Source organism: Enterobacter cloacae complex sp. I2 (genome assembly GCF_014896205.1).
In the GTDB taxonomy this organism is placed as follows: domain Bacteria; phylum Pseudomonadota; class Gammaproteobacteria; order Enterobacterales; family Enterobacteriaceae; genus Enterobacter; species Enterobacter quasihormaechei.
In genome coordinates, this window is sequence record NZ_JADBRA010000017.1 from 57,672 (window position 1) to 114,992 (window position 57,321).

A 57,321-nucleotide genomic window follows, 5' to 3' on the forward strand; every position below is an offset into this window, starting at 1 on the left:
GCGACAACGATCGGGGCTTTGTGGCCAACAGAGTCTGGACGGTCAGCGACATTAAAGGTGACAGCGTCACGCTGACTGACGGGAAGCAGACCCGCACGGTCAGGCCGGGTGTGGAGCCTGCGGAGCAGCACATTGACCTTGCCTACGCCGTGACGGTCTACGGTGCCCAGGGTGCGAGCGAGCCCTTCTCCATTTCACTTCAGGGGACGGACGGCGGGCGTAAGCAGATGGTGAACTTCGAGTCGGCCTACGTGGCGCTGAGCCGCATGAAGCAGCACGCGCAGGTCTACACCGACAACCGCGAGAAGTGGGTGGCCGCCATGGAAAAATCGCAGGCGAAAAGCACCGCTCATGACATCGTGGAGCCGCGCAACGACCGCGCGGTGGCGAACGCCGCCCGCCTCACGGCATCGGCAAAGGGGCTGGGCGAGGTCCCGGCGGGCCGCGCCGCGCTGCGCCAGGCCGGGCTGCGGCCTGAGACTACGCTGGCGAAGTTTATCTCTCCGGGAAGGAAATACCCGCAGCCGCACGTGGCGCTGCCTGCCTTTGACCGCAACGGCAGGCAGGCGGGTGTCTGGCTGAGCACCCTGACCGACGGGGACGGGCGGCTTCAGGGGCTGAGCGGTGAAGGGCGCGTGATGGGGAGCGGGGACGCTGCGTTTGCCGGCCTTCAGGCCAGCCGAAACGGCGAGTCGCTGATGGCGGGGGATATGGCAGAAGGCGTGCGGCTGGCGCGGGAGAACCCGCAGAGCGGCGTGGTGGTCCGTATTGGTGATGCAGAAGGCCGCCCGTGGAATCCGGGGGCCATCACCGGCGGCCGCGTCTGGGCTGACGCGTTACCCGACGGGACGGGTACGCAGCACGGCGAGAAAATCCCGCCGGAGGTGCTGGCGCAGCAGGCGCTTGAGGCGCAGCAGAGGCGTGAGCTGGAGAAACGGGCGGAAGATGCGGTGCGCGAGCTGGCGCGCGGGGGCGAGAAGTCTGCCGAACCTGCCGACGCGGTCAGGGAGCTGGCGCGCGAGCTGGGCGAGGGAAAAAACCGGGAACGGTCTACGGACGTCACGCTGCCTGAAAACCCGGACGTTCGCGCCCGGGATGAGGCGGTATCGAGGGTGGCGCACGAAAACGTGCAGCGCGACCGCCTGCAACAGATGGAGCGCGACACGGTGCGCGTGCTGGAACGTGAAAAGACCCCGGGAGGCGACTGATGCGTGCTGAAAATAATCCTTTTTTCCCTCTGGTCGTGGTGGCCGACTGCTGGCTCCAGCGGCTGGTTATCTGGACGCCGGGGCAGACCGACCTTATCAAAACCGTGGCGCTTGTCCTGATGGTGGCCGACCACGTCAGCCTGCTGTTCGGCCTGGACAGTGAATGTCTGCGCCTGGCCGGACGTGGGGCGTTTCCGCTGTTTGGCCTGGTGTGGGCGATGAACCTCGCCCGGCATCCGGCCGTTCGCCAGCGGTCGCTGAACCGGCTCTGGGTCTGGGCAATCGTGGCGCAGGGCGGGTGGATACTGGCGGGGCTGCGCCCGGACGCGGGCAATATCCTGTTTGCCTTTGCGGTAAGCGGGCAGGCGCTGCGTCTGATGCAGGCTCACGGGCCGCAGGCGTGGCCGCTGTCCCTGATGCTGGTTCTGGTCTGGCTGCCGTTTTCGGGAGCGAGCTACGGGATTGCGGGCGTGATGATGCTGCTTCTGGCCTGCGGTGTGTTCATGACCGGGCGGCGCACCACGCGCACGGGGCTTGCGTGCTGCCTTGCCCTGACGATGCTGGCGCTGAATGCCGCAGACGGGGCGGCCATGGCCGTCGCGGGGCTCATTATCCCGGGCGTGACGCTGACGGTGCTGAGCCGCACCTGCGGCGCGGTGCCGAGGTTCTGGCCGCGTGAATTCTTTCCGCTGTTCTATGCTGTGCATCTTGCCGCGCTGGGGCTGATTGCGCTGTAATCATGAGAAGTACAGGGAAATACAGGAGCTGAGATGACAGACGAACAACGCCCTAAGCTGACGCTGCGGCGAAAGCCGGCACCGGACGTGAAGGAAACGACGGGCGGCCCAGGCGAGCCGGTCAGGTCCGTAACGCGTAAAAAGACGGTGGTGGTGAGCCAGCCGCCCGCATGGAAGCTAAGAAAACAGGAACAGGAAGAGAAAGAGAAGGCAGAGCGGGCCGCAGCCAAAGAGGCGAAGCGGCAGGAGAAGGCCGGGCTGTGGGCCGGGCATCAGGCGCAGGAGCGCGAGGCACGGCGGGCGACGAAGCGCAAGCCGCCGCCGGAGCCAAAGTTCCGGACCCTGATGACGCTGGAGGAGGCTGTGGCAGAGATAGCGCGCTGCTGGCCCGCCCTGGCGCTGAACGGGCTTCCCCGCCTGCTGGCGATAAACATCCGCGAGGCGATGATAGAGGACATTCGCAGCCGCAATCTGGATATGTCGGTTAAAAAGCTTAAGCGCTGCCTGAGCGCGATTACCCGCTCGGATGCGTATCTTGAGGCGATGACGGAAGGGACGTGGCGCATCGATATTGACGGCCAGCCGGTGACCAGGGTGACGGCAGACGAGGCTGCCTATGCCGTCAGGCGAAAGGAGCAGGAGCACGCCCGCCTTCAGCGCAAGGCTGAGTACGAGCAAAAACAGCACACGGCCTGACGCCTCCGCATGGCGTCGTTGTCCAACGCCGGGCATGGGGAAAAGCGATTTTCCCCATGCCCGGCGTTTCTGAAGAACACCATTCTGAACTGACATTCTGAGGTATTTAATGCGTTATTCATTACGCTGGCTGGCGCTGTCCGGCCTGGCCTGCTGCGCCCTGAGCGTGACCCTGCCGGCAACGGCATCCCCTTCAATACAGACGGCGTTTTCCCCTGAACGCGGCGCGCTGGAGCTGGTCCTGAACACGATTGGCTCTGCGCGGGAAAGCATCCGCATGATGGGGTACTCCTTCACTTCGCCGGAGGTGGTGCGGGCGCTGGTTGATGCCCACCGTCGTGGCGTAGACGTGAAGCTCGTGCTGGACGAGAAGGGAAACCGGAACAGGGCAAGCGTGGCGGCCATGAACCTGGTTGCAGGAGCCGGCATTCCTGTTCGAACGAACGATCGTTACGCGATCATGCACGACAAGATCATCATCGTGGATGGCCAGACGGTGGAGACGGGAAGCTTTAACTACACCCGGGCAGGAGCACGCAAAAACTCGGAGAACGTGCTCGTTATCCGCGAGATGCCGGAGATAGCCAGCCGCTATCTCACCCACTGGCAGTCCCGCTGGTCTCAGGGAACAGACTGGAAACCCACGTACTGACGCCCGTCAGTATGAGCACTTGACGTAAACCGTGCGCCAACACGGCTTGCGTTCATAACTAAGTCGCTGATATCTCGAATCTGTAGTATTCTCTGCAAAACGATCCTTGTTTGATCCTTGGGGAGGCAGAGATGTCGCAGGCCGGAAATGCAGGAACTTCCTCATCAAAACGGGCTTATCGAAGAGGTGCTGCTCTAAGCACCAGTGAAAGAAAAAAGCATTCAGTTTCACGCAAAAGAGAAACGCATAAGCCTGTTAATGTCTTCATTCGCAACGCGCTTAAGGAAAAACTCGATGCTCTATGTCAGGAGCAAGGGATAACACAAGCGGAAGCTATAGAGCAGCTGCTCGAACGAGAAGTAAATGGTGAGTAGTCACATTTATTGATTGCGAACTTGTTGAGTGCTAGATTACTGATTGTCTGAAGAATTTTGGCTGGCCACGCCTTAACGTGGCAGGGAACTGGTTCTGATGAGGTGTCTACCCGGAACCAGAAAAGCAAAAACCCCGATAATCTTTCAATTCTTGGCGGGATCGAAGATTAACGGGGCCTTCAAAGTACATAGTCAGGTATTGTTGTACCTGGCTAGGAGTATATGTGTATGCTTCGGAATTTTCAAGATACCGAATCGTCTCTATTACTCTTCCCGTGCAACATAAGTGCAGGAAGGCGTGACTGAGCAGCAAAAGCACACTGGTGCTGTCCTGCACTGGAGTCAGCTGTCGACCAATGACCAGATCCGCTTCTGGCAGGATGTCGATAATGGCGGAGCTTCCTCGTTTCTGACCCCAGCGGGTAAGAAGCTTACCCGTCGCCGTCGCGGCAAGCACTCCACTAAACCCAAATGTGAAAATCCTCTCTGGTTCCGCCCTGCCCGCTATAAGGCGCTCGGTGGCCAGCTGGGCCGCGCCTATAACCGTCTTGTCCGTAAGGACCCTGAAACCGGCGAATGCAGCCTGCGTATGCATATGTCCCTTCATCCGTTTTATGTCCAGAAGCGGCGGCAGGCGGGGCGTAAATACGCCTTCAGGCCTGAAAAGCAGCGCCTGCTCGACGCGTTGTGGCCGGTGCTCATCAGCTTCTGTGATGCAGGCAAGCACACGGTCGGAATGTGCATCTCCAGGCTGGCCAGAGAACTCAGCCCAAAGGATGCAAAAGGGAATGTCATTGCCGGCACGGAAGTCACCGTATCTCGCCTTTCAAATCTTATTGCCGAGCAAGTGCGCTTCGGCGTGCTTGGTGTTTCAGAACAGACGTCCTGGGACAAGGAGTCCCGTAAGCGCCTGCCTAAATATGTGTGGATCACTCTTACGGGCTGGCAGCTTCTGGGCGTGGACATGGACAAGCTGATTGAGCAGCAGGCCCGCAAACTCAGGGAGTGTGAGGAGCGACGTGCGCTTATCCGGGACGGTATTATCTGTGAGGATGAGGAGATTTCAGTGCATGCGGCGAGAAAGCGCTGGTATGCGCAGCGCACGCTTGAAGCACTCAGATATCGCCGGGAGAAGGGTGCAGCGCGCAAGCGCGCCAACAGACTGGCCAGACTGCCCAAAGACCAGCGGATTCACGAGATGGCGGAATTCCTGCGTAAAACCATGCCGGCGGATGAACTCTACTGGTGTTCTGACGACCGCCTGCAGAAGCTGGCCGTCGATCACCTGTATCAGCTCCAGCTCTCGCTGACGGCCCCGCCGCCACACTAGCACAACCTGAAAACTGATTTCTTTCGCCAGCCCCTTTCGGGGCTTCTGGCGCTGGTTCCGGTTCGCGATTTTCATCCCCGAGCGCCGCCCTCACGTCAGTTCTGGCCATATCCGGCCGCATAATCCTACTCAGCCGTCGCATTTTCTCTCCAGCCGCCACGATATCCACAAAAATCCGCAAACAGATAATGGTAAGAATCCACAAACGTATATCAGGAAACCCGCAATACAGTCTTAACCCCCTTTATTAATCCCCTGAAAATAAATCAGGGCAGTTACCTGTCCCTGAAACATCTGTGCACAACGTAATAATACCCCCTTGCAGCGGACTCACGTCCGCGCCGGTCCGGAAAAACCGGAAGTAGTACCCTCCGCTACGCGTCGGGCATCCCTGATGCCTGTAGTTACAACATACTAAAGACTTTGATTACCTCACCGTGCACAGCGGCAACACCAGAGCCGGGACTCACCACTGAAAAGCGGCCGCGCCCGGGCCAAAGGCCCGGAACCCCGTCGCTTTTAATAATGGATGTTGTAACTAGAATCCTGAGTGGCTGTGAGTGGTGTCGCTGGAGATTTCGTGTACACGCCCGTAAGCGGCCCTCACGGCCCGCTAACGCGGAGATACGCCCCGACTGCGGCTACGCCTTGTCGTGACCACTCCGACGTCGCATAAATTCTTCTACATCGCGATTAGCGGGGTAAGGCTTAGCAGGGAAGGGGCGGTTGATAGCGATCCTCTATAGATCAACCGGCTACGCCGGGCTACGGCGCCACTAACCATCACAGCCACATTCAGCTTCAGCTGGCGCCTTTATGCGCCTGCGGCGCATTTCCGCGAATCCGGTCAATGCACCAAACGTGTAAGCCTGATAATCCTGACGTGGCAGCGATCAAAGGTTTCGAACATCACATTGAAATACGCTATCTCCGGAAGGAAGGGCGCGTCTGGTATGCCGATACTATTGGCCATGCTTATCTGGACGAACTCACAGTCCCAGAGCAGTACACCGAAGGTGCCCGAAGCTTATTACGGTTAATGCTTATGAAAGAAGTGCTGAAGCCAGGAAAGCCTGTATCAGGCATCATGTGTAAGGGCTGCGGATTCGATTTTGAAAAAATCTACGGAGAGCTGGGCAGGGACTTCATCCACGTCCACCACATCAACCCCCTGAAAATTATGGGCGAGAGCTATAAAATAGATCCGGTCAGGAATTTGGTTCCTCTGTGCCCTAACTGCCACGCGATGGTGCACAGAGCGATTGAATCCAGACTATTGTCGGTTGAGGCGCTGCGCAGCATAATCGACGGAGCCAGTAAACGGGCCGGTGCTACCGGCTAGTTATCATTTAACATTTATCAGGGATGCTTAAGAATTGAGAAACAGGGATAAGACTGGCCATCTGGCATGGTGCGCACTTGTCGCATTGCAGCTGGCCCGTCAGGACGGGCTGATTAGCTCTGAATCGCAGGAAAATCTTTTCATCACGCGCTAGTTTGCGCTGGCCAAAAAGCAGCGTCGTTTCTCGCGTGATCTGGCCACTGATATCGACTGGATACTGAACCAGGGGCGGTCGCTGGGTATGCGCGCCCGCCTGAAGCAAAAGCTGAACTATGTCTGGCTCAGCTGCAACGGTGAACTGCTGGCGCAAAATGAAATGTTCCGGCTGACCTATGCCATGGAACTTTTGATGGAGCATGCCTGGGTCTATCAGACCCTTAGCGACAGAGACTGGAGTGGCCGGTACCGAATCCAGACCTCGGCATCAGTGAACAGCATCTGTCTTCTGAAAAGCGCTCTGGACATCGCCTTCAATGAAGAAGGTAAACAAATATTACCGGTGCCAGCCAGAATCAGCGGGCAGGTTGAAGCGCTCAACGAGTTGCTGAAAAGCTGTGGCTGGATAGCCCTTCCTGAAGGAGATGCCTGTCTGCCCCACCAGTTTACGCTGATAGCCAGACAGGGATAAAGAAAACTGAAGACATAAAGTCCTGGCGCGCAGCTGCGCAACAAGACGGGTCAGCTGCTGGCGCGGTCCCGTCTAAAACATCTTGGTAGCACTGAGAATGCAGTTGCTGAAGCCAGGCGTAAAGGCTGTAGGTGGAGATCTAAAGACGTGTTGCCACGCAGGAAACAGAATGACCTCGATTAACAACCTGTTTGTCTACTTCAATTTTACGGTACAGCGTTTACCCCCTCATGGGCCCCCATCTTTGAGTCATCTTAAATGACTCCGAGGTGTCTATTAAATCCATGGCGATTCAAAGAATACTGAGGCGTTAGCAACATCCGCTTCTGACACAAAGAGGACTATGATCAGTCTCATTACAACTAGTTTTATGACTTTCTTCGTGGCTTGCCCTAAGTAAGTTGTAGTGCGATAATTGTAATGACATTTGTAATTACAAGAGGAGTAAGATATGGGTAGCATTAACTTGCGTATTGACGATGAACTTAAAGCTCGTTCCTATGCTGCGCTTAAAAAAATGGGTGTTACTCCCTCTGAAGCACTTCGTCTCATGCTTGAATATATCGCAGACAATGAACGCTTGCCGTTCAAACAGACACTCCTAAGTGATGAAGATGCTGAGCTCGTGGAGATAGTTAAAGAACGTCTTCGCAATCCTAAGCCAGTACGTGTAACGCTGGATGAGCTCTGATGGCGTATTTTCTGGATTTTGATGAGCGTGCTTGCTGGAAGCTTTCGACGTCCATCAGCCTGAGCATCCAGGCTTCCTTCGCCACGCCCTTGAGTGCTGAAAGATAGGTATTTACAGTGGCCGTGGCCCGGCCGGTGTCGCGCAGCAGTTCAGTCACGGCCATCACGTGATGGCGACGCAGGCTGCCCCAGCTGCAGGCATCTACAGAAACAGCACCGAGCATGCCGGCAACAATGCTGAGAAATGAAGCCATAGTTTGCCGACTGCGGGGGGAATTAAGGGAAAGCAGATAAGCCCGGGCGGGACTGACCGGAGCATCGGCACCGGAAATTGCAGGTAGAAAATCCACACCGGGCGGAAGGAGCGCTTGCGACAGGATCAGCTCCGGCTCATCATCAGGCATCAGTGTCATCAGGGCTCCTGCCTGGGCCGGAAATCGTCCGGCGTGCTACGTGAAAAATCCAAGGAAATGATACTGTCATAGCGTATCGTAGTAAGTCTACTTTTTCAAACGTACATTTTAATAAGTAGGGAAATTGAAAAGGGAGAAGGTCTCCCTTGGAGGTTATTCAATCATTAAAAAGAGTAAATCGGGAAGGGCATGTATGAGTCTGGTAAACCACATCTGAATAACCGGCTAGCCAAAGCCCTTTTTGAGCTATAGAAGGATTTTTATTAGTAATACAATTATCAATGATTGATAACAAAACCTGATGGGTTTCCTCATCCAGTTCATTTGTAATGTAATTTATAAAATATAAGCCATCATATTCTTTGCAAAGAAACTGAGGAATCTCTTTTGAAGGATAGAGAAAGTCAATTAGGTCCTCGGATATTACAATTCGTGGATAAATAGCCTTTTCACTTTCAACTTTATAGGCTTCGATTAATGCCGGGCTAAAAATAAAACCTGATTGACTGTAATGTTTATTTAATGCAATACCTCCACGACACAAAAAACCATTTTTCAAAAGCAAAATTTGATATGACGAGACGGCCTTAGCAAACTCCTCAAATGAATCGCTGGAAAACGCCTTGCTAATAACAATTGAGTCTGAAAACTGTACTAAATCAATATTAAAACCCTTAAAGATACTCTCACAACTTAAATGACATTCATATAGACTTTTGAGAAGACCTTTATCAAAATGATTCAGCTTTTCTTCTTCAACTATGTTTTTAAATCCCAAAATATCTATGAAGGCAACATAATATGAAGAAACATCCATGATTAATTCCTCCTTTCAAATTCAAAAATTGAATTTGCTGCTTTTTCAAAAAGACCCCGATAGGTGTTGATCCGTTCTAAAGCCCCTTTCCAGTTATTACCTCTCCATGGCTCTCCACTTTTAGTAATCAAAGCTGTATCTTGTTGTTGAATGTTAAATACGGCTTTGCCAACCTCCTGCATGAGTGGAGCTAACTGATTGAAATCAGGTATTTCAATAATGATTGCATGCTCTTTTGACTTATCGTCTAATTGAGGTAGATACTTTTCATCCCCGATTAAAGGTTTAATTTTTTCATCAATTTCAACTGGTATACGATCCATCCACATCTGATAGCCAGGTTTAGCGACGCCTGAATATTTTTTGAATGCTTGCACGATACATCCCAAAAATGAGGGATTACCTTCCCGAATTGGGAATCCTAATTCCTTATATGCTTCTATGGCTTGTTGATGGTCTTTAGTCCATCTATCTATGATATGGCTAAGTGTGGAAATAGCCTGAACATTAAACCGGTCTGGAGCAACCGGTATAAAGAATCCATCGCATGCCAAGAAAAATGCTCTAGTTAGCGCTCCCGAACTAGGACCCACATCAATAAATACATAATCATAGGTATTCTTGGCTGCGATCCTTTCCAAGAAATCACCTATAGCTACGTATGTTCTCATGAGGTTTGTACGATTACTCATTCTTTGTACATGAGCTTCAGCTAAATCATCTTCTATCGAGGATAGATCAACTGAACCCCTAATTAAATCAAGATGTTCAGCGACTTGACAAACTTCAACTTTATCTAAATCAATAAAAGCAGAATCACCTTTTATTCTTTGGTTAAGAACATCAAGGATGTTACTTCCTGGCAAATCTTTGATTAAGTTCTCTTTCTCTGATTGCTCATCGAGTCGTTTAATTATTGTAGCCATAGCAATCTCAGTTAAATTACACTGTGGATCAGCGTCAACCATTAAAACTTTTTTCCCAGTACCTGATATATAATTGCACAAATTAAAAGTTGTTGTTGTTTTTGAAACGCCACCCTTATGGTTATAAAGCGTTATTATTTTCATGTTAACTACCTCTAGGTTTGATTTGCTTTTAATATATCATTTCCAATGTACTCCTAGTATGAATTTCAAATATTATTTTTAAAATTTGTATCATGTGTCAAAAAAAGTGATAACACTTCCAAGAATTTATTCTTACTGCAGATTTTTGATCTGAGCTTACTTCTAAGATAGCTCTTAGTATATTTATGACCAATATGCAGTGTGCGTTCAGAGAGAGACCGGCATCAGTTGCCGGTTACCTTGCTGACCACGGCGACGGTTAACCAGCGAAAGTGGCCCGTGTTCGCGGTAACGCTCAAGCAAACAGCGGCAGTGTCTGTCTGAAATCTCTAACCGGCTGGCCGCGAGACTCGTAGTGAGACGCCGGTCGATAACGTACTGAAGGATCCTGAGTCGATTTACATCATTCATTGAGAAAACTCCGTTCCGTATGCAGTAATGAGTCTCATCTTTTTGAAATCAGCGATCGCTGTGGTGAGTCTTTAGCGCGGACATGTCTATTTAGTCATATACGGGCATCTCAATTCAGCTACAACACCGCCAGTGCGCATAACAAAGATTATGTTAAATGCAATAATTTAATTATTTAAAATCAATTGGTTATTTGCTTCCTGAACCCTTACCCCCTTTTATGCTCTATTGTGGCAATTTGAGGAACAGAGTCCTTTCCTGGGTTTGCGACGCCTTAAAACCATGGTGAAGATAAAAGCTTTTAGCCTCTTCAGTCAGTGCATGAACCATGATCGCACGGACTCCGATATTCTCAGCTACACGGTAACAGCGCAGAACTGCATCATGCAGTAAATCGGCCCCAAGTCCTTTCCCACGGAATGAAATATCGACTGCCAGGCGAGCAAGTATGATTACGGGAATTGGATCTGGCATATTGCGCCTGAGGCCTCCCGTAGCTTCCACGTGGTTAACGCTGCCAGTGGCCAGAGAATAAAAACCAGCAACCTGTTTCGTGCCAATTTTACAGACAACGAACGTACGGGCGGCTCCGAGAGCCTGATTTTTTAACCCTCTCTGTTTAAGCCAGTCATCGAGCACAACTTCCCCGCTAATGAACTCAGCCATTTGATGGGTGCTGGATAACGGTTCTGGTGCTGTTACACGTCCCACTGAGGTTTCCTTGCCAGAAGTTTATTGATGGCAGGGTCATCCGCAACAGGTGCATCGAGCATATCTATAAACTCTGCATACTGCTCATCATTAAAATTGAATACGCGACGATCGAGGATCACATTCTCGGCAGCCTGACATGCCATTTCCAGAATGAAGTCTGTACGTGATTTATGAAGGATCTCAGCCGCTGCGTCGATAAGCGCTCTTTGCGATTCCTTAGCTCTGAGGTTGAGCTGAACATCTGATTTCATGAGTGCGCTCCTTGTATAGCAATTGCTTTACAAGCATAACACAAGTTAATTGTATAGCAAATGCTATACATCATCACCTAAAAGCCCGTTTCGATGTTATGTTACATAAGGTATTCAGTCTCGTGCATCATTCCCCTTATCAACTGACGAAAACATGCTAGTCGGATTTGAACAGACTACTCACTGGAAGTGTTAAGGAGATACGGCAGGTACCTGAAGGGGCACTGTTGCAAAAATCCGGAGGTGATAAATTTATCGTCACCTTTTGCTGACAGAGCAGCACACGAACCCATTTAAAGGCCGGCATTTTCAGCGTGACATCATCCTGTGGGCAGTCCGCTGGTACTGTAGCTACCGTGAGCTGCAGGAGATTCTGGCTGAGCGTGGTGTGAATGTCGATCACTCCACGATTTACCGATGGGTTCAGCGTTATGCGCCTGAAATGGAAAAACGACTGCGCTGGTACTGGCGTAACCCTTCCGATCTCAACCCGTGGCACATTGATGAAACTAACGTGAAGGTGAATGGCCACTGGGCTTATCTGTACCGGGCAGTCGACAACAGGGTCCGCACCATCGATTTTTATCTCTCCCCACGTCGTAACAGCAAAGCCGCCTACCAGTTTCTGGGTAAAATCCTCAACAACGTGAAAAAGTGGCAGATCCCTCGATTCATCAATACAGATAAAGCGCCCACCTATGGCCGTGCGCTCACGCAGCTGAAACGCGAAGGCTGATGTCCGTCTGACGTTGAACACCGACAAATAAAGTACCGGAATAACGTCATTGAATGCGATCATGGCAAGCTGAAAAGGATAATCAGAGCCACGCTGGGATTTAAAACCATGAAGACGGCTTACGCCACAATCAAATATATTGAGGTGTTGCGTGCGATACGCAAAGGGCAGGCATCACCGTTTTATTAAGGTGATCCTCTGGGCGAGATACGCCTGGTAAGCAGAGTTTTTGAAATGTAAGCTTTGTCATGACGCCAGCAGTTTCCCATCCGCCATATTTGCAACAGGGCCCTTAGATCACACGATAAAAATCTAGTTTTACGCCATTAGATGTTCGCTTTGCAGAACAAATGAAAATTGATGTCTGCAGCCATTCAAGTTCAGGTGTGTCTACCTCAAATACAGGCACAGTTTTAAAATAGATATCCTCCTGAGGCAGTTGGTCGAAAAAGCTCATATCATCAGTAAAAAGTTTTTGTTTGAAAGCTTCTGGTAATCTGCGTATTCCATTATTTTCGATGTAAATAGTCCCTTCTAAGACCCTTAAAGCATACCTTGCAGAGAGTCGGCACACTCCATTAGGCTGAATAATCTGACTATCAACCCCACCTTGCAGAACTTCACCAGTCAGTGCTCCGCAAACTTTTCCATGCAAAATAGGTATTAGCTGTCGCTTTCCTGTCAGAGGAGAGTTCGAAACAATGATCGGCTTATCGACGAAAATATCGATACTGAAAGAAAACTCGAATTCGGGCTTCATAGATCTCTCCTAAAACTTCAATATTAATGAATAATAATGAAACACTAACGTTATTTTCACTCGGAGTAAACCCCTGATTAAAAGCACTTTTCAAATGGTTACATTGCGGAATATTTAATTCTTACATTGAGTTATTAACATTCACACCAATGAAACCACAAAAATTACATTGTGTTACTAAGGTTAATTTTTTTAATAGATTAAAAATACCTATTTGATACCTGTGCCGCTATATTCTTGCCGTCTGGTATGACTCTACCAGACGTCATGCGTAACATAAGGCCTTAGCCTTTAGTAGCTTCCCCGTTAGTACCCTCTGGCGGGGCTTTTTATTAAAACTCGTCTAAGTATTGCCATCAGGTTTCCATTCCTTCGGTGGACTTTAATTCTTATCAATGTTGTTACCCGACAATGTGCCTGATGAGAACCTGCCGCAACGCGGCAGGGCTTTTTTTCTTGCACAATGTCCCCAACTTGATTTTCTATCAGCGCCTTCAGCACCCTGTCCTGCTCGTCATCCAGCAATCCCTACAGCTTTGCCTCCACCAGAACAAACAACTTAAACGCATCTAGTTCTGGTCCGACAGTCTGCACTATAAGATTTGTGGTGCCTGCGATAGTAAAATTTTTTCCAGCCCGGGGGTTACCTGAAACAGGACCAGTAAATGACCAGAGCGCGGAGGAGTCGGTCATAAGTTCACACTGCGCGCAATGGTGATAACCGGACGATACATTGAAATGTGTCCCAAGGGTCAGGCGAACTTATTTTCCAGCAATCCTTACATCAACAGCGCAGAGGTAAATTTCCACAACCATGCTTGCCGGTCCATTGTGGAGAGTGGCGCCCGGCTCCAGCCAGTAAGTTCCCGGATCTATCGTCAGCGGGTCAAGCGTTTCGCCTGATGTCACAGTAATAATCTGCACTCCACTTTCAACCTTAGGAAAACCAAAATTCAGCACCTGCTCCGGCAAGTCTCCTTCTAGCTCCCTAGTTGGCACATTGCCTGCAGAAAGTTCTGTCACCGTTCCGATGGGCAGTGTATTTGCAGGATCAGCCTCGCCCGTTTCCCCTTTTCACCGACTTTGCCCTGAGGGATCCCCAGACTCAACACCTGTGTCGGCGCGTCGCCTGTAATCTCTACTGTGGCGTTACTGCCCGGCTCAAACGTGGTGACTTCCCCGTCCGTCACCTGGTTCGCCGGTCCCGTCTCGCCTTTTTCACCCTGCGGCCCTGCCGGCAGACTCAGGTTCAGGATCTGCGCGGGCGATTCCCGGGTGATTTCTGCCACCGCATCCCTTCCTTCAGACAGCTTTTCCACCGTGCCGATCGACAGCACGTTTGCCGGACCGGGTCCATCCTTTCCGTTTTCACCGACTTTTCCGTCAGTCCCTTTTTCACCACGCGGCAGCGTCAGGTTCAGAACCTGTGCCAGCGCATCTACCGGCTATGAAAAAATCCGTCTCGATGGTTTGTACGCTTGTGTTATAGGTTTCCAGCGCCTCTTTCGCCGCAGCCACCACCGCCTCAGTGTCCGGGCCGGTGCTGATAACCAGCGTAGCGTCGACGCTGTAGCTGACCATCTTGGGCGCCTTTACTGTGACATAATCCGTCAGAGGGCGAACATCCTCCGGGCTCAGAGCCTCATTAGTGGCAGCCAGCAGCTCAACCGACGGCGTACCGTCGTCTTAAGCGGACAGCATATAGACGTCCACATAGCCCGGCTCGGTGTCCGACGGACCATAGGCGCGGGCATCGAGGACCACACTGCCCACGTCGCGGGCATAATACTCATACGCCTCGCGCGACCCGGTAGTATTACGGGCATACGCTGGCGGTAACTGTCGTCATCCTCCAGCACCGTAACCGTCGGCGGGATGGTGGGCCGGCGTTACTACCTGGCGGACCACATCATAGTTGGCACCCAGTCGGTCAAGATCAGCCCCTTTCGCGTAGACCAGAAGCGTGGCCAGCACGCCGCTGTTAAACCGGGCAATGTTGACCATTTCCCGGTAAATCAGAATTTCTAGCAGCTTTATCACCGGATCGCTTTCCTGCAGTGCGTTAAACGTACTGTCCAGCGCCTCAGCTCCTTAAACAACGGCATTTCCAGCACTGCCGGTGGTGGCAGATGGCTCAGATCAATCGTGTTCAAACCGTCAGCCCCTCCAAGCGAATAAGTTTCTGCGTTTTGGTATCGGTGGCCGTCAGGTCAATCGCGAACCGCCCCGCACCAGTCCGGCTGGCGAATACCGGCAGCACGGTGATGCATGGCTACTATTTCTCCAGCGCGACGGCGGTAGCCATGACCAGTTTGATCTGGGTCAGCCTGTCGTCGGGGAAATCAACAAGGGTGAGTAAATCGCTGCCGTATTCCGGCAACATCACCCGCGTGCCGGTGGGCGTGGAAAGACTATCTTGCACGGACTGGCGAATGTGCAATGTACCGGACGTACTGCGCCGGTATTTCGGTTAACACCTTTAATAGCGAGTCTCCTTAAACATCTATCACAAACATTCAACAAAAATGGAAAAAATCGCTCCTGATTTCAACAAGCGAAGCTTTCAGTAACACAACATAAAACTTATCGACTTTCTGAAAGAGATGAGATGAGTATGATTTACGCAGGAGGAGACATGGTTAATTCATCAGAAAAAATACACATCAGCGTTGTTGAGGATTTAAAAAAATATATCGCAGACAACATTGGTCATAAAAAAGTAACTGCGCGCGAAATTTGCGAGCTGAGCGGTTATTCCCGATTTTATATGCACAGGATATTCAGACAGCACACAGGAAAAAGCCTTCAGCAATATATTAATGATTTGCGCATGGAAAAAATTGAATATGAACTCATTCATACCAGCAAAAAAATCACAGAGATAGCTATGAATTTTGGGTATCAGCATTTAAACGAATTGACGAAGCGATTTACCGTTAGATACGGCATTCCACCGAGCAATTTCAGAAAAATACATTCAGCCGTTATTATATTTTCTGATTCGGCAGATTCGTCGTCCCCCCTCCGTCACCGTTCTCCGGGTGATCGTGTTCGTTGAAGGTGTCCCGGACCGACTGCAGCGTGCCGGTTTTGTCCGCCACGTCGCCCGTAGCGTTTATATTGCCCTCCACCTTCAGATCGTCTTTCAGGGTTGCTCCACCCGGAAAGGCCACCGTCAGGGGGCAGCTGTCGGACAGGCTGACGGCCATCGTATTGGCCGCCGTGTTGCAGATTACGCTTGCTCGATTCCCGTAGTGCGTAACGTAGACGTCGCTGCTTTCCCCCACCGGGGTCTGGTCATCGGTAATCATACCGATTAGCGCCACGCCGTTTCGTAAATCCCCCCTTCGCTCAGCGCAGCCCACCGCCGACACACTCCACTCCTGCACGCCGGCATCGGCGCGGGTGTACCATGGAAGCCCGGCTGAAACGTTATCCAAGTTTTTTACCGGGTCCGTACCGAACAGAACGGGCACGCGTAGCGGCTTCAGCTGCACGCTGTAGACGGTATCGCGACGGATCATGTTGTTCATTCGCCGCCACATCTTAGCCAGCGTGCAATCCATGCTCACAGATAATCCCCCAGAGAATTCTTCATCCCGTCATAGGCTGAACTGATTTTTTCGCTTTTTGAGGTGGTTTTCAGCGCGAACAGATCTTTCGCGACGCCGACACGCGTGGCACCGTAATACTGCAGCGTTAGGGAAACGGTCTGGTGCGTCTGCTGACCGTTCAGCCCGAAGGTGTCCATCACCTTGCTGAGCTGCGTCATGGCAGTAACCCATTCTCCGTCAGGTACCAGTGACCAGCATGTAAGGTATGCCGAGGTTCGCTGAGCACGCAACTGCTCAACCAGATCCACACCCGCGGACGAAAACCGTGATGGTCACCGGCGGCGTGAGTTTATGAAGCGCCGTGTTAATCAGGGCGGCGATGATGTCCGCTGCCGTTCCTGAACAGTACATACCGCCAATAAACGAAATTATTGTAAATATAATTTGTTTTCAGAGTTCATGCTCGTCAACAGACAGAATATAAAGCGCCGTACCGCCTGGCGAGCACAACATTACCGCGGGCGTAGCTTCCGTGAAAAGGTAGTAATGGTCATACCAGCAGTTCCAGTTGTAATACCCGTAGTTCCAGTTAAGGGGTCTATCATAACCCTCTCAAAATGAACTAATTGATGCCAATCAACTTTACCCAAATAATCTATATTTTAGGAGGAAATTTAGAGTAAGCATAATAGCTACAATAAAAACAATTATTTAAGTTTTTATACCACCTCACAATGAAAGTGCCTTTCTCGTATGGCATGCTTCACAAAATTTATTTAGATTACGATTCACACGCTCTTACACACTTAAACAATATGACTTGAATAACACTTCTATACTATTACTTCCCATTCCGGGATTAATTATCTAAGTGTTCAGGAGTTGTGATATGACCGACTTTAACAAAGAAGATCTGTCTGGTTTCACAGGAAAGCATCTCGTTTATACATACGATAACGGCTGGAACTATGAGCTCTACATCAAAAATGAAAACACCGTAGATTACCGAATCCATAGCGGTATGGTTGGCGGCCGTTGGGTTAAAGACCAACATGTCTACATCGTTCGCGTCGGTAAGGATATTTATAAAGTTTCGTGGACAGAACCAACCGGTACAGACGTCAGTCTGATTGCGAATCTTGGAGACAAGCTTTTCCACGGAACAATCTTCTTCCCGCGCTGGGTAATGAACAATCCTGAAAAAACAGTGTACTTCCAGAACGACCATCTCGACAAAATGGAAGAATACCGGAGCGCAGGTCCAGCCTACCCAACAGAAGTCATTGATGAATTTGCGACGATCACGTTTGTTAACGATAGCGGGATTAACAATGAATCAGTAATTGATTGCCCTCCTGACCAACTCCCTTCTAATTTTCCGGCAAACTTGAAAAATTAAATCTTGATACCTTCAGTAAAAAAGGCTGCATCTTCGCAGCCTTCGTCTCTTTAATTTTTATTTTTCAAGATAGTCTCTCTGGCAAAAATGTTACAGATTTCATCTGCTGCAGCCAGAACAACATTCACAAAATCAGGGCTTAGCCGGATCTCTGGATGCTGTCTCACGATTTCAGATAGAACTGCACCTGCAATGTAATCTTTTTCGAGTTTTATTGTCATAGCCACATTCCACAAAAAGGAGGAATGTGATCTATAGCACATTTTTAGCCCCCTAACACAATAGTCACATCCTAAAACTGTTTAACGCAGCTAAAACAAAATGTTGCTATTCTGATTTTCTAGACAATAGCTTTAGCATTAAGTACGGGATAGGTGAAAATCAGTAAATGCACGCGATTAAAGCTAAAATGAAATAGTGTAGCAACCCAAAGTTTGCCGCTCCACATCCATGCCAGACCATATATTACGCCTGCCAGTGTTGCAAAAATGATTAACAATGCCCCCCAGCATCATGCATTAAACCAAACACCAGGGAAGCTATAAGCAACGCTGCGAGGGGGTGACAAATTTGAGACAAGCGTTGCTGCAGGTATCCGCGGAAAAGCGCTTCTTCCGCAAGTGAGACAAAGAAAACGTTAGCAAGTGCAAATTGCGCAAACCATTGAGGGGCGTGAGGTTCTACTTTTAAAACACCCAGCGCAACCGCGATCGTCAATAAAGCAGGAACTGAAAGAACTAATAACCCCCACCTGGTCGCTCCCGCTTTAAACAACGGTTTTGATACAAACAGCGTAGACATCCCCGTCAGCAGGACAAAAGGAACTAACGCTTTATCAAAATTAAAATGCATACTGAATGGAATACTGAGTGGTTCAATGGTGATAGCGTCCAGTACTTTAGTATTATTGAAACCTGGTAGCAGGTGCAATACTAAAGACAGAGCGATGAACAAGTATAAACCCTCAAGCCAGTATCTCGTTTTCGGTGGATGTTTGTGCTTGAATTCGACTAACACGCCGCATACTACAATCGCCGCAATGACAATGAGTGCGGGAAATTCCAGCATATTCACCCCCCAGCCAATAAATGACGTGAGGCTAAGAATGCAGTAAGCCAGATATCGGTTGAAAGAGAGTGCAGTAAGAGAAGTTGCAAGGAGATACCACATAAACATCCTTAATTACTGGTATACACTACCTATCTGAAGGAACGCAGTGCCGAATGCCTATCGGTGAGATAACGCAGTACCCCACCCCGCGACGTGAGGGCTGATAAAAACAACTTGCCGCCCCTCTGTATAGGAGGATTCACTGCATATAATTCTGGTGTCGACTACCGGAATCGAACTGCTGACCTACTGATTACAAGTCAGTTGCTCTACCTACTGAGCTAAGTCGGCAATGCTTTGCCGCCGAAGCCTCGCCCCGTATTTTACACTACAAAGGTTGTCCCCCCCTCCCGATGAATTAATGCAGTTTGGTAACACTTGTTGGACTAGAACCAGCTACCGGGCAATTATGAGTCGCACGTTCTAATCAACTGAGCTACAAGCCGTGAGCAAGAGGATACATAAGTGAAATAATCCTTTCAATAGTAAGGTTTCATGATGAAAAACAACGGGGAGCAGGTCAGTTAATAAAGAAAAGGCCATACAAATGTCTGGCCTTTTTTTAAAACAAATGGAAAACCTATACTAGCAATATTTATTATTGTTCTGAAAGTGCTCTATAGAATTAAGCCATCCATAAGTACGTGAAATCAGGCCACCCCAGTTCGCACGTTTCCACCCCTCGGGTGCCTGCTGGTACATGCAACTGCCAGCGTTGTATATATAGCGGTGTTATCAGCCTGGTTTGCAGCAATAAGTTAAATAAGCGCCAGATTCGTCGAGTGTGCTGCTGCCTGGTCCCCTTTACAGCCCTTATAAGCATTGACTGCCCTCTTCTACAGCTCTTTTTGCCCCAATACAGATGAAACATCGGGCAGTGCCGAAAATGTTCTTCAAGCATCGCGGCCTGGCGCTTAAATAGCGGCTGAAAGCCAATACAAAAATCGAACGATGCCCACTCCTCAGAAGGAAGTAGCCAGTGGCTTGCCGCCCGGGTCGTGATGTTAAGATGGCATCCCCGCCACTGCAGGCTCTTTTTTAGCTGCTCAACCAGTGCGGTAGTCTCGGGCATCAGACAATAAACGATATTCAGTTCGGGCGGTAATTTTGCAGATTCCACCTCTGCCTCGTTCACACGCAGCCATTCAGGAAGTTCAGCTATGGTGGGCACTTTATCTATTACCCCTGGCAAAAGGCTTTGAACGATGCGCCGCACCACGTCCTGCTGTGCCTGTGACATTGAAGTCCGGGTCGTATTAAAAGTGAGGAAAGTGAATCCTCCCTCTCCGGCCTGAGTGGTGACATGCGGTGATGTTTCGTAAGCGCGAGCGTTTTCCAGCGTAATTATCGACCAGTCAGGCGCGGGCCGTTGCTGGACCATGAACCTTACCTCGGTCGTCTGAGGCTGCTCCCCATACCAGAATGCAGAACGTTGTAATACCAAAACCGATGCTGCATGTTTACATACCCGGTATGGACCCAGCCCCACAGTCTGGTTCTCCGGATGTGAAAGGGCGTAAGCGGGATGCGCCAGCCGATGCGGCAGTAACGCGTCGGGGGTCTTCAACATCATTTGCAGGACATAGTCTGACAACTTGACTTGCACCACATGCGGTAGCCCCGGGCCACCGGCATGTCGCTGCAGGGCTGGCAAAAGCTGCTCCGGCATGAGTGGCTCACCGTTATGCCAGAATAATCCACGGCGCAGATAAAATGTCCATGTCAGCCCGTCAGGACTGACTTCAGCGGTGTGTGCCAGCCCAGGCACAGGATCGACGCTGCCCGGCAAGAAGCGCATCAGCCCGACGTGTACCATCTGTATCAGATGCCGTTCCGGCCAACCGGTATAGAGTGAAGGTGTCACCTTCATCAGCGGGCGATAAAAACGCAGGCTAAAGCATTCACCATCTCTGGCCTCTTCCTTGACGGCCGGAGCGGGCGCCTCGGTACTTTCGGTCTGGATAGCATACTTGCCGTCAAGCAACGTTTGCAGGGCTGCCGCATCCACGCGGCATTGAAGCACTCCACCTGCGCCACGGCCCGGCCGGGCTGTCCAGCAGAGCCAGCCAGCCTGCTGCATGTCCCGTAGCAATGACCGGGCATAGCGCGACGTACAGTAAAGCACCTCGGCAATTTCACCCATTGAGACCTGTACAGGAGCCGTACGCCAGCGCATCAGCAGTCGTTGGTAACGGGTCAGCAACCGCTTTTCATGCGGGGAGAGGCGATAAGTCATGCAACGTTCTCCATATCAGAGGGGCTGGTAAATGCGATGAATAAAAAGGAGAGGATTTCCAACCTGTTGCAGCAATGTGCATCGCCTTCACGCCTCCATTTTCTTCAAATCGGCAATAATGTTATCCACGGCGTTTCTTATCGGGAAAAGTAGCTCAATATTTCTGTTTTGCTGTTCCATGAGGCCAGTTTTTTTTCCACTGAGCAGGTTCATTATGGTGTTTTGCAGATCTTCCGTGCCGCTTATCGTATGAAACCCTTCCCGCAATATATTACCCAGCCGATTAAAGGGGGCATGTCCTTCTCTTTCTGTGAAAACAATCTCTTTCTTTAACAACTGGCCCTCAAGCAGCATGCTAATGCCGTCCGTTACGATCAGATCGGAAGCGGCAGCCACGGCGGCATACTCAGCCCCGTAATACTGATGGCAGTTGGGTAGCGCTGACCACTGGCGGATGAAATCTTCGACATCGGCGGCAGGTACGGGAGAGCGATCGCCGGTTAACTGCGTCATCAAAGCCGGGTGCGGACAGAAAACAAAATCCACCTCGGTTAGCGCTCGGGCAATCGTCAGCATCGACTGCCAGATGGCCGGGAAAAGGCCAAAGTCAGTCCAGCCCTGGGTAATGCTGTGATGGGGCGACCACAGCACTTTATGCTGATGGCTAACGCCAAAAGGCCAGTGCGGCCTGACGCTCAGCAGATAGTCAACTTTTGGATGCCCGACCACCCGAAATGGCCGCCCTTGCAGCACGCTTTCCCTTTGCGCTATCGCAAGCATACTGGCCGTAGAGCAGTAAACCCGCCAGCAGCGCCGGTGAAACAGGCTATCCACCGCGGAGTTGGCTATTTCACCTGTGTAGGTGACGTTTTCAACAATATTGCATATGCCGTAAGGCACTATGGCCAGCCGGGTAAAATTCAGGTTCTCTGAAGAGAGCCCCGGCGGGTAGTCCACATCCCACTGCGACTGACGAAAAATAACGTCCGGCAAGAGCGCCATGATGATTTCCAGGGCCTGGAAAGAGTCGCTCATACCGAGACGGATATGATGGATATTCCGGGAGTCCAGAAAAGCATGCACCTCAGACTCGCCGCTGTACCCCTCCTGGCCAGGAAAGCGTTTATTTGCCGACACCACAATAACGTCAATATCGTCATCTACTGACATTTTGCGAACCAGGGCATCAATGGCATGCCAGGCGTTGAGGTTATTTACCACAAACAAACAGCGTAAAGGGCCGCTGCTGCGTGCAGTTCTTCTCGACAGGCTGGCTGATAGGCGAGCTTGATTTTCGGAGATAATAATCTGACGCTGAACTAATTCGTTGAGAGTCAATATTTTCCCTTCAATTTCCGCTATGCTTTCGTTGTATTCATAGGTGGCAAATAGTTTTCTTTTAAGCTTGGATAACACGGTTTTAATTTTCATGGCAGTATGTGCAGTGGTTAATATTGACAACAGGAATGACGGTTTAGTTATAACCAAAGAACGGAGCAGTTAAGGCTCCGTCTACGTTGTTATAGCGTAATAAGAATCCTTAGCGGAATAATCGAATAAACCGGAGCAGGATGGCGATCTTTTTTATCGGCAGACGGACTTCAGCGTTGAATATTCTGCAAACGACAGCGCTGCCGGTTACACGGTATTGTAGATATCCCTGACATCTGCGGGTAAGCCTTTCACGCAGAGACAAGGCCCCGTAATGTCCCGCCTCACGGTAATGCCAGTAGAGATGTCGCAAGGGGTGGTCACAGAACATACCCCAGGGTTTTTTGCTGTCGGTAAAATGGACAATGCCGGGAGCATTTACCGCTTCGCCAACCATCGCTTGGGTGTAAACATGCTCCAGATCGTTAAAGGTAAACATTCGGCTACTGACGTTCCATCGCAGCGCAAGAGTGGAGATGCTATCACTGAAGGTAATATTCAGGATATCCTGATCCTGCAACGTAATAAGATCTTTGTGCAAGTAATAGTTTTCAGAGCAGGACAAAAACATATCCGGGAAGCGTCTATTTATCTCCCTGAAATTAAAAATTACTACCCCAGCATTTATATAATCAGTACTGGAAAAAGGATGAAGACGCCGCGCCTGAAGTATCCCCCCTTCATCATAAACGCCTGCAATGCAGTAGCCTTCCATTCCGGCATCCCACAGTTCGGCAATATTTCCGCAGACAATCACGTCGGAGTCAAGATAGATTATTTTTTCGACCTCTGCAGGCAGCAACCTCTGCATCAGTAACCGGTAATAGGTATTCCGTGAAATGTATTTTCTGTTCAGGGGCAACCCCTGCAATATACTGGCATCGACCTCCAGAAAATGGACACTAACCCATGGCGCAGTAGCCTGAACTGAGCCTATTTTTTCCCTGTTCGCTGCGGATAAGCGCGCGTCGCAGATGACATATATGTCGATTTCTTGTCCGGTAGCACTGTTGCTGACCAGAGAGGTAATAGCGGCGTCGGCATGGGGAGCATAGTTGTCGTCAAAGGACATGCATAGCTTAACCCTGTCGGTTTTGTAAGTTGCAGGCGTGGCGTCCGGATGCAGGTTGTGCAGTACCGGCTTCTCCGTTACGCCATAGGCCAGCGCCAGCGAGCCTACCTTCAGTCCCGGGTATACCCCCTGCGCATAGACCAAGTAACAATTCAGCAGCCGTTCGGCCAGAAAGCCGAACACCCGGCGCTGATATGCATCATAGTCACTGATATCAATACGCTTTTCAGCTTCCTCCAACACACCAAACAGAAACTCACAGTATTCATAGAAGAAAAGGGATTTCATCACCGCGATATTTCCCCATGTACAGGCGCTTTCGCTGAGACTTTGTAGCAACGGGAGGTAATAGTCGGGGTAGCGCTCTTTCACGATCGCAGTCACGGTATCAAGCGCGCGGGCATCATGCTCCCGGCCATAAAAATCCCTGGCATTCATGACCTTTTTCGGCAGACCCGCCGGATGAATATTCCAGACGGGCGACGTAATAATGTCATACCGTGCGCAGGTCTCTTTCACCACCTCCGGGGTCCAGCCAAAATCATTAATTTGCTTTTGCGTTATCTCATTAAAGTGATAACAGCCGTTGCCTTCAGCGTTGAAATTGAGCAGGCGCCGGTAGTGCATCAGGCCATAGTAATCCGCATCGAGATTTTTCCATGCCCAATAAAGCGCGGTTAACTCACACCAGGATGCATTTTTCCGAGAAATATTGTCCCCAGTATTATCCGGAATCGCGTACTCAAGGCTGGTGGTACTGATGCTCTTGCCAACATGCACCGGCAGAAAGCACTCATTTTTTACGAAAGGGTATGCTTTGTGATGGCATACCAGAATTTTTATATTCATGTTCTGTTCAAAAGATGATGTGAATGGGCGGATATACGGATATAGTTCCCGGCCCGCCGCCAGAGTCAGGCGTTCATAAATAAGGTCAGCGTCGGGTCGACGAGCGCGGCGCAGAGCAGTATCCAGCCTGTTTGACGGGAAATGCCCAGCCGGGCCTGAACATCAAACCTGTGGCTGCAGACGGTCTTATCGCTGATACCCAGAGCCTGCGCTACCTCACGCAGGCTCTGCCCTCTGGCCAGCCGCAGCAATACGTCGCGCTGACGATCGGTAAGCTGTGACAGCGGTGCAAGAACACAGGTGGGCGCAGACTCCTTCAGCCAGTTCGCTATTTTCACTTGCAGCTGCCCGACGGGCTCCTGCAGGCTGACCCAGTGGGCGGGCAGCAGAGCCCGCAAGCCACTGGCTGCGTCGCAGTAAAGCACCATCAGCATTAATCGCTCGCAGGCGTGTTGCAGGTAGAGCAGCGTGCGCAGCTGGGTCAGGGTATTGGTGATCTCGCCCGACAGCACCGAGACTACCCTGATCCCGGGCGCACTCTTGACAATATTGAGGAGTGCGCTACGGGAGCTAGTCGTCTGCACGCGTAATGACGGCATTTTCACGTTCAGGAGATGCTGAAGACCGGAAGCAAGCATCTCGTCGTGGCAGTACAATGCAATGTCAAGGCAGCTGATTACGGATGAGCAGCTGTGCGCCGGGCTGCTGTTAACGCCCTGAAAAGAGGCCGCAGGCTCGGTTCCAGAATAAGCATAAGAAGGCTCCATAATATTTATCCTTTTTGATGAAATGGTGCCGGACGCCGGCCATCCCGCACGCCTTTCACCCAGGCGGCCAGGGCAGGCAGTAAGGGCCGATCCCGCAGGGCGCCTGCCAGTTGCAGCGCCAGGCGCAACTGGGTGACAGACCGCGACCATGGCGAACCGGCGCGAGAATGGCGCAGCCATAACAGATTACGGGTGAGGTAATAGCGTTTGCTGGCGGTAATTCGTCCGCCGGGAGAGATATCGTGAATATAGCCCAGGGCTGGCGACCAGACCATTCTGGCGCCCTGGCGGGCCAACGCCGCCCCCGCGCTAAGATCGTCATAATAGATAAATAAGCGTTCATCCAGGACCGCCCGCAGGCGATCCAGCCAGGTACGGCTCACGCAGGCCCCGACAAAGGAGAGGCTCTCAACCCGGGTACGTCGTCCATCAGGCCGGAAGCTAGCCGGTTTCAAGGCATAGTGCAGCGTCTGCCACAGGGTAGCGGGTAGCCGGGTGAAAGGCAGGTTCATTACGCAGGGCTGCCCGTCCGGACGGCGCACATCGCTGCAGTATGCGTCCGCATCGGGCTCGCGAGCCAGCGCCTCCAGCCAGTTCGCAGCAGGCCAGGCGTCATCATCGGCAAGACAGACGTGAGTCCAGCCCGGTTGCTGTGCCAGGGCGGCGAGACCGGCGCTGAATCCCCCTGCCCCGCCGGTATTTTCAGGTAAGGAGAGCACTTGCAGACGCGGGTCATCCTGCTGCGAAAGCCACGTCAGGGTACAGTCGGTTGAGGCGTTATCTACCACCATCACCGTATAAAATCCCTGCGCCAGGGTCTGCATCAATGCCCGGCGCAGCTGCGGCAGGCGGTTATAGGTCACCATCAGCATGGCCACTTTCATAGCGTCGCCTCTGGCGCTGCCCGTAGCCGTAAAAAAGCCTGTGCTGTCTGCATGGCTTGCGCAATGGTGGCGTCCATGTCGAGGTAGCGGCTGGTGCCAAGCCTCCCCAGAAAAGTAACATTTTTCTCCTGCCGGGCGCGCGCCTCATACTGTGAAAGCACGCGATTATGACCGGCCAGACGTACCGGATAGTAAGGAATATCCTCCGGGCCAGCCTCGCGGGAGTACTCACGATAAATAACAGTCTCATCGTAATGCTCCCACGGACTTAGCCGGGCATGGTCGGTAATGCGCGTCCATGGAATATCGGGATCAGCATAATTCATCACCGCGCAGCCCTGCCAGTCTGCGGGCACCACCTCCCGGACGAAATCTAAGGTACGGTAGCGCAGCCTGCCAGCATCATGGTTGAAATAGGCATCCAGCGGGCCGGTCCAGAACAGATGCCCATGGCGCTGCAGGGCGCGGGCCATAGCCGGGGTTAACGGCCTGCCCGTCCTGACCCTGATGCCCGGATGATCGAGCATGGCCTTAACCAGGCTGGTATAACCGTGCACGGGCATACCCTGGTAAGGGTGGCTAAAGTAGCCGTCGTTGAAGTCAAAGCGGAACGGTAACCGATTCAGGATAGCGGCGGGCAGCTCGGCGGCCGGGCAACCCCACTGTTTTTCGGTGTAGCCCCGAAAGAAGGTGTCGTACAACGTCCGTCCCATCAGCTGCAGTCCCCGCTCCTCAAGATTGCGAGCGGCCTGGCCGCTGCCGAGCGTCAGTGAAGCCAGCCACTGCCTCGCTTCGCGCGGGGACATTGCCCGGCCCCGGAACTGGCTCAGAGTCAACAGATTGACCGGCATGGACCAGACCTGGCCACGGGCGGTAGTAAACACCCGGTGGTGGTAGGGCATAAAGCGCGCAAAGCGGTTCACGAAGCGCCAGACGCTCTCATTCGCCGTATGGAAGATATGCGGGCCATAATGGTGCACGCGGACCCCTGTTTGCGCGCAGCGGGTGTCGTAACAGTTACCCGCCACATGGCTTCGCGCTTCAAACAGGATGACGGAAATCCCCTCCTCCGCCAGCAGACGCGCTACGGTGCTGCCAGCCAGCCCTGCGCCAGCGATAAAAACGGGCGATGATCTCATGGTGGTACTCTTTTTCACGTTGAAAACCTTATTTTTCGGTTGGCGCCATAGCGGCCTGGTAGCGAGGAAGCAGTTCGTCCGGCGTACCGTCCGCTACCAGTCGACAGTTTTCAAACCACAACACCCGGTCACAAAACTGGCGGATATCGGTCGGGTTATGGCTAACAAACAGCAGCGTGACGCCGCGGCGACGGAAGGCCTTTAGCACATCCAGACAGCGCTGACGGAAAGCGATATCGCCCACGGCGAGCACCTCGTCAATCAGCAAAATATCCGGGGACACCTCGGTGATAACGGCAAAGCCCAGCCGGGCTTGCATGCCGCTGGAGTAGATCCGCACCGGTTCATCAATGAAGCCGCCCAGACCGGCAAACTCAATGATGCGCGGCATGGCCCGGCGGATTTCTGCCCGCGTCATGCCCAGCAGAGTGGCGTTCAGGCGGATATTCTCCCGCCCCGTAAGCTCCGGGTGAAAACCAGCGCCCAGCTCCAGCAGGGAGGCCACCCGCCCCCGGACCGTCACCCTGCCGAGAGTAGGTTGCAACACCCCTGCGACCAGAGAGAGCGAGGTACTTTTACCGGCACCGTTGCGCCCCATCAGCGCCACGGACTCGCCCGCAAGAACGGTGAAACTGACATCATCCAGCGCGGTGTGGGCGCGGTGCCGCCATAGCGCACGGGCCTGCCGAGGATGCAACAGCAGCGACTTCAGGCCGCTGCCCAGATGGTGATAGAGCGGATAGCGTTTACTTACATGTTCAAAGGTAATAACGGGTTGTATTGTCATCACAGCACCTCCGCCAGCCGGGGGGCCAGGCGTCGCAATACCAGCCAGCCGGCCAGCAGGCTCAGGAGCGCCATCAGGAACATCAGTGGAAAAAGCGAAACACTGACCTGGTTATGGAGTAACAGCTCGCGCCAGGCGATAACCAGCTGGGCGGCTGGGTTCAGGCTTAGCAGCCATTGCCAGCGGGCGGGGAGCATATCCGGAGACCAGACCACAGGCGTGGCGTACATCAACATCATGATGCCCAGCTGTACGAAGCGCTCAAGATCGCGCAGGAAGGGCGTCAGGCTGGCCAGCAGCCAGGCGAGGCCGGTCAGTAACAGTAATTGCAGCAGAAAGAGCACGGGAACTGCCCACAGCCAGCATGCGGCTGGCCGGTGGCCATACCACAGCAAAAAGCCCACCAGCACCGGCAGCGAGCACAAAAAATGGATGCCTTCCATCAATACCTGGCTGAACGGCAGCACGCCGCGCGGAAAGGCGGTTTTACGAATAATGGCGCTGTTAGCAAGAAATGCCGCGGGCGCAATGCCCAGCGAACCGGCCATCCACTGCCACGGGAAAAGAGCACTCAGCAGAAAGAGCGGATATTCCGCTACCGGCACGCGCATGATCCGACCGAAAACCAGCCAGTAGATAAGGCCAAAAGTCAGCGGATGGGCAACGGACCAGGCGTAACCCAGCAGGCTTCCCCGATAGCGGACCTGCATTTCTTTATGCAGCAGGACCAGCACCAGTTCATACCAGCGCCTGACTGACGCAAAGCAAATCACAACGGTACCTCCCCAACTTGCCCTCTGTTCGAAGCCAAATCTGTCCCGGTAAGAGCGGTATAGCACAGCAGGTTTTGCCGGGCTGCGGCGTCTGAGGTGTAGGAGTGCAGAACGCGCCGCCGCCCTTCTTCGCCCGCCCGCGCCGCATACTCCGGATTGGTCAGCACGCGGGCCAGCGCTCTGGCAAAGGCGGTTACATCGCCATCAGGCACGCAGATGCCACATTTCTCATCCTGCAACAGCTCTCGTACGCCGCCGCGATCAAAAGCGACAACCGGACGGGCGCAGCTGGCTGCCTCCAGCAGAATGCGTGGTACCCCCTCTGCGTAACGGGAGGGCAGAGCGACTACCGTGGCAGCGGCGAGCACCCCTGGCATCTGTTGTTCTCCCACCTCTCCCAGCCACTCTATGTCGCCCTGCGCCGCAAGCTGACCCAGGGTGCGCGCCGGAATGGCATCTGGATCGCCGGGTACTGCCAGCCCGGCCACCTGCAGCGTCAGGGCTATACCTTGCGCCCGTAGCGTCCGGCACACCTCTACCAGGGTGTCCAGACCCTTGGCCCGAATTAGCCGGGCGGCAAAAAGCACTACTGGCGGTCGGGAGACAGGTAACGGCGATGCACGGTATACGGCAGGATCCACCCCTGACACGCCCGTCACCCGGGTACTGCGAAGCGGAAGTCGGGCCAGGCGAATAAGCCGCTGGCGATCGCCCTCGTGTTCAAAAGCCATCAGGCAGGAGGCGTGGCGGGCAGCATAGCGCCAGGCCTGGCAAACTAGCTTGCGGAACAGGCGCATCGTCAGTCCACGGCCGGTAAATAGTCGCCCCAACCCCGGAAAACTGAGCATCACCCGATAACGCCCAGTCAGGGCGACAGCCAGCAGGCAGGGCTTAAGAGTGATGGCGTGTACCACGTCCGGCTGAAGCCGTTTCACCAGACACCCTACCTGCCAGCCACTGCGCAGAAGATTAAGCGGGCTACGGGAGCTGGCGCTCAGAGCAAGGGGATGCACTCTGAGTCCGGCAGCTTCCAGCGTCGCGGTTACTACCGGAGAAGACGGACGGACCAGCACATGCACCTCCATACCGGCAGTGCGCGCGGCACGGGCGCGCGCCAGCCAATGGAGGACAAAATAACGGTCGTCATTGACGATAAAACAGAGCCTCATGATCGAGCTCCTTCAGGGTTAAAGCGGGGATCCGCAGGGAAACTCACTTTGGCCCGGCGAAACGTCTGTGCGGCAAGATCCGGGCGGCCAAGGGCATTTTCTATACGGATAAGGGAGTCCATCAGATTTGGGTCGTCATGGGCGGAGAGGTACCCGTTAGCCTCTTGGACAAAGGCCTGCAGCAGCCTGACATCACGGGGCTGGTTGTACGCAATCAGCAGGCTGACACAGCGGTCAAACTGCAGGCGATCGGCCTGCAGCACTGCCGATACTTCGGGCAATACCAGCGTCAGTGGGGATGAAAACCCGTCTTGCTCAAGAGCGCGTAACCGATAGAGGTTCACGCCGCTGGACGCTAACAGCACCAGCCCCATCAGACAGGCTGGTACGGCCAGCCAGGCGCCCGGCGCCAGCTCAGCGCTGCGCGTACGACCATCTGGCAGTGACAGACGCCAGATCAGCAGGAAAAGCACAAAATGCAGGGCCGACAGATAAAAGGGGAACTCGGTCATGCTGTGCAGAACCAGGGGTAGAGAGAGCGGCCAGAGTGTGGCGTACTGCCGCCGCGCGATTGCGTGCTTGCTGTCTCGCATCCGCCACGCCCGCAGGGCAGGTAACAGCCAAAGTCCCCCGGCCAACAGCAGCCCTGCCAGCGCGACAACACCGCCCTCGCACCATACGTACAGCAGTTCATTGTGCGGGTAAATGACCCGCTCCGGCGTAGCGCTCACCTCATGAAGGGCGCTCAGCCCTTCAGACCAGCGACGCTCAAAGCTTCCCAGTCCGTTCCCGGAAAAAGGATGATGCATAATCAACGCCGAGGTTACCCGTAACATTTGTAGGCGACGCTCTTTGGACTCTTTACGCATCCGGTCGAGGCTAAAAGTCTGCGTATCTGGTGCAGAAACCGAAGGTGCAGAGGCATTCACCCTCACCTGCGGCTGCAGGTTAAACACCGCAGCAGATAACACTCCGCTCAGTAGCAGACAGCCTACCAGCGCTCGCCAGCAGCGGTGCCCGTAAGCCAACCACAGCACGCCACCACAGGACAGTATGCCGCCCAGCCAGCCGGTGCGCGAGCGGGCAACCACCAGCGCCGTAAGAATCACGATTAGTACCGCGCAACCACCCAGACGTAACCCACGGCGGCGGACCGGCACAGTAAGCAGGCACCACAAGGTAGCGCCAGCGCTAACCGCCAGGAACGATCCCAGCAGGTTAACCTGGCCAATGCTTCCGAGCGCCCGCCCTTGGGCGGCCAACACGTCATAGTGCATTAGGCCCCGGACAATGGGGCTTAACGGAAACAGCAATTGGGCCAGCGCCATCAGCGCCTGCAGCGCGCCCGCCACCGCCAGCGCCGCCACCAGCACCGTTCGCCCGCGAAAACCAAAGCGGGTTCGCAACAAGAGCAGGAACAGACCGGCACCCGCCCACATCCCTATCAGACGAGGCAGCGCATTCAGGCGCCAGGCCGGATGCGGCGTCCATAGCAGGGGCAGCGTCATCAGCAACGTGGCTATCAGTACGCCGGTCGTTAGCCCGCGACAAGGCGCTGGCTTATCCCGGCGGCTCCACATTAATCCGGCCCACAGCAACACGCAGCTCCAGACCAGCAGGTTATGGCCGGAGAGCATTCCCGGACCATAGCTACCCGGGAATGAGAGGAACGTCAGCACCAGCAGTAGCAGAACGGGCCAGTGGCGGCTCAACCATAGCGGATACCTCACCATGGGCGCTCCTGTGGCAATAATTCACCGGCAGCCGCCACATCGTGCAGATAGGCGGCAACCTCACGCAGCAGGGCAGCGGTTTCAGGCTCTTTCCATTGCAAGCGGCGGGCCTGTTCGCGCACGCGTGACTCCAGCGCCTCCCGCCCGCCACCGTAATTAATAACGGCATTTTCCAGCAGGCGCAGTCGATGATAATCATCTCTGATTCCGACGGTATCAGAGATCCCTAAAGAAAAGGTTCGGTTAATACCCATACTTCGGCGTCGAGAAATAGACAAAAGGCCTCCCCCAGGCATGCCCGAAGGCAACCTGTGCATAAATGGATAAATAGAAATTAAAATAGCGTTAAATAAATCACTCCAAATAAAAGCAAAGCTGTTTCATTGCTTTAATCGAAATAATCAAAAGACCATATTCATATATTGATTACTGTTCGGTCATTACCATAATTGCACTGGCGGTAAAATTGCCGGTTGGAATTTCTTTCAGATCAACATTAGGATCGCGCACTGCCTGAAATTCCAGTTCGCGGTCAGTATAACCAACTTCAAAAGTTTCTTTTACCGGTGTTGATGACGGACCAACCAGTTGCCCTTTATAAAAAATAGCGACGCCGAGATGGGCAGAGGATGTTGATACCACCTCTTGACCACTCACTGAAAGTGCCGTGAATTGAAAGGCGGTGGACACGGTCGTACCAGCGTCACGCGTACAAAGTACCGAGACGGTCTTTTTCAGATTCCCTGTCGCCCCATACATCGGCGTTGTAGAAATGTCGGACCGTTCCAGGTTACCCATGTCCACATCAAGATTTGAATTATGATTCAAATAGCACGTTGCCGGTGTAGACGGAAGAGGGTTTGCATCCTGGCACATAAAGTATCCGCCGCCGGTCCAGACAGCTCCAGAAGAGTCTACTAAGGCATAACATGCGTTCGAATCGACTGCTGTTACTCCTGAATACCCCCCAAATTTTCTTTGTTGAGCATTTATCTTTTCGGTTGAAGGAATAGTTACCTTACCAACAGTATCCATAGTCTGTGTGGCTCTGGAAATTGTGCATTTATCACGTTTATTAGAAGGGCAAAAATACATACGCATGCTATACGTCCCAGTATAGGGCACGTAAAAATTCCCCACAGCACCTCCACGCCCATTCCCCGTATCGGGAATCCATTTTTGGCCGCCCCCCCAAAGGGTTGTAGATCGCGCGGTGGGATCATTTGAGAGCCAGTGACAGTAATTCCCCCCCCCCAGATTAGCGTCCTCTAGGGACATTCCTGCTGGAGCAACACAAGGTGAGTTTGTATTGTCAAATGCTCCGTAGAGGTTATCGCCCATCGCGTTAACTGTTTTCGGAAATACGAACAGGCCGCACATAACTGGAAAAATCATGGCCAGAGGTATCGTTAACCGGATTACTCGTGACGCATATATCTTCATTTTCTATCCTTTATAACTGTCCACTATATGTGATTTTTCTGGCGTTACTTAAACCCTTATCATTCTGCCATTCAAGTGTTTATATTAACAAGGCTTTTTCTCATACTTCATGAAAGATTCTCTTTATTATCCTGACTGCCGTAAATAAGTATGAAATAAATTATTTGCAGGCAGTAAAGTACTTCTTTCCTGCGAGATGACGTGAATACTTAACCACGGCATATCATGATGGACGTGATACGAGGTATCCCATTAGCCGATCAATTTACATATACTCTGCAACCAATGTTCCTGTAGCCGTAAATGGCTGCTCTGTCAGAGAGGTAGCAGGATCTTTAACCAGCTGTACTTTTAGCGCAGGCGGATTAGCCGGATCGGAAATCTCAACATTTCTGTTAAGGTCAAGCGGACTACCGTTCATCAGGATCTCTGCACCAAGACCATCCACACTGGTGGCAATAGCCTTCTCATCCCATGTCGTTGGTGTCGCCCGGATAAAAAGGAAAACCCTGTTGCCGCTGGTCGCTCCACCACATTCCAGGCTGTAATTCAGATCCTGTACGTATTTTCCGCTGTCGATTTTGCTGATGCCAACATTGCCGAAGGTCACCAACAGGGGCCGATCGCCATTTATGGTGCAGGCTGTCACCTCAACCATCACGCCACTAAACATGAAGTTCTTTGTATCACCTTTCTGCTGCGCCATTGATGAGGGACAGAACATGACGCTAACCACCACGCCAGCCAGCAGGCGTACTATCATTTTTTGCAAACGCTTGCGGTATTGCTGAAAATTCATGCGACCTCACTGAAACGTCATGGTTAATGCTGCGGAAGCGACAAATTTTGTGCCACTGGCCACGGTATCGGCAGCCCCCGTTTGAACTAACTCCACCTCCAGGCCAGGTGGGCTAGCTATGTCTATCTGGAAGGGCGTTGCAACATCCTGCACGTTACCGTTAACCAGTAAGGCTATGCCTAAATTCTTTGAGATTGAGCTGCCGCTACTGCCACTCATGGCTACTGCAATCAGTTTGTGGCCATTAAATTCCACAGTGTCGCCGTTCAGCAGAGGAGTTAAGGTCATCTCTGCGGTGCCTTCAGTATCGCCAGTACAGGTCATAGCGCCATCCATGTTCTGACGGTATGTTCCTTCCAGCACAAATCCATTTACTGTGCTGTACCGAACATTGCCAAAATCAATCAAGTCCCACCCGCTGCTATCCTTGTGAGTAAAAGTACAACTCCCCGTCGCTACAACCGTACCGCTAATATTGATATTCATCTTGAACTGATCGCCAGCGGCGAACGCCGACGAGCCGCATAGTATCTCCAGCATGACCAGTAGCCACCAGCAACCGCGTTGTCGTATCTCATTTCTCATCTTTCTCCCACGCCTCCGGTTACGGGTATTCCGCATCAATGGTTGCTGTCGCCGAAAATTCGCCCGGCACCAAAGACTGGTTTTTAATCGCCTCCGGCTCCGCTTCAACATAGGCCTGCAGAGCGATTTGCGTGGTGCCATCCTGCAGCGCATACCCAGGCGTCGCCTTGTTTAGCGGAAGATTCACACCATCGGGGGTCTCAATGCCGATGGCAACGCCAGTACTGCCTGCCCCAGTGGTAGCCAGATAGCCCGGCAGCGCCGCGCTCTCTGCGCCAGTAAAAGTCAGGTTCACCAGCTTCCCGAGGCTGATATCGCATTCCGTCAGGGTAATGGTCAGCGGGAAGCCCGGCGTGCGGACATCTTTATACAGCCCCTTTTCAATAATCGTGCCGAAGTCCACCGTCAGCGTATTGTTGTTAACGTCCAGACTGCAGGGTTCAGTCACCAGAGTGCCGCTTATCTGCAAATTGTTATCGAGCGCACTGGCCAGCCCTGCGGTGAACAGGGCTAACAAAAGTGCCGTTGTGGACGTCAACACAGGGTTTCGCACTGCCTTTATGTACTTAGTCATAGCTCACCTTGAATCCGGCCACCGCCCGGAAGGCACCAGTTGTCAACGGCTCAGCCGTGCGTACCGGGGTAACGAGGTAGGTTAAAATGTTGTCGCCGGGCTGGAGAAACAGCGGCTCAGCCCGCTCGCCCAGAGTAACCTTCCGTCCCTTTGGATCAGTTAGCGCCAGCCCCAGGCCACTTACGCCAGTGGCTTCGAGCAGGGATGCATTGCCTGGAACGCTGACCCCGGTAAAAGAGAGGGTCACTACCGGCTGAACAGCATCCTGGGTGCTGGTCCCGGTGTAACGGTCAAGCTGGTTGCCGCCGCTGCGACTGCAGCGACGCAATGCTATTTGAAACGCCACCGGCTCGCCCCGATCTCCGGGCTTCGCCAGGCTGTATCTGGCAACCTTGCCAAGATTGACCTGCTGCCAGGCAGAGGTCATATCCAGTTGGCAGGCTCCTTCCAGCAAGAGGCCGTGTACGTGCAGTTCGCCATGCTCGCCGTCCACGTTCCAGTCATCAACGGCGTAGGCATTTTGCGACAGTGCGCTACTAACCAGCATTGCCAGCAGGATCGCCGCGGCAGCATTCCGCCGTCGGTGGGAAAAGTCATGCTGTCTGCTCATATCTGACTCCTGGATGCAGGCGCGGGGTAATAAAGGTCAGCCGACTTTCGTCTCTGTTACTTTGCAGGTCGATCCGCTGCAGCTGAAGATCAGCTTCGGACGGCCGCCATAGTCATTGATATAGGTCAACACCGGATGGCTACCCAGCGCAGCCGCACTTCCGCCCAAGGTCAGACTCGCCTTCGGCGCCACCATATCAGCATTAAAGCCCGCCACATCTGCCCCCTTCTCGCTGGCCGCCGCATGTACGATAGTGACGTAGTAGCCGGTCGGGTTGTTTACCGTATAGCGGTCGCCGTTACGGGTCAGCGTCAGGGCCTCCTGGGGAATCTCCCCACTTTTCAACGCCAGCGCAGCCGGCCGATAGAACAGCTTCACCCTGGTCTGAAGCGCGATCTGCAGGGTGTTCGGCTTGTCGCTCTTGGGCGGGATTTCCCGCAGGTTAAAGTAATAAAGTGACTCTTTATCCTGCGCCAGCGGCACGGTGCCGCCGGTTAGCTGAAGCTTGATCTGGCTTTTCGCGCCAGGCTCCACGCGCTGCAGCGGCGGCAGCGCCGTGAGCGGATTTTCGATTTTATTACCCTGGGTATCTTCTACCCACGCCTGCGCCAGATAGGGCAGCGTCTTGTTCTGGTTTGAAATACTGACGGATTCGGACGTATGGCTGCCATCAAAGATAACGCGGGTCCGATCCAACGTAATGGCGGCCTGCGCCGGCAATGCTGCCATGAGTGCCGTCATGGACAGTACTACCGTGCAGGAGAGGGTTTTTAGTTTCATATATCTGGCTCTCGCTGGTTACTGATGCTTGCCCTTCAGGCTGCGGCAAGCTGATATGGTTATTCCCGTTTACCCTGTCTGTCGCGCCTGCTCTTATGCTGGCTGCGCGTAATGGGTGTGCATCCTTGCTCTACAGCGCCTCCTTTGCACAATCCCGTTTGTCGTGGTGATACAGAGCTAACGCCCTTCCTCGCCTGCGCTCACAGGAGAGGCGAGATTGTTCGAGCGGGCGTCTAATGCGCCTTTATTCCGTTTAAGCGTTCCCGTCAGGTCAGCCCAAGTGATATCTATTTTTTTGGGTCACTCTCTGTCGAGTACTCAGCTGGCATGCCGTTACAAGGCAACAGCAGCGTATGACTAAGATCTGTTGATAGCGAGGCTGGCAGCTGTATTCGGCACTGTGCCTTACCGCCCCAGTTCACTGCCATATCGCCGCCTGGTTTCAGGCCAGTCAGCCAAGTGCTCCCGCTATCGCCCACTACCCCGGTCTGAATCTGGTCGGCGTTGGTCACAGTGGCGCCAAAGGGCGGCGTGCTGCCGTCGGCAAGCTTAATGATGGCCATGGCTTTCTGCCCCGACAGGATGCCAAACTTGCGGTAGCCAATAGCCCCCTCCGTCAGCGTGTCCTGAATTACCGAACGCGTGGCGTCCACGTTTTCTGGCAGCGCATCCAGATCGACATTGACGCTGCTGCGATAGTAGCTGCTGATGTCGGTGATAACCGCCTTACCAAACACATTGGTGTGCGCCACCGCGCCATAGCCCTGAACCGGAACATCACTTACGCCGTCGGTATCCACCATCATCCTGGTTCCTCCCAGGGTATTGCTACGGTGCAGCGCCATCCCATGCGACGTAGCGGTCATGCCGCCCTGCAAGGACATACCTACCGCACGGTAGTCGCTGCCGTTGAAGCTGGCGTTGGCTGTCATCTCGGCGATATCGCCCTCATGGGTGAGATAACCGCTGCCGGTACTTTGCCCGTGAGACGTTGCTCCAGCGGAAAGTCGGTAGCTGTTGTTATCATCAAGCCGGTCGTAATAACCCAGGCTATGACTGCTGGCCCCGCCGCTAAACTGGCCGCTGTAGTCCATTGTGGCGCCATCCCCCCAGGGCAGGGACAGGCTTACATATATGCCGTCATCATTAGCCCCGTTCACTTGTGAGCGGTAAGCCGACAGGCTCAGACTGACGTTGCGGAAGGTTCCGACATCAAAATAGGTGGATACCGATCCGTTCCAGGTCTCGCTCGCCTCCCGGTCCCAGTAGGTCTGGTGGCTATAGTTTAGATAGGCGCTCATGTTGACATCGCGAAACTGCTTGTTCACCGAGATGGTATAGAGCTCCTTCCCGTTGCCGAGGCTGGTGGCGCTGCGGTAACGCGCGTCCAGATACTGGGTCATGCTCATAAACTCGCGCTCAGAGAAGCGATACCCGGCGAAGGTTATCTGGCTGTCATACTCGTCAAAGCGCTTTGAATAGCTGAGACGGTATGACCCGCCCTGGCGCGTATCCTGGCCTGGCAGAACCGCACGGGACTGCGTCACGTCAAATGAGAGGGCTCCGAAGGCCAGCAGGTCACGCCCCAGCCCCAGTGCCAGGGCGTTATAGTCCCCGGCAAAAAGCCCGCCGCCGTACAGCGACCAGCCGTTGTTCACCCCCCAGGAGAACTCACCGGTCAAAAACTCCGGCCCCTGGCTGTGGTGGTCGTAGTCGGAGGGCTTACCGGTAGAAACCTTATAGCGCACCAGCCCCGGACGGCTCAGATAAGGTATAGAGGCCGTATCGATCTGAAAGATCTGTACGCTGCCATCCTGCTCCTGAACTTTTACGTCCAGCTTACCGGTCACGGTATCGTTCAGATCCTGGATCCGGAACGGACCCGCCGCCACCGTGGTCTCATATAGGACCCGACCTTGCTGGCTGATGGTGACCTTCGCATTGGTTTTTGCCACCCCGGTCACCTCAGGGGCGTATCCCCGCAGGTTAGGCGGCAGCTGGCTGTCATCCGTTTCAAGGCTCGCACCGGTAAAACGGAAACTGTCGAACATAGAGGAAGACAGATAGTTCTCACCTACCATCAGCTTCGCCCGCAGGGAGGTAATCGCCCGAAAGGCGTAATACCGGCTCCAGTCCCAGCTCTTTTGCGTACCGCCGCTCTGCCCCGTCGAGTGGTCATAGCTGGCCTGCCAGTCGGCGCGCAGGCGCCACGGCCCCAGATTGACGCCCGCGGTCCCGTTACCACTAACCGACTGCTGATTGCCTGACTCAGCTCGATGGGTGTTCATGGCGTTAATGTCATAATCAAACAGCACGCCGGACACGCCGTTATCCCAGCGTGCTGGCGGATCCCAATTCTCTGAGGTATATTCCAGCCAAGCCTGAGGCACAGAAAGATATAGTGCGCCGCTTCCCAGGTCTGCCCTGGCGGTCATCCCTTCCAGTGAGACCAGATTCAGACACTGACCGTTGTGCCACCACGTTAGCTGCCGGGCCGCACTCTCTTTCAGACCAAGCTCTTCCACCAGATCTGCCGTCAGACACGGATCCGATCCATTTGGATCGTCATCCGGCGCCATAAAAGTAATCGTACGTTCGGGCAGCTCCGCCTTGTTCACCCGCACCGCCAGATGGTAATCCCCGGGTAATAAATAGCCCGCCCGGGAAAACTGGTTCAGGTCAATGCTACTGCGATCCTTCACGTCCAGAACATCAGTGTTAAATTCCACCGCCTCTTCAGCAGCGCGTGCCGTCTGGCTCGCGCATACTGCCAGCAGTACTGCAACAGCCAGAGGGCGCACCCACAGGGTGACGGTACAACGTGACGAATGGTTGCCGACATGGTAGTGGGATAACGCGTTACGAAGATGCAACTGGCGTGATGAAACCACGAAACACACTCCCCGAGTTCACTGGTATTCAGGCTTAGCCTCTCTATGGAGAACGACCAGAACGTAATAAATAAAGAAATCAATGCTGAGCGGACATTCCGCTCAGAAATAATCCACCTTAAACCGCACCGTAGCCCGATAATCGCCCGCCACCAGGCGATGCGGGGCACCCACGACCCGCAGGCTATACTCCAGCACCTGCGCTTCTGGCTTCAACATGGCACTCGGAAGCGGTATGCCAGGCCTGGCCACATTTCCAGCCAGGTCTGTAATACGCAGCCCTATACCATCTGCCCCCCTGATGCTGAACAGTTCGCCGTCAGGTATGCCGTCAAATGTCACCTGAAACCAGGTCCAGTCTGGCCCGAGCGGTTGCTGGGGCTTCAACGTGCAGCCCATCAGATGAATACGAAAGACCTTCGCTGGTCCGAGACCGTCATGTATCAGTTCACCTGTCGTGCTCACACCCATTTCAACGGCCTGATCGATATCGTTTACCGCGATAGCGCAGGGAGTATTAATGATGCTGCCCTGCATACCGACGGTTCCGTGCCCTTGGTCAGGTACGCGGGATTGCACCTCCTGCGGTAGCAACACCATCAGCATGAAGGGCAGTATCTGACTTACGGTTCTGTAACTGCACATAACCTCCCCCCTGTCAGTCAGCTGTCCGGATGTGCCGTACAAGCGCATTGATGCAGCCCGGCGGCCCGGGCTGCTGAAGAATTACTGGTATGCCAGGGTGAAGTCAGCCGTGGAGGAGAAATCACCAGCTGTCACTGATGCACCATTAGACTGCAGGTAAGCGGAGAAGGAGAGCTTGTTGCTACCGTCGCCGATAGTCTGTGCTTTTGAGGCCGTTCCCAGCTCGACCGGAGTGCCGCTACCGTCGGTAATGACGATACCAGCCCCTTTGGCAGAGCCAGTGATACCCAGCATTTTGGCGTTAGTTGCATCTGCCGCACCGGTGAAGGTGGTGGAAACTTCTTTCATACTGGCGGTATCGCACTGTTCGAGCTGGATAAAGAACGCCTTAGGTGAGGAGGTCTGCCCATTATTTAGGGCAGTACTGGACACCTGCCCCAGATCTACGGTCTGGTTGGCGGTTTCGGCAGTGATGGAACACGGCGAATCAATGATGCTTCCCTGGAATGTAATTGTACCGTGGCCCTGGTCAGCCGCATTAGCTGCACCAGCAACCATAACCATCCCAAGGGCGATAACGAGTTTGTTCAGTTTCATTACTTCTGCTTTCCTTTTTAACGTTTAAGACAACCTGAGTAATACAGGTACGACCAATGCAGTAATACCTTTACTTACAGGCCAGTAGTGGCTCGCTTTTAATTCTGAGCAACACCAAGCCATTTTAAAAAAATTAAAATACTTTCAGTAAAGACAATTAAAATATCTTTACGCGCCTTGCAATTATATTTAACCGAGCGCTATACATCATTTCGAGGCTAATTTTCCCCGCATCACTCCGATAGGTCAAATGTTGAATAAAAACGAACTAACAATACTTAAGCTCTTGATTATAAAGAAATAAAATTAATTTTAACTTTGCAGGCTTATTTTGACATAACAAGGATATTGTATTTTCAGAGAATCCACCGCTTATTACCTTAACTCACACACACATAACCGGTTTTATGAACCACAAAAAGAACAAAAAAAAGTATATAAAACTATACATGAAGATGCGTACCAGAATTAAACACCATTAAAAAGGAAAAAACCAACACATAGTTTTAACATGTTAACATGAATTATACATTTACTGCATAAAATGTAATCATTAAACCATCACTATCTGTATGCTGAAGATCCAGTCCGCTTATAAATCACTCACACAAAATCCTGCAAAGCGGCTATACAAATATAAAATTGAAGCACCTGACAAAGTAGTGCACACCAAATAAGCTGTGAGAAGAAAAGAGTTAAACATGCGAAAAAATATTACTCCCAGCAGGTGTAAGGGCTGCCCTAATTATTATCCTGAGTTTAAACAGTTGCTCGTTCCCGCATCTTGCGAACCCTTAGGAAATCCATCTCAAAAAAGCCAATCACCGATAGGAACAGGTATTGCTGATGTATTGTCTTAAAAATGACGGGGGCAGTATAAATTCATTAGACTGGTACTCAAGACGTTCTGGCATCAGGATTATGCTGCTTTCCTTACAGAGAGAAGTTACCGTACAATTCCCTGGTCTGACATCATGTGGCAACTTGCCGCCCCGCTGGAAAAAGTGGATTTATCAGGTCGCCGGATGGCAGCCTGACTACGTTACTTCACACAATCACCCAGCACCCGCTCAAACTCTCGTACATTCTTGGTCACCAGCACGGTACCGGCGGCGATGGCGTGCCCGGCAATCGCCGTGTAGTTCGGACCGATCGGCGTCCGAACCAGGAGCATCACCACCTAAAACGACCGGCCGTGCGCCCGCCAGCAGTCAGGCTCACTGGTTAATACCGCTTCCCAATGAGAACTATGCCAGCCAGCTTGAGATGATAGTAGCCACGCTGAAAATCCCGCAGGAGAGGCGCAATAAGCGCACCAGCAAAACTGATCTGAGAAGGCGCGCATCTGGGAGGTAACAGATCGGACCGTACGGACCTGGCTCAACGAAGCTGTGGGTCGTCGCGGCCGACGGGCTAATGTTTTCTGTACCAGTGACACTACACACGGCTGTATGCAGGCATTCCGCTAAAGGTGCTGCTAACTAGATGTCGCAGCAAGGCATAGGGTACTTTTACAGATGCCTGAGGGTGATGCGATCGCACAATGGATAGGTGCTATTACGAATTGACTGACGGTGTGCCATGCCTGATTTTGCGTAGTGAACCTTCCCCTTTTCCGGTTTCTTCGCTTTTTTCTCGGTTCCCGTTTGTCCTGGCATTACTCCATTTCTCCCAAAAACCGTAAAATTCCCCTCAGGCCGCGGCATCACTGACCTCGTGGTGGATCAGGGCCGAAAAGTGATCCTTTACGCATTTGGCTTTACCCGCAATAATGCAGGATAAGACAACAAAAGGATCCTTTCGCTGCGATTTATTGTGATGGAAGGATCGTGCCCTGCAGTTCAGAATAACTGTATTCATAAACAGTGCGTGCGCTACGTGAAAATTAGCTGATGAACAACGTCATTCCCCTGCAGAATTCACCAGAACGCGTCTCCCTGCTGCAGATTGCCCCGGGAGTTGATTTTGCGACAGCTGTCGCACTCCGCCGGATGGCCACCTCAACCGGTGCCACACCGGCTTACCTGCTGGCGCCTGAAGTAAGCGCCCTCCTCTTTTATATGCCCGATCAGCGCCACCACATGCTGTTTGCCAGCATGTGGAACACCGGCATTCGTATCGGGGAAGCACGAACCCTCACCCCGGAGTCGTTTGATCTGGACGGGTTGAGACCCTTTGTGCGGGTTCTGTCAGAAAAAGTGCGCGCGCGCCGCGGGCGCCCGCCAAAAGATGAGGTCCGACTAGTTCCGCTGACGGACGGAAATTTTGTGCGACAGATGGAGAGCTGGATGGTAACCACCCGGCCCCGGCGACGCGAGTCTCTGTGGGCTGTCACCGATGAAACCATGCGCAACTGGCTGAAGCAGGCGGTAAAGCGGGCCGGAGAAGACGGGGTACATTTTTCTATTCCGGTTACGCCGCATACGTTCCGCCACAGCTATATCATGCATATGCTTTATCACAGGCAGCCCAGGAAAGTTATTCAGGCTCTGGCCGGGCACAAGGATCCGCGTTCGATGGAGGTGTATACACGGGTATTTGCGCTGGACATGGCCGCCACGCTGGCCGTGCCGTTTACCGGAGACGGGCGTGATGCAGCTGAGATTTTACGCGCACTGCCGCCACTGAAATGACCTTAGTATCTACCACAATTACATAAGCTATGGTTAGCAGCACGCCCGGGAGATAAACTACAGTGAGCAACATAAGCTGCGGTGAGTAAAACTATCCTGAGGAGGATCTGCCGCTGCGAGCCAAATGATGCTCAGACCGGAGAAAAGAGCTTTCTGACAAGCTGTATAGACACATTGGCAGGAGCTGTCTCGACACAGCTTATATAAACTATAGTGAGCAACTTACTCTCCGGAGCCAGTAATATAAGCTGTGGTGAGTAGCACAAATGAGATTACTCACTACAGCTTATGTTCAGGATGTTTTGAACAGTTTCTCCAGATCCTCAAGCGTGATACCCAGCTTTTCCAGGACAGCCAGTTTTTCAGCCATTTCCGGACTTACATCCCGCTTCGGCGCCGGCAGTTTCGGGTTCTCCGCACTTTCATCGTTGGGTGCCTTGAGTTTGGGACGTCGGTAGTGGATACAGAAAAGCTTTGTCCGGCCGCGCTGGATCTCTGTGTAGTCCAGGTATCCAATGTCACGAAGCTGCTCCATGGCACGTCTTACCGTCTGGTTCTGGGAAAAGACCGGAGATTTCAGATTCAGGCGGGCCCGGAGGCGCGCCAGCGAGATGGGAGCCGGATCCCGCGGAAGACTCTCAATAAAGGTATAGAGTGCCTGAGCGGATTCCCTGCGCTTCAGGGCATTGATAGCCTTGAGCTGCAGAAGTACTTTGCGGTCAAACTGATAAAGCTCGAATAAACGCGGATCCGCCTGTAACTGAACCACGTCCTTCTCCGTATCGTAGTAGGCAGACTGAACCAGATGAGTGATGTACTCTTTGGTGTGCTTTTCGGTAGTGCGGGAAAAGGAAATCACGGTGCCCGCAATGCGTTTAAGCGAGGGACTAATGCGCTCCCGAAGTTTACGGGACGACTGGCTTGAGGGGATACCACATAACTTAGCGAACTCGACGAACGGAAGTTCTACTCTATCGCCGATAACCTTATGTCGGGCAAAGGAATGAACGATCCCGACCCAGGTTTTGAAATCATTATCCATATCAAGCCGTGGGCCTGTGATCTCGACCTTATCAAACCCTTCAGCTCTCGCAAGGGAAAGACGCGTCAGCTCTTCCGTAGCGTCCGTACGTGAAAGCGTATTCTTTTTACTGTTTTTCAGAGACTTGAGCGTGGGAACGAAAACACCAAGCCGCATCAGCGCCACAGGCTGGACCGTGTTACTGCCATTAGGCGTGAGGTTAACTATTTCGCCGGAGGATTTATCCACCTCTTCAAACAGTTTTTTTATGTCCAGATTGTCCTTGTCCAGATAACCTCCGAGCGGTGGAAAAGTAAAGAATAAGAATGATGATTGCTGACCTGTAATAGCCTGTAAGGCCCGGTGCAGGTAGCTTCATGTCATATACAACTCTGGGTAAATTTCAGGACTGCATACTTACTGTAGTTTATGTTCCAGACTCATTACAGCATATCCTTTGCATGATACAGTTTATTGTATACCAGTTACAGCTTATGTTAATCATGCTACAGCTTATGTGATCATCCCCCAGGAACAGAGCTGACGCGCTCTATAGCGATCCGGGGATCTTCTCTGGATCTTAAAAGGATCGCTTTAAGGATCTTATTGCTGGATCGAAGGACTGTATATGTGGATAACCTTCTGAAGTAAGTCGATAAGTTATGTATGTTCCTTGCTCTGACACCGACGCGTACCAGCTCATTTTAGCAATGATGATATTGCGCTCCCTCGCCAGTTCGCTCGCGCTGCTCGGTCACACGGCTGCGGCGAGCACTACTTATATTCTGGCTACAGGGTGACTCTGACAGGATAATCGGATCATATGGCGTGAAATACCCTTATGCCTCTTCTAATGGACTCTCAGAATGCTTTGCCGCTTAATGCGGGTATGAGCGACATTTGACGACAACTGCTGACGGGGAGTGATGAAGCTGTTTAAGCGCTGTGGCTGGCAGGCAGAGCTGAATCTGATGCCTCCCCGTCTCACCAGTATTCACTGATGGTCAGACAGGGAGTGCCAGGAAAGGGTGATTAGTGGCGGATCTGGGACAGGTCGTCTTCAGTCAGACCGGTCATTTTCATGACAGTCATACGGTCGATGCCGTTCTGCAGCATGGTACGGGCAACTTCCAGCTTACCTTCCAGCTTGCCTTCATTGCGACCTTCTTGCCTGCCTAGCTGGATACCCTTCTGGATGCCTTTCTGTTCAAGCTGTTGTGCGATGGTCATAAGTGCGTCTCCGTGTTGCGGCACACGCTGTGCCAGTTCGCGTACAAAGGCCTCGGCGTCTGATGTTTCACCTGCCTGCACTATATAGTGTACCAGCGATATTACCTGTGATGAAGACAGATATCCGGCCAGCAAGATGGGCGCCAGCCGGTCAACCAGTTCTGCCAGGTCCCGCTGGTGAATATGCTTTTGCAGTAAGGTCAGGGCGGCCATGCTGCGATGGCCAGCGATTTCATCATCCGGAATAACCGTAACGTCTACCAGCGGGAAAGCGCTGCTGTAGAGTTTTCCTGCGAGCGCCGGATCGTCAAATTCATCCAGCCACCGGGTGGAATAAGGATACGGGCTGCGCTTACCCGAATAGAACAGCACCGGTATCACAAGCGGCAGTTTTTTATGCCCTGCCTCCAGGTGTCGTTGCATGGCGCCCACCGCATAGCGTATCAGGCGGAAAGCCATGTGTTTATCAGGGGAAGATTGATGCTCGATGAGCACATGGATATACCCATCACCTGACGTGGTTTTCAGGCTGTAAAGGATGTCACTAAAATACTGGCGGAGGTCATCCTCAACGAACGAGCCGGATTCCAGCTTCAGTGTGCTGAGATCGCATACAGCTCGCATTTCTGCGGGCAGATGAATTTCCATGAAATCCCGGGCAATATCTGGTTGCGTCAGGAACTGCCTGAACGTGGCATCGTGAGGAGTGGGTGTGCTGTTTTTCTTCTTCATCAGCCCTGGCTCTGAAAAATGACCCGAATATGTTATCACAGCTCGAAAAAAGCCAGTATTTACGGTGAAAGGAATTGCCATTCCTTAGGGGACTGTTCCGGGGTGGTCGGTCCCCTTCTTTTCTTTGCGCTTTAGACTGGTCGATACTTTCCACATAATACATCGTCTTGATCTTTTCCTTTGATAGCAGCAAGCCTGCCAGCATCTTAGTAGGCGAATTCTGGCTGAAGATGGTCAACTGCTTATGGGTTATCTGTTTTCTTTGCGTTTCCCTTTATGCATTATCCAGACAAGTAATTCATTAGTACTGTCTAACGAGAGGTGCGTGCTTAATGTGGCAACCATTTTAATTAACTGTGTGATGCAGGTGTATTTGCATTGCCATTCACACCTTTCTAAAACCTTACTTTTTGACCAACTTTGCACTTTTAGCATAGGTTTGCAATTTTTGTGTTGCTTTGCTTTTTTTATCAAGATTTAATATAATGATGCAAAGTTAAGTACAAGGAATATACAATGGGATTGATGGATACTCTTGATCAGTGCATAGCTGCCGGACATGAAATGACTAAAGCTATTGCAGTTGCTCAGTTCAATGATGATAGCCCTGAGGCAAGAAAAATTACGCGTCGCTGGCGTGTAGGTGAAGCAGCCGATCTAATTGGTGTTTCATCTCAGGCTATTCGGGATGCTGAAAAAGCAGGCCGCCTTCCCCACCCTGATATGGAAATGCGCGGACGCGTTGAACAGAGAGTCGGTTACACCATTGAACAAATTAACCATATGCGGGATATTTTCGGTACACGCTTGCGTCGACCAGATGAAAGCGTTCCCCCGGTCATTGGTGTGGCTGCACATAAAGGTGGAGTCTATAAAACGTCTGTATCTGTCCATTTGGCTCAGGACCTCGCTCTGAAAGGACTCCGTGTTCTTCTTGTAGAAGGAAATGATCCACAAGGTACCGCATCCATGTATCACGGATGGGTTCCGGATTTGCATATTCATGCCGAAGATACTTTACTGCCCTTCTATCTTGGTGAGCGTGATGATGCGTCATATGCGGTAAAACCTACCTGCTGGCCGGGACTTGATATCATCCCTTCATGCCTTGCCCTTCACCGTATCGAAACAGAACTTATGGGGCGGTATGATGATGGGAAACTGCCTACCGAACCCCATATGATGCTCCGACTCGCTATAGAGACGGTTGCTCATGATTATGATGTTATTGTCATCGACAGTGCGCCAAACCTTGGCATAGGCACTATCAATGTAGTGTGCGCTGCTGATGTTCTTATCATTCCGACGCCAGCCGAATTATTCGATTACACATCAGCCCTGCAATTTTTCGACATGCTGCGCGATCTTCTAAAAAACGTCGATCTGCAGGGCTTTGAGCCTGACGTCAGAATTTTGCTTACCAAGTACAGCAATAACAATGGTTCACAGTCTCCGTGGATGGAAGAGCAGATTCGAGATGCATGGGGAGGTATGGTTCTTAAAAATGTGGTACGTGAGACCGATGAGGTTGGTAAAGGTCAGATCCGTATGAGAACTGTTTTTGAGCAGGCCATTGACCAGCGTTCTTCTACTGGCGCATGGAGAAATGCGCTTGCTATATGGGAGCCTGTATGTAATGAGATTTTCGATCGCCTAATTAAACCTCGCTGGGAGATCAGATAATGAAACGCGCACCTGTTATTCCAAAACATGTTGTCAAAAATCCACCTTCAGAACCAGTACAGCCAACTTCTGCGGCACCTGCAGCACCGATGGTAGATTCTTTAATTGCCCGGGTTGGTGCTATGGCCCGCGGAAATTCGATTATACTTCCGGTCTGTGGTCGAGAGGTTAAATTCACCCTTGAGGCGATTCCAGGCGATACTGCCGAAAATGCCACCCAGGTATGGTCCGGTAATGAGCGCGATCAGGAACTACTTACAGAAGACGCCCTTGATGACCTGATCCCCTCCTTTTTGTTGAGTGGTCAACAGACTCCAGCTTTTGGACGTCGCTTATCTGGGATCATAGAAGTTGCAGATGGCAGCCGTCGTCGCAAAGCCGCCATCCTCACATCATCGGATTACCGAATTCTGGTCGGGGATCTTGATGATGAACAAATGTCGGCATTGTCTCGATTAGGTAATGACTATCGGCCTACCAGTTCGTATGAACGTGGTAAACGATACGCATATCGGCTCGAGACTGAATTTGGCGGAAATGTTTCTGCTCTTGCTGAGTCAGAAAACATTTCCCGCAAGATCATCTCGCGCTGCATAAACACCTCGCGATTACCAAAATCTGTTATTGCACTGTTTACCCACCCGGGTGAACTTTCTGCCCGTGCCGGAGAGTCTTTGTACAAGGCATTCACTGGAAAAGAAGAGTTACTACAACAGCAAACTGAGCATCTTCATGAACAGAAGGACGCTGGTGTTATCTTTGAAGCAGATGAAGTAATTGGCTTATTGACCGGTATATTGAAAGATTCATCCAAAGAAAAAGTTAAACTTAATACCCGGCATCAGTTCGTTCCAGGGGCATCGGCTATCTATAAAGGTGACAAAGTTATTTTGAACCTAGATAAGACGCGCTTACCACCAGAATGCATTGAGAAAATTGAAGGTATTCTTCGAGAACTACAACACAGACAAACTTCGTAATCAGATTAGAAAGTTATATCCCTAATCTTTCTGCTAGGCACATTTTATAATCTGTAAATGCTGTTTGGGGAGCATCATATCGAACAGCATTATGCAGTATCCTCAGTATCGATATAGTTAAGATGTTCTCTCCACAATCCCGCTCCTTACCCGCTACGGATCCAATACAGCGATGATCACTACCTTGGCTGAGCACCGCTTTAATGAAACCCCTCGGTATGCCATTCATTTTTAACAGAGCCTCAGTCCTGACGGATGACACTGCTGTTAGCGACGGCTGGGACCATGGTCCCACTTCCGGACGGCATGGTGCTTAATACTGCTGGGATCGCTCGACCTGACCGTCTTTGGTGCCAGTGGGACCGCGGTCCCACTCACGGCCGGTATGCCATTTATTTTCACCGGGACCTCAGTCCTGACGGATATTACTGCTGCCAGCGACGGGCTGGGACCATGGTCCCACTTCCGGACGGTACGGTGTTTAATACTGCTGGGATCGCTCAACCTGATCGTCTTTGGTGCCAGTGGGACCGCGGTCCCACTCACGGCCGGAATGCCATTTATTTTCACCGGGACCTCAGTCCTGACGAATATTACTGCCAGCCAGCGACGGGCTGGGACCATGGTCCCACTTCCGGACGGCACGGTGTTTAATACTGTTGGGATCGCTCAACCTGATCGTCTTTGGTGCCAGTGGGACCGCGGTCCCACTGACGGCCGGAATGCCATTTATTTCCACCGGGGCCGCAGTTCTGACGGATGTCCCTGCTGCCAGCGACGGGCTGGGACCATGGTCCCACTTCCGGACGGTACGGCGTTTAATACTGTTGGGAGCGCTCGACCTGAAAATCTTTGGCGCGACTGGGACCGCGGTCCCACTGCCGGCTGGTATGCCATTTATTTCAACGGGGCCTCAGTCCTGACGGATATTACTGCTGTAAACACGGGCTGGGACCATGGTCCCAATCGTGCAAGGCACGCCATTTATACCGCTTATTGGCAATCCAGATTTGTTAAAACTTCTCTTTTAGTTTTTAGGATTCTTAAAATTCCTTAGGGCCCAGATATGCTGCTCATCATCTCCAGTGGGCAATAGATCACGTATATCTTTACTCACTGCGCCAGTTAACTTTTTTGACACAAGGTAAGTAAAAATTCATAATTTTCTTACTTAATTGGATGCAGAGCTATAGATCCCGTTGCATAAAATTAAGTGCCGAAGGTAATGAGCTAATACGCTTGGGACGGCTAGACAAAAATGAAGAATTTCATGGGATACTCAAATTGATGCTCTGGGTATATCGGACCACCTGGTCGTGTATGCCGGAGAAAGCATCTCCCGCTTCATTTGCCACTCAGGCGCAATTCCCCTTCCGGCGAACCACACTTTCCCCAGCCCTGAATGGTTGATACCGTCCAGAACCTTCATCAGTTTGTCACTGTTGCTGTGTGGCTGCGTAGTATCAAACAGGTTCAGTTGCGAGACACCCGTCGGCGTGAAGTCATTAAGCATGCAGCCCGCCTTCGCGTACCGATAACCATCAACCCAGATACGATCCAGCACTCTGTCTGCAGCATTAATAATGTCGCGCGTATCCTGCGTGGGAGTCAGCAGCTTTTCACTGGCAAGATTACCGTAGTAGGGTTCATTGACCGCAAACGGGGATGTTTTCACAAACACGGAAATGTGCCTGCAGTACTGCTTCTCAACACGTAACTTTTCAGCTGCGCGCTCCGCATGCTGGCATATGGCCTGCCTCATGGATTCATAGGTCGTAACACGCTCCCCAAACGAACGGCTGCAGACTATCTGCTGCTTAGCAGGAGGCGCCTCCTCCAGGGAGATGCAGGCCTCTCCGTTCAGCTCGCGCACGGTTCGCTCTAGCACCACGTTAAAGTTTTTTCGCACAAAGGCCGGATTCATACGCGCTAGCTGGAGTGCGGTTGTTACGCCGAACGTATTCAGTTTTTTACCGATGCGGCGGCCAACCCCCCAGATTTCCTCCACCGGCTGCAGCGAAAGCAGCTTTTCCGTCCGGCGTGGATTGTCAGTGGTCAGGGCCAGAACGCCACCAAATTGTGGCCACTCTTTGGATGCCCACTGCGCCGATTTGGCCAGCGTTTTAGTTGGCCCCATCCCCACGCCTATAGTCAGCCCCGTTCCGCTTCGCACGTGCTCGCGCAGCTGGCGCCCTAAATCCTCAAAATCCATACAGCCATCTATGCTCCTGATATCCAGAAACATCTCGTCGATGCTGTACTGCTCGACGTGCGGCGCCAGATCCTCGAGGTGCGCCATGACCCTGTTCGACATGGAAGCGTACAGGGCGTAGTTGCTGGAGAACGCGATGACCGGCTCGGGGAACTGCACGTTCTTTAGCTGAAACCACGGCACGCCCATCTTGATGCCGAGCCGCTTTGCTTCCTTCGATCGTGCGATGACGCAGCCGTCGTTGTTGCTGAGCACGACGACAGGCTTGTCCCGCAGATCCGGCCGGAATACCTTCTCGCAGCTGGCGTAGAAGGAGTTCACGTCTGCGAGCGCAAACATCAGCTTGATCCCCGGGTTTTATGGATAAAGGCCGTGACGACGCCGAATATCTGCAGTTCTTCAGGATAAAGCGTGGGGTAGGCGGGATTCATTGGAAGCAGGGCGATGCGGGGCGTGAGCTGCAGGCGTTTAACAGTGAACTCACCGTCTGTTTCCGCGATGACAATATCTCCCTGCCGGGGTTTTTCGGCCTTGTCGACGACCATCAAATCGCCGGAATGCAGGCCCATATCCTTCATCGAATCACCAATGGCCCGGACAAAGTAGGTCGCGCTGGGGCGGCTGATGCAGTAGGCATTCAGGTCGAGTTCGTCTTCCGTATAGTCGGCAGCCGGCGAGGGAAATCCGGCCGGGCAGCGTTCAGTGAATAACGGGGCTGTGAACAGTGCCGGCTCAGAAGCTGGAGAGACGAAAACAATCATGGGATACCTCTTAAAATTACTGTTTTTATATACAGTATTATTTGAGAAATCTCCCGTCCTGCAAGAAGAATTTTACTTGTTCCTGGCATGTGGTTGTTCTGCCAGATAAAAGAGGTGCAGGGTTATCCACAGAAACGGTGCATACCCTTTGAGTGGATGTCTGGTATGCGATGGTCTCTACCTAAGAGGTTCAATGATTTCCCGTCCCTGATTCTTCGGGTTTCCAACTTCCCAGCTGACGGGGTGCCATGTGAAGTCATCGGCGGGCAGGCTGCCATTGCGTGCAATCTCTTCCGCCACTTTACCGGTAGTGTTCTCGCTGAGCCGTTTACGTGCGGCATCCGGCGAGAAGACGATCGGTCGTCTGTCATTAATATCCAGCAGTCCCTCATCCGCAGCCGCTGTGACGATCAGGAATCCTTCCTGGTTATTGCCGTTCTCAAACGGCTGTTTGCCAATGGCCGCAAGCAGGAGGGGATTTCCGTCCTTTCGATAAATAAAAAACGGCTGTTTAACACCGTTTTGCTGGACTCATTCAAACAACGGGTCACTACAAAGCAATGGTTGAAACGTTATCCAAGGTTACAGCTCATCGTCTCCTTATAAACTCAATATACAAATATCCAAGCTCTTGCAGTTAGACCTTATAATTGACAGTCCGCTCCTGGCACAGAGAGGACCTATCCAATTACTGTCAGGTCTGCTTTAACCAGTAAGCGGATTTAGCCATTTTTAGCAGACACCCTGCATTTTGTAGGGCAAAGATTATCAGCAGATAATTACATGCAATTCTGGCCCCCTTAGGCAGAAATGCCGTGCCTCAACTGTAGCCGTGCTGCGTCAGAGAAAAGGGAAGCTGGCGCCGTCACTCTCACCCGGTCGCAGTTTATTTCAAAGGCATTATCCGCCGTCTTTCCGTCGTTTTCCGGCTCAATTTTCGCCGTCAAACCGTCCAGCCTGCTCCTGCTTTTTTACTGCGCTGCGGCTTCGGTGACGCCCTTGTCTCTGCCGCTGCCGCACGGCTGTCGTATCGGCACGGCGCAAAGGGTGCCGCATTTGAGAAAGGAGATCGTCATGAGTACCGCATACCGTTTCATTCACCGCCACACCCGAAACACCCTCATCGCGCGCGGCTGGCCAGAAGATATGGATATTCAGACCCGCCTGAGCTACTCGCAGGGCGACGGCGTGGCGTTCTACGGCTCCCTGACGGCGGCGCAGTTGGTTCACATTCTCCCTGAAATTGCCCTGCGCGGCCTGATGGACGATCGCAACATGCGCGAACTCGTCGATGAAGTTGCGGGCAGTAACCTGAGCGTTCGCCTGTACCCAAACAGGCTGAGTCGCCAGTATACGCACAGCGGCACAATTTCGCTGGAGTACAACGATTCACCTGACGGGCTGAGCGAGCGCCACGCCGTGATACTGCTGAAGGCGCTGCGGGCTGAAATCAATCACGTCTGCGGCTGTGTGGCGGCGGCGGGCTATCGCGTGCTGGAAGCATTTTCTCCCTCTGACAACCGTCTGCTTGTCTGCCGTAAAACCCGCAACTTCACGCTTCGCGTCGTTGAGGATGAGCCGGAGGAGGATGCCTACACCTGGGATAACGAGGCCGTCGACACGCTGCTGCACGCTATCCTCGACGGAAATATCACCTACCGCACGATTCTGATCCAGATTGAGGCGCGTGGGCTGATGCTCGCGCAGAAAACCGTCCGGTATGCATGGCGCAGGGACGGACTGCCCGTGCGCAGGTGGTTTGACCGTAGCTGGCTGCGCGTGGCGGTGCGCGAAGCCAGAGAGGAAGTGCAGGCGCTTCTGGGGGCTCTCTCCTCGCTTCGGCCTGGCATCTGACGGTGATGCGGGGCGCGTGCCCCGCATGACTTCAGGTATGCAAAAAGGATGTCGCGTGCTCCGCTGTACCGGCGCGACCTCCACGGTGTTGCGGCCGCGCAGTGAGTGACGTTCGTGCGGCCTGCGGCTAACGCCGTGCCTCTACTCTGGCCCGACCGCTGCGACTGCAAAGGTGCGCTTCGCCGCCATCCTCGCCCGGTCGCAGTTATTTTCTGATGTTCGTCGCCGTTCTTCCCGTCGTTCTCTCGCTCAATATTCGCTCGATAACCTTCCAGACCGCTCCGGCTGTTTTTCTGCGCTGCGGCCTCCGGTGGCGCCCCTGCATTCTCCGCTTTTCGTCGGGCTGTCGTGTCGGCACGGCGTAAGCCGGAACTCAGACGACATCGACTATGGAGGATTTTTTATGAGCACTACCACAACCCCGGCTGTGTACGTTGGCACGTACCACAAATACAACTGCGGCAGCATTTTCGGAAAATGGTTTGATCTGACCGAATTTGACTCGAAAGAGGACTTTATAGAGGCCTGTCACGAGCTGCATGCAGGCGAGCAGGACCCGGAGCTGATGTTCCAGGACTGGGAGGGCATTCCGTCACAGTTCGCCTCTGAATCTTCCGTCGACTGGGATTTTATTCAGGCGTACAGGCGCGCGCAGGAGGAGGGCAGGGACGCGGCCTTTATCGCCTGGGCTGAATACACCGGCGAATGCGATTACGACGCTTTCGATGACGCATATCGGGGCGAGGCGCAGAGCGAGGAGGACTATGCATACGAGTACGCGCATGAGCACGATTTGCTGTCTTCCGTACCTGAAAATTTGCGCTGCTATTTTGACTACGGGGCGTATGCGCGCGATCTGTTCAACGGCTGCCTGGTGTTCGTCGACGGCTACGTATTCGGCAACTGATAATGGCGGGCAGGGGGGACCCTGCCTGTCGGGAGATATCCATGAAACTCGATCCACAGACCCGTGACATCCTGCGCCAGTACAAGGCCCTGATTAATGCCCGCCGTCGTGATTCCGGCCAGCGGGAGCTGACCACCGCGCAGGTGGTTGATGAAATTTGTTACTACATGACCTGCCAGTGTGCGGTGTATATCGGCGGGCACTTCATCCTGCAGGGCGGAAAGGGGGAGTGATCCTCAGGCAGGCGGTGATGCCGCCTGTCAGCCCGCGCGCAAAACCCTGCAGGCTAGCGCCTGCGGGGGAAGGACATGCGCCGTGCTTCGCGCCGCTGCCCGTCTTTTCCCCTGCACAGGACAGGCGTACACTGGTCGCTCATTTCCTCTCCTCTGGAGTTTTCAGTGTCTCAGTTCAACATTGCAGCCAAATCAAAAGAAGAGCAGGACAAAGTCGCCGTGGCCTGGTGGCTTCTGGAGTGGCATACAAGGAGCTTTTGAACCAGCCGGTTGTAGCTGAGGTTATGGCCAGAGAGCAGCCTGAGCATCTGAGAGAGTATTTTATGGAGCGGGTGCGTCATTATCGCCAGCTCAGCACGCAGCTGCCGAACGCAAACGACCCGAGGTATATCGAAATGGCTGAAGCCAACGGTAAGGGAAAATGAATTCTGTTACGATGCTAAGTATTAAGCTTCGTCCAGTCGGATTAATGAAAAATCAGAATTTTTCAAAAAGGAGCGACTGAATTTCAGGTGCTTATCAGATATAGTTTTTTTAACAGGTGCGGCCTGTATAACTATATCGGAAAACAATCTTTACTGTTGCCAGGCTTGCCTGGCTTTTTTTTTGCGCGGGCGTCCGGGCGGGCTGTCATGCTTCGCACAGAGCCAGCTGCGCCGTCTCTGCCCGGGCCTTCCGCTCCCTGCGGTCCCGCCAGGCCAGCGGGTTTCCATCCCATGACGCAACACCACGCTTGCAGCAGCCGTTCCGGCTGCGCCGCTCAGTCGCGCCGTTTCCTGCGCTTCCGGCATGTCATCGATAACACAAACTGCATCGATGCCATGTAGGGGGCAACGCCGTTTCGCCGCGCGCGGCTTCCCGTCATTGCGGCGTGCCCCTGCTCATCGTCCGGATTTTCTCTCTCCCGTCTGAGTCCCTCCTCCGGGTGCTGATAACCCCACAGTCCTCCTGGCTGTCCAGGGACGGCGCAGCCTTTCGCAATAAATTTCTCCCGGCCATTACGCCTTGCTCCATTAGACCGGAATAAATTTCCCGCTCACCCAGGACATCTGCCTCGGCCGGTGGCGTTTACGCACCTGCGGCGAAGGTTCTCAAACGGGTGAGGTGTTTTATCCCCGGGATGGTTCAGCAGGCTCCCGCAAAACGTCAAAACCGCGGCTCCCGAAACTCAACGGGTGACGGGTTTTAAGGGCAAAACAGGTTCAGAAGGAGGTTTGAAATGAGCGAGGCGGTGGCGGTTTTACCTGACGACACCTTTACCCGCGAACAGGCTGAGGCCGTCGTGGCGCAGTACGCCAACGTGACGATAGAGGACGATCAGGGAACGCATTTTCGTCTGGTCGTGCGTAAGGACGGGGAGATGGTCTGGCGCACGTGGAACTTCGAGCCGGACGGTACGTACTGGCTCAACCGTTATATCCGCGACTACGGCATCCGTAAGCCGCAGTAAGAAAGAGATGCCCTGCCGGAGCTGACACTCCGCAGGGCAGGACAATTATCAACACGGAGAGGTATCAACAATGTCTCTAGAGAATGTTAAAGCAAAAGCCCCCAAAAAAGCGAGCAGCAAAAAAATCACGAAGGCGCAGGAAGTTGCCCTGAAAACGGCCCTTGAGGCCGCTGCGGTTGAGTACGTTCCGCTTGCCGAACTCACCAAATCACCGCTTAACGTGCGCACCATCCCGTATTCCGTGGAAAGCGTACGCGGTCTGGCCGACTCCATTGAGGCGCTCGGACTGCTGCAGAACCTGATTATTCACACCCTCGCAGACGGGAAATCCGGCGTGGCGGCAGGTGGCCGCCGACTGACCGCCCTGAATCTGCTGGCGCAGGAGGGGCGTCTGGATGATGGCCATACCGTGATGGTCAAACGCGTCTCTGACGACATTGCGGCGCTTGCCTCCGTGGCCGAGAACGAGCAGCGCGCCGCCATGCATCCCGCCGAGCAGATCGCAGGGTTCCGCACGCTGGCAGAGCAGGGCAAAACCCCCGCGCAGATTGGCGACGCGCTCGGCTTCGGCTCCCGTCACGTCCAGCGCATGCTGAAGCTGGCAAACCTCGCCCCGGCCCTGATGGACAGGCTCGCACAGGACGAACTGACCGTTGAGCAGTGTCAGGCGCTCTGCCTCGAGGACGATCAGGCCCGTCAGGTCGACGTGTACGAGAGCGTTAAGGCCAGCTGGTCGAACGCCCCCGCGCACCTGATTAAACGCGCCGTGACTGACACTGAAATCAGCACCGACAGCGTGAAATTCCGGTTCATCGGACGTGACGCCTACGAGGCTGCAGGCGGTTACGTCCGTGAAGACCTGTTCAGTCAGGATGACGGCGACGGTACGGCTGACACCGTGCTGGTCGAGCGTCTGGTGCAGGAAAAGCTGGAGCGTATCGCGCAGGACATTCAGCAGCGTGAGGGCTG

At 52.9% G+C, this 57,321-nt stretch carries 58 protein-coding genes, 1 tRNA gene and 9 pseudogenes (2 of these 68 running past the window's edge); 23 read left to right on the top strand and 45 right to left on the bottom strand.

Annotated features, from left to right (window positions below):
- The 5 genes from traI to repA (IM300_RS15640) all read left to right on the top strand — a co-directional run.
- Positions 1-1,208 carry the 3' portion of a conjugative transfer relaxase/helicase TraI gene (gene traI / locus IM300_RS15620; RefSeq protein WP_193037235.1) on the top strand. The gene continues 4,036 nt to the left of window position 1, outside the view, so the window shows 1,208 of its 5,244 coding nt (coding positions 4,037-5,244); its start codon lies off the left edge, out of view; it ends in the stop codon at positions 1,206-1,208.
- Positions 1,208-1,945 carry a type-F conjugative transfer system pilin acetylase TraX gene (gene traX / locus IM300_RS15625; RefSeq protein ID WP_193037237.1) on the top strand — a complete coding sequence of 246 codons (738 nt, stop codon included), beginning with the start codon at positions 1,208-1,210 and terminating at the stop codon, positions 1,943-1,945. Before traI ends, traX begins: the two co-directional genes overlap by 1 nt.
- Positions 1,946-1,978: 33 nt before the next feature.
- Positions 1,979-2,641 (top strand): fertility inhibition protein FinO, encoded by a 663-nt coding sequence (gene finO, locus IM300_RS15630; RefSeq protein ID WP_193037239.1) that lies wholly within the window; start codon positions 1,979-1,981, stop codon positions 2,639-2,641.
- Positions 2,642-2,750: 109 nt separating this feature from the next.
- Positions 2,751-3,293 (top strand): phospholipase D family protein, encoded by a 543-nt coding sequence (locus IM300_RS15635; RefSeq protein WP_193037241.1) that lies wholly within the window; start codon positions 2,751-2,753, stop codon positions 3,291-3,293.
- 131 nt (positions 3,294-3,424) lie between these two features.
- Complete coding sequence (gene repA / locus IM300_RS15640; protein WP_072053796.1) at positions 3,425-3,667, top strand: replication regulatory protein RepA; 243 nt, start codon at positions 3,425-3,427, stop codon at positions 3,665-3,667.
- A gap of 31 nt (positions 3,668-3,698) precedes the next feature.
- Here repA (IM300_RS15640) and IM300_RS22835 read toward each other — a convergent pair.
- A pseudogene (locus IM300_RS22835) lies at positions 3,699-3,808 on the bottom strand (replication protein RepA).
- A gap of 87 nt (positions 3,809-3,895) precedes the next feature.
- On the opposite strand from IM300_RS22835, the gene IM300_RS22840 reads away from it, so the two are divergent.
- From IM300_RS22840 to relB, 5 genes are all read left to right on the top strand, one after another.
- On the top strand, positions 3,896-3,973 hold the full coding sequence (locus IM300_RS22840) for a hypothetical protein (RefSeq protein WP_226842323.1): 78 nt from the start codon (positions 3,896-3,898) through the stop codon (positions 3,971-3,973).
- Positions 3,966-4,997, top strand: coding sequence for a plasmid replication initiator RepA (repA, locus tag IM300_RS15650; protein WP_370552241.1), 1,032 nt, complete (start codon positions 3,966-3,968; stop codon positions 4,995-4,997). The genes IM300_RS22840 and repA (IM300_RS15650) overlap by 8 nt, the downstream gene beginning before the upstream one ends.
- Before the next feature lie 883 nt (positions 4,998-5,880).
- Positions 5,881-6,339, top strand: a complete 459-nt coding sequence (locus IM300_RS22845) for an HNH endonuclease (protein ID WP_370552242.1) — start codon at positions 5,881-5,883, stop codon at positions 6,337-6,339.
- 160 nt (positions 6,340-6,499) lie between these two features.
- A complete protein-coding gene (locus tag IM300_RS15660) occupies positions 6,500-6,967 on the top strand; it encodes a DUF2913 family protein (RefSeq protein WP_226842325.1) in 468 nt (155 codons plus the stop codon).
- 451 nt (positions 6,968-7,418) lie between these two features.
- On the top strand, positions 7,419-7,658 hold the full coding sequence (gene relB, locus IM300_RS15665) for a type II toxin-antitoxin system antitoxin RelB (protein ID WP_193037243.1): 240 nt from the start codon (positions 7,419-7,421) through the stop codon (positions 7,656-7,658).
- 13 nt (positions 7,659-7,671) lie between these two features.
- Here relB and IM300_RS15670 read toward each other — a convergent pair.
- The 6 genes and pseudogenes from IM300_RS15670 to IM300_RS15695 all read right to left on the bottom strand — a co-directional run.
- A pseudogene (locus IM300_RS15670) lies at positions 7,672-8,070 on the bottom strand (integrase); the annotation flags it as partial.
- Positions 8,071-8,227: 157 nt separating this feature from the next.
- A complete protein-coding gene (locus tag IM300_RS15675) occupies positions 8,228-8,887 on the bottom strand; it encodes a hypothetical protein (protein WP_193037244.1) in 660 nt (219 codons plus the stop codon).
- Between the two features lie 2 nt (positions 8,888-8,889).
- Positions 8,890-9,957 (bottom strand): ParA family protein, encoded by a 1,068-nt coding sequence (locus IM300_RS15680; protein WP_193037246.1) that lies wholly within the window; start codon positions 9,955-9,957, stop codon positions 8,890-8,892.
- Positions 9,958-10,182: 225 nt separating this feature from the next.
- Positions 10,183-10,368 (bottom strand): annotated as a pseudogene (locus IM300_RS15685) (helix-turn-helix domain-containing protein); the annotation flags it as partial.
- A 225-nt stretch (positions 10,369-10,593) separates the two neighbouring features.
- The gene (locus IM300_RS15690) at positions 10,594-11,079 is read right to left on the bottom strand and encodes a GNAT family N-acetyltransferase (protein ID WP_193037248.1); all 486 of its coding nucleotides are present in this window, start codon (positions 11,077-11,079) and stop codon (positions 10,594-10,596) included.
- Positions 11,067-11,333: a DUF1778 domain-containing protein gene (locus IM300_RS15695; protein ID WP_193037250.1), complete on the bottom strand. Its 267-nt coding sequence runs from the start codon at positions 11,331-11,333 to the stop codon at positions 11,067-11,069. Before IM300_RS15695 ends, IM300_RS15690 begins: the two co-directional genes overlap by 13 nt.
- Before the next feature lie 268 nt (positions 11,334-11,601).
- Here IM300_RS15695 and IM300_RS15700 point away from each other — a divergent pair.
- Positions 11,602-12,258, top strand: a pseudogene (locus IM300_RS15700) (IS6 family transposase).
- A gap of 103 nt (positions 12,259-12,361) precedes the next feature.
- Here the strand turns inward: IM300_RS15700 and IM300_RS15705 are convergent.
- From IM300_RS15705 to IM300_RS22850, 6 genes and pseudogenes are all read right to left on the bottom strand, one after another.
- Complete coding sequence (locus tag IM300_RS15705; protein WP_193037252.1) at positions 12,362-12,829, bottom strand: DUF3237 family protein; 468 nt, start codon at positions 12,827-12,829, stop codon at positions 12,362-12,364.
- Between the two features lie 762 nt (positions 12,830-13,591).
- Positions 13,592-13,852: a hypothetical protein gene (locus tag IM300_RS15710; protein ID WP_193037254.1), complete on the bottom strand. Its 261-nt coding sequence runs from the start codon at positions 13,850-13,852 to the stop codon at positions 13,592-13,594.
- On the bottom strand, positions 13,849-14,118 hold the full coding sequence (locus IM300_RS15715; RefSeq protein WP_193037256.1) for a hypothetical protein: 270 nt from the start codon (positions 14,116-14,118) through the stop codon (positions 13,849-13,851). The genes IM300_RS15710 and IM300_RS15715 overlap by 4 nt, the downstream gene beginning before the upstream one ends.
- A 106-nt stretch (positions 14,119-14,224) precedes the next feature.
- Positions 14,225-14,497, bottom strand: a pseudogene (locus IM300_RS15720) (baseplate J/gp47 family protein); the annotation flags it as partial.
- Positions 14,498-14,674: 177 nt separating this feature from the next.
- Complete coding sequence (locus tag IM300_RS15725; RefSeq protein ID WP_193037258.1) at positions 14,675-14,869, bottom strand: hypothetical protein; 195 nt, start codon at positions 14,867-14,869, stop codon at positions 14,675-14,677.
- A gap of 235 nt (positions 14,870-15,104) precedes the next feature.
- On the bottom strand, positions 15,105-15,251 hold the full coding sequence (locus IM300_RS22850) for a hypothetical protein (protein ID WP_193037260.1): 147 nt from the start codon (positions 15,249-15,251) through the stop codon (positions 15,105-15,107).
- Positions 15,252-15,437: 186 nt separating this feature from the next.
- Between IM300_RS22850 and IM300_RS15735 the strand changes: the two genes are divergently transcribed.
- Positions 15,438-15,887, top strand: a complete 450-nt coding sequence (locus IM300_RS15735) for a helix-turn-helix transcriptional regulator (RefSeq protein ID WP_226842317.1) — start codon at positions 15,438-15,440, stop codon at positions 15,885-15,887.
- Here the strand turns inward: IM300_RS15735 and IM300_RS15740 are convergent.
- Both IM300_RS15740 and IM300_RS15745 read right to left on the bottom strand, forming a co-directional pair.
- Positions 15,817-16,401: a phage baseplate assembly protein V gene (locus IM300_RS15740; protein ID WP_193037263.1), complete on the bottom strand. Its 585-nt coding sequence runs from the start codon at positions 16,399-16,401 to the stop codon at positions 15,817-15,819. The genes IM300_RS15735 and IM300_RS15740 overlap by 71 nt on opposite strands.
- Complete coding sequence (locus tag IM300_RS15745) at positions 16,398-16,601, bottom strand: hypothetical protein (RefSeq protein ID WP_193037264.1); 204 nt, start codon at positions 16,599-16,601, stop codon at positions 16,398-16,400. Before IM300_RS15745 ends, IM300_RS15740 begins: the two co-directional genes overlap by 4 nt.
- Positions 16,602-17,272: 671 nt before the next feature.
- Here IM300_RS15745 and IM300_RS15750 point away from each other — a divergent pair.
- Entirely contained in the window at positions 17,273-17,782 is a 510-nt protein-coding gene (locus IM300_RS15750; RefSeq protein ID WP_193037265.1) for a phenolic acid decarboxylase, read from the top strand.
- A 50-nt stretch (positions 17,783-17,832) separates the two neighbouring features.
- Here the strand turns inward: IM300_RS15750 and IM300_RS15755 are convergent, their stop codons facing one another.
- The 25 genes and pseudogenes from IM300_RS15755 to IM300_RS22765 all read right to left on the bottom strand — a co-directional run.
- Positions 17,833-18,003: a hypothetical protein gene (locus IM300_RS15755; RefSeq protein WP_193037266.1), complete on the bottom strand. Its 171-nt coding sequence runs from the start codon at positions 18,001-18,003 to the stop codon at positions 17,833-17,835.
- 119 nt (positions 18,004-18,122) lie between these two features.
- On the bottom strand, positions 18,123-18,281 hold the full coding sequence (locus tag IM300_RS22855) for a type II CAAX prenyl endopeptidase Rce1 family protein (RefSeq protein ID WP_370552243.1): 159 nt from the start codon (positions 18,279-18,281) through the stop codon (positions 18,123-18,125).
- The gene (locus IM300_RS15760) at positions 18,275-18,952 is read right to left on the bottom strand and encodes a type II CAAX prenyl endopeptidase Rce1 family protein (protein WP_370552244.1); all 678 of its coding nucleotides are present in this window, start codon (positions 18,950-18,952) and stop codon (positions 18,275-18,277) included. Before IM300_RS15760 ends, IM300_RS22855 begins: the two co-directional genes overlap by 7 nt.
- A gap of 155 nt (positions 18,953-19,107) precedes the next feature.
- Positions 19,108-19,183: transfer RNA gene (locus tag IM300_RS15765), tRNA-Thr, on the bottom strand.
- Positions 19,184-19,517: 334 nt separating this feature from the next.
- Positions 19,518-21,128: an SgrR family transcriptional regulator gene (locus tag IM300_RS15770; protein ID WP_193037267.1), complete on the bottom strand. Its 1,611-nt coding sequence runs from the start codon at positions 21,126-21,128 to the stop codon at positions 19,518-19,520.
- 87 nt (positions 21,129-21,215) lie between these two features.
- On the bottom strand, positions 21,216-22,559 hold the full coding sequence (locus tag IM300_RS15775) for a hypothetical protein (protein WP_193037268.1): 1,344 nt from the start codon (positions 22,557-22,559) through the stop codon (positions 21,216-21,218).
- A gap of 109 nt (positions 22,560-22,668) precedes the next feature.
- Complete coding sequence (locus IM300_RS15780; RefSeq protein ID WP_193037269.1) at positions 22,669-24,480, bottom strand: DUF4422 domain-containing protein; 1,812 nt, start codon at positions 24,478-24,480, stop codon at positions 22,669-22,671.
- A 65-nt stretch (positions 24,481-24,545) separates the two neighbouring features.
- On the bottom strand, positions 24,546-25,247 hold the full coding sequence (locus IM300_RS15785) for a helix-turn-helix transcriptional regulator (protein ID WP_193037270.1): 702 nt from the start codon (positions 25,245-25,247) through the stop codon (positions 24,546-24,548).
- Positions 25,248-25,252: 5 nt separating this feature from the next.
- The gene (locus IM300_RS15790; RefSeq protein ID WP_193037271.1) at positions 25,253-26,131 is read right to left on the bottom strand and encodes a glycosyltransferase; all 879 of its coding nucleotides are present in this window, start codon (positions 26,129-26,131) and stop codon (positions 25,253-25,255) included.
- Positions 26,128-27,270, bottom strand: coding sequence for a UDP-galactopyranose mutase (locus IM300_RS15795; protein ID WP_193037272.1), 1,143 nt, complete (start codon positions 27,268-27,270; stop codon positions 26,128-26,130). The genes IM300_RS15790 and IM300_RS15795 overlap by 4 nt, the downstream gene beginning before the upstream one ends.
- 28 nt (positions 27,271-27,298) lie before the next feature.
- A complete protein-coding gene (locus IM300_RS15800) occupies positions 27,299-28,051 on the bottom strand; it encodes an ABC transporter ATP-binding protein (protein WP_193037348.1) in 753 nt (250 codons plus the stop codon).
- A 5-nt stretch (positions 28,052-28,056) separates the two neighbouring features.
- Positions 28,057-28,830: an ABC transporter permease gene (locus tag IM300_RS15805; protein ID WP_193037273.1), complete on the bottom strand. Its 774-nt coding sequence runs from the start codon at positions 28,828-28,830 to the stop codon at positions 28,057-28,059.
- Positions 28,827-29,999 (bottom strand): glycosyltransferase family 4 protein, encoded by a 1,173-nt coding sequence (locus IM300_RS15810; protein ID WP_193037274.1) that lies wholly within the window; start codon positions 29,997-29,999, stop codon positions 28,827-28,829. The genes IM300_RS15805 and IM300_RS15810 overlap by 4 nt, the downstream gene beginning before the upstream one ends.
- Positions 29,996-31,732, bottom strand: a complete 1,737-nt coding sequence (locus IM300_RS15815; protein WP_193037275.1) for a PglL family O-oligosaccharyltransferase — start codon at positions 31,730-31,732, stop codon at positions 29,996-29,998. The genes IM300_RS15810 and IM300_RS15815 overlap by 4 nt, the downstream gene beginning before the upstream one ends.
- Positions 31,726-31,986 (bottom strand): hypothetical protein, encoded by a 261-nt coding sequence (locus IM300_RS15820; protein WP_193037276.1) that lies wholly within the window; start codon positions 31,984-31,986, stop codon positions 31,726-31,728. The genes IM300_RS15815 and IM300_RS15820 overlap by 7 nt, the downstream gene beginning before the upstream one ends.
- A gap of 172 nt (positions 31,987-32,158) precedes the next feature.
- Complete coding sequence (locus IM300_RS15825; RefSeq protein ID WP_193037277.1) at positions 32,159-33,175, bottom strand: hypothetical protein; 1,017 nt, start codon at positions 33,173-33,175, stop codon at positions 32,159-32,161.
- A 265-nt stretch (positions 33,176-33,440) separates the two neighbouring features.
- Positions 33,441-33,974, bottom strand: a complete 534-nt coding sequence (locus tag IM300_RS15830; RefSeq protein WP_193037279.1) for a fimbrial protein — start codon at positions 33,972-33,974, stop codon at positions 33,441-33,443.
- A 6-nt stretch (positions 33,975-33,980) separates the two neighbouring features.
- Entirely contained in the window at positions 33,981-34,514 is a 534-nt protein-coding gene (locus IM300_RS15835; RefSeq protein ID WP_193037281.1) for a hypothetical protein, read from the bottom strand.
- 64 nt (positions 34,515-34,578) lie between these two features.
- Positions 34,579-35,100 carry a fimbrial protein gene (locus IM300_RS15840; protein WP_370552245.1) on the bottom strand — a complete coding sequence of 174 codons (522 nt, stop codon included), beginning with the start codon at positions 35,098-35,100 and terminating at the stop codon, positions 34,579-34,581.
- A gap of 25 nt (positions 35,101-35,125) precedes the next feature.
- Complete coding sequence (locus IM300_RS15845; protein ID WP_193037285.1) at positions 35,126-35,743, bottom strand: fimbrial protein; 618 nt, start codon at positions 35,741-35,743, stop codon at positions 35,126-35,128.
- A gap of 36 nt (positions 35,744-35,779) precedes the next feature.
- On the bottom strand, positions 35,780-36,523 hold the full coding sequence (locus IM300_RS15850; RefSeq protein ID WP_193037287.1) for a fimbria/pilus periplasmic chaperone: 744 nt from the start codon (positions 36,521-36,523) through the stop codon (positions 35,780-35,782).
- A gap of 287 nt (positions 36,524-36,810) precedes the next feature.
- Positions 36,811-39,324, bottom strand: coding sequence for an outer membrane usher protein (locus IM300_RS15855; RefSeq protein WP_370552246.1), 2,514 nt, complete (start codon positions 39,322-39,324; stop codon positions 36,811-36,813).
- A 192-nt stretch (positions 39,325-39,516) separates the two neighbouring features.
- The gene (locus IM300_RS15860) at positions 39,517-40,059 is read right to left on the bottom strand and encodes a fimbrial protein (RefSeq protein WP_226842319.1); all 543 of its coding nucleotides are present in this window, start codon (positions 40,057-40,059) and stop codon (positions 39,517-39,519) included.
- Between the two features lie 81 nt (positions 40,060-40,140).
- On the bottom strand, positions 40,141-40,656 hold the full coding sequence (locus IM300_RS15865) for a fimbrial protein (RefSeq protein ID WP_193037291.1): 516 nt from the start codon (positions 40,654-40,656) through the stop codon (positions 40,141-40,143).
- Positions 40,657-41,698: 1,042 nt separating this feature from the next.
- Positions 41,699-41,818: pseudogene (locus IM300_RS22765) on the bottom strand (hypothetical protein); the annotation flags it as partial.
- A gap of 20 nt (positions 41,819-41,838) precedes the next feature.
- Between IM300_RS22765 and IM300_RS22685 the strand changes: the two are divergent.
- Both IM300_RS22685 and IM300_RS15870 read left to right on the top strand, forming a co-directional pair.
- Positions 41,839-42,224, top strand: a pseudogene (locus tag IM300_RS22685) (phage integrase family protein); the annotation flags it as partial.
- A 324-nt stretch (positions 42,225-42,548) separates the two neighbouring features.
- Entirely contained in the window at positions 42,549-43,289 is a 741-nt protein-coding gene (locus IM300_RS15870) for a site-specific integrase (RefSeq protein WP_193037293.1), read from the top strand.
- A gap of 292 nt (positions 43,290-43,581) precedes the next feature.
- Here the strand turns inward: IM300_RS15870 and IM300_RS15875 are convergent, their stop codons facing one another.
- Together IM300_RS15875 and IM300_RS15880 are read right to left on the bottom strand one after the other, a co-directional pair.
- Positions 43,582-44,571, bottom strand: coding sequence for a RepB family plasmid replication initiator protein (locus IM300_RS15875; RefSeq protein ID WP_193037352.1), 990 nt, complete (start codon positions 44,569-44,571; stop codon positions 43,582-43,584).
- Between the two features lie 771 nt (positions 44,572-45,342).
- The gene (locus IM300_RS15880; RefSeq protein ID WP_193037295.1) at positions 45,343-46,272 is read right to left on the bottom strand and encodes an Rpn family recombination-promoting nuclease/putative transposase; all 930 of its coding nucleotides are present in this window, start codon (positions 46,270-46,272) and stop codon (positions 45,343-45,345) included.
- Positions 46,273-46,788: 516 nt separating this feature from the next.
- Between IM300_RS15880 and sopA the strand changes: the two genes are divergently transcribed.
- Together sopA and IM300_RS15890 are read left to right on the top strand one after the other, a co-directional pair.
- Positions 46,789-47,955 (top strand): plasmid-partitioning protein SopA, encoded by a 1,167-nt coding sequence (sopA, locus tag IM300_RS15885; protein WP_193037297.1) that lies wholly within the window; start codon positions 46,789-46,791, stop codon positions 47,953-47,955.
- Positions 47,955-48,935: a ParB/RepB/Spo0J family plasmid partition protein gene (locus IM300_RS15890; protein ID WP_193037299.1), complete on the top strand. Its 981-nt coding sequence runs from the start codon at positions 47,955-47,957 to the stop codon at positions 48,933-48,935. Before sopA ends, IM300_RS15890 begins: the two co-directional genes overlap by 1 nt.
- A gap of 1,279 nt (positions 48,936-50,214) precedes the next feature.
- Here the strand turns inward: IM300_RS15890 and IM300_RS15895 are convergent.
- The 3 genes and pseudogenes from IM300_RS15895 to IM300_RS15905 form a co-directional block, all read right to left on the bottom strand.
- Positions 50,215-51,486, bottom strand: a complete 1,272-nt coding sequence (locus IM300_RS15895) for a Y-family DNA polymerase (protein WP_193037301.1) — start codon at positions 51,484-51,486, stop codon at positions 50,215-50,217.
- The gene (gene umuD / locus IM300_RS15900; RefSeq protein WP_193037303.1) at positions 51,486-51,908 is read right to left on the bottom strand and encodes a translesion error-prone DNA polymerase V autoproteolytic subunit; all 423 of its coding nucleotides are present in this window, start codon (positions 51,906-51,908) and stop codon (positions 51,486-51,488) included. The genes IM300_RS15895 and umuD overlap by 1 nt, the downstream gene beginning before the upstream one ends.
- A gap of 177 nt (positions 51,909-52,085) precedes the next feature.
- Positions 52,086-52,421: pseudogene (locus IM300_RS15905) on the bottom strand (SOS response-associated peptidase family protein); the annotation flags it as partial.
- 561 nt (positions 52,422-52,982) lie between these two features.
- On the opposite strand from IM300_RS15905, the gene IM300_RS15910 reads away from it, so the two are divergent.
- From IM300_RS15910 to IM300_RS15935, 6 genes and pseudogenes are all read left to right on the top strand, one after another.
- Positions 52,983-53,762 carry a hypothetical protein gene (locus tag IM300_RS15910; RefSeq protein WP_193037305.1) on the top strand — a complete coding sequence of 260 codons (780 nt, stop codon included), beginning with the start codon at positions 52,983-52,985 and terminating at the stop codon, positions 53,760-53,762.
- 403 nt (positions 53,763-54,165) lie between these two features.
- Entirely contained in the window at positions 54,166-54,669 is a 504-nt protein-coding gene (locus tag IM300_RS15915; protein ID WP_193037307.1) for an antirestriction protein ArdA, read from the top strand.
- Positions 54,670-54,710: 41 nt separating this feature from the next.
- Positions 54,711-54,902 (top strand): hypothetical protein, encoded by a 192-nt coding sequence (locus IM300_RS15920; RefSeq protein WP_193037309.1) that lies wholly within the window; start codon positions 54,711-54,713, stop codon positions 54,900-54,902.
- 165 nt (positions 54,903-55,067) lie between these two features.
- Positions 55,068-55,327, top strand: a pseudogene (locus tag IM300_RS15925) (DNA polymerase III subunit theta).
- A gap of 794 nt (positions 55,328-56,121) precedes the next feature.
- Positions 56,122-56,352 (top strand): DUF905 domain-containing protein, encoded by a 231-nt coding sequence (locus tag IM300_RS15930; RefSeq protein WP_193037311.1) that lies wholly within the window; start codon positions 56,122-56,124, stop codon positions 56,350-56,352.
- Positions 56,353-56,422: 70 nt separating this feature from the next.
- Positions 56,423-57,321: the start of a ParB/RepB/Spo0J family partition protein gene (locus tag IM300_RS15935; RefSeq protein WP_193037313.1), read on the top strand. It continues 1,108 nt past the right edge of the window; the window shows 899 of its 2,007 coding nt (coding positions 1-899); the start codon lies at positions 56,423-56,425; its stop codon lies beyond the right edge, outside the window.

Bases quoted from the DNA above. Each gene is read 5' to 3' on its own strand.
- IM300_RS15880 (WP_193037295.1), bottom strand. From the start codon at position 46,272: ATGAAGAAGAAAAACAGCACACCCACTCCTCACGATGCCACGTTCAGG.
- IM300_RS15810 (WP_193037274.1), bottom strand. From the start codon at position 29,999: ATGAGGCTCTGTTTTATCGTCAATGACGACCGTTATTTTGTCCTCCAT.
- IM300_RS15745 (WP_193037264.1), bottom strand. From the start codon at position 16,601: ATGACGCAGCTCAGCAAGGTGATGGACACCTTCGGGCTGAACGGTCAG.
- IM300_RS15865 (WP_193037291.1), bottom strand. From the start codon at position 40,656: ATGAAACTGAACAAACTCGTTATCGCCCTTGGGATGGTTATGGTTGCT.
- IM300_RS15750 (WP_193037265.1), top strand. From the start codon at position 17,273: ATGACCGACTTTAACAAAGAAGATCTGTCTGGTTTCACAGGAAAGCAT.
- IM300_RS15930 (WP_193037311.1), top strand. From the start codon at position 56,122: ATGAGCGAGGCGGTGGCGGTTTTACCTGACGACACCTTTACCCGCGAA.
- IM300_RS15870 (WP_193037293.1), top strand. From the start codon at position 42,549: ATGAACAACGTCATTCCCCTGCAGAATTCACCAGAACGCGTCTCCCTG.
- IM300_RS15775 (WP_193037268.1), bottom strand. From the start codon at position 22,559: ATGAAAATTAAAACCGTGTTATCCAAGCTTAAAAGAAAACTATTTGCC.
- IM300_RS15895 (WP_193037301.1), bottom strand. From the start codon at position 51,486: ATGTTTGCGCTCGCAGACGTGAACTCCTTCTACGCCAGCTGCGAGAAG.
- IM300_RS15695 (WP_193037250.1), bottom strand. From the start codon at position 11,333: ATGAAATCAGATGTTCAGCTCAACCTCAGAGCTAAGGAATCGCAAAGA.
- IM300_RS15760 (WP_370552244.1), bottom strand. From the start codon at position 18,952: ATGTGGTATCTCCTTGCAACTTCTCTTACTGCACTCTCTTTCAACCGA.
- IM300_RS22840 (WP_226842323.1), top strand. From the start codon at position 3,896: ATGCTTCGGAATTTTCAAGATACCGAATCGTCTCTATTACTCTTCCCG.
- IM300_RS15735 (WP_226842317.1), top strand. From the start codon at position 15,438: ATGAGTATGATTTACGCAGGAGGAGACATGGTTAATTCATCAGAAAAA.
- IM300_RS15705 (WP_193037252.1), bottom strand. From the start codon at position 12,829: ATGAAGCCCGAATTCGAGTTTTCTTTCAGTATCGATATTTTCGTCGAT.
- IM300_RS15795 (WP_193037272.1), bottom strand. From the start codon at position 27,270: ATGAGATCATCGCCCGTTTTTATCGCTGGCGCAGGGCTGGCTGGCAGC.
- IM300_RS15850 (WP_193037287.1), bottom strand. From the start codon at position 36,523: ATGAAACTAAAAACCCTCTCCTGCACGGTAGTACTGTCCATGACGGCA.
- sopA (WP_193037297.1), top strand. From the start codon at position 46,789: ATGGGATTGATGGATACTCTTGATCAGTGCATAGCTGCCGGACATGAA.
- IM300_RS15785 (WP_193037270.1), bottom strand. From the start codon at position 25,247: ATGGAGCCTTCTTATGCTTATTCTGGAACCGAGCCTGCGGCCTCTTTT.
- traX (WP_193037237.1), top strand. From the start codon at position 1,208: ATGCGTGCTGAAAATAATCCTTTTTTCCCTCTGGTCGTGGTGGCCGAC.
- IM300_RS15825 (WP_193037277.1), bottom strand. From the start codon at position 33,175: ATGAAGATATATGCGTCACGAGTAATCCGGTTAACGATACCTCTGGCC.
- IM300_RS15830 (WP_193037279.1), bottom strand. From the start codon at position 33,974: ATGAATTTTCAGCAATACCGCAAGCGTTTGCAAAAAATGATAGTACGC.
- IM300_RS15845 (WP_193037285.1), bottom strand. From the start codon at position 35,743: ATGAGCAGACAGCATGACTTTTCCCACCGACGGCGGAATGCTGCCGCG.
- IM300_RS15790 (WP_193037271.1), bottom strand. From the start codon at position 26,131: ATGAAAGTGGCCATGCTGATGGTGACCTATAACCGCCTGCCGCAGCTG.
- IM300_RS15635 (WP_193037241.1), top strand. From the start codon at position 2,751: ATGCGTTATTCATTACGCTGGCTGGCGCTGTCCGGCCTGGCCTGCTGC.
- umuD (WP_193037303.1), bottom strand. From the start codon at position 51,908: ATGATTGTTTTCGTCTCTCCAGCTTCTGAGCCGGCACTGTTCACAGCC.
- IM300_RS15770 (WP_193037267.1), bottom strand. From the start codon at position 21,128: ATGACTTATCGCCTCTCCCCGCATGAAAAGCGGTTGCTGACCCGTTAC.
- IM300_RS15675 (WP_193037244.1), bottom strand. From the start codon at position 8,887: ATGGATGTTTCTTCATATTATGTTGCCTTCATAGATATTTTGGGATTT.
- IM300_RS15680 (WP_193037246.1), bottom strand. From the start codon at position 9,957: ATGAAAATAATAACGCTTTATAACCATAAGGGTGGCGTTTCAAAAACA.
- IM300_RS15755 (WP_193037266.1), bottom strand. From the start codon at position 18,003: ATGACAATAAAACTCGAAAAAGATTACATTGCAGGTGCAGTTCTATCT.
- relB (WP_193037243.1), top strand. From the start codon at position 7,419: ATGGGTAGCATTAACTTGCGTATTGACGATGAACTTAAAGCTCGTTCC.
- IM300_RS15910 (WP_193037305.1), top strand. From the start codon at position 52,983: ATGAGTACCGCATACCGTTTCATTCACCGCCACACCCGAAACACCCTC.
- IM300_RS15915 (WP_193037307.1), top strand. From the start codon at position 54,166: ATGAGCACTACCACAACCCCGGCTGTGTACGTTGGCACGTACCACAAA.
- finO (WP_193037239.1), top strand. From the start codon at position 1,979: ATGACAGACGAACAACGCCCTAAGCTGACGCTGCGGCGAAAGCCGGCA.
- IM300_RS15920 (WP_193037309.1), top strand. From the start codon at position 54,711: ATGAAACTCGATCCACAGACCCGTGACATCCTGCGCCAGTACAAGGCC.
- IM300_RS15780 (WP_193037269.1), bottom strand. From the start codon at position 24,480: ATGAATATAAAAATTCTGGTATGCCATCACAAAGCATACCCTTTCGTA.
- IM300_RS15815 (WP_193037275.1), bottom strand. From the start codon at position 31,732: ATGGTGAGGTATCCGCTATGGTTGAGCCGCCACTGGCCCGTTCTGCTA.
- IM300_RS15890 (WP_193037299.1), top strand. From the start codon at position 47,955: ATGAAACGCGCACCTGTTATTCCAAAACATGTTGTCAAAAATCCACCT.
- IM300_RS15835 (WP_193037281.1), bottom strand. From the start codon at position 34,514: ATGCTGGAGATACTATGCGGCTCGTCGGCGTTCGCCGCTGGCGATCAG.
- repA (WP_072053796.1), top strand. From the start codon at position 3,425: ATGTCGCAGGCCGGAAATGCAGGAACTTCCTCATCAAAACGGGCTTAT.
- IM300_RS15820 (WP_193037276.1), bottom strand. From the start codon at position 31,986: ATGGGTATTAACCGAACCTTTTCTTTAGGGATCTCTGATACCGTCGGA.
- IM300_RS15860 (WP_226842319.1), bottom strand. From the start codon at position 40,059: ATGTGCAGTTACAGAACCGTAAGTCAGATACTGCCCTTCATGCTGATG.